We start from the raw sequence: 57,671 nt of genomic DNA on the forward strand, positions 1-57,671 counted from the left end.
ATGGCTTTGATTCCTTGCAAATATAGACAGTATATAGCGTTAGACCCTACGCCAGCATGAATAATGTCCATTACACCATATTTTCGAATATAAAGGTGATGCGATACCGTTTGACACAATAAAGTTGCAAGACAGCCCTTCACATTGGCAGTAGATTTCTATAAAATACCGACCATGTGGTTTCTTTGCTATGTTTTTTCATAGCATGCGTTGAACGAAAGCGGGTGTTCTAAAGATGAGTCCTACTACTATTGCTTATGGTTACTTAGCCATTGCCATCATTTGTGAAGTGATCGGCACTACTTTTTTGATGAAGTCAGAGCAGTTCACCCGTTTGGTGCCAACTTTGATGATGGGCGCGCTCTATGCGGTTTCATTTTATCTAATGGCTCAGACGCTTAAGACCATACCGCTAGGTATTGCGTACGCGCTGTGGGGCGGGCTTGGGATTGTGCTGACATCACTCGCTGGTGTGGTGCTATTCAAGCAAAATCTTGATACAGCAGCAGTGGTCGGTATCGCGATGATCGTCGGCGGTGTTGTTGTGATGAACTTATTGTCTAATTCTGTGGTGCATTGATATGGAAAATGCTTATAAGCGTAAAAAACAGCCAGAAGTCATTCGTCGTGCGTTGTTAGATCAAGCAGCACGTATCACATTGGAGCAGGGCTTATCTAAAGTGACGTTTCAGGCAGTCGCTGATGCGGTTGGGGTGACAAAGGGTGGGGTGATGCATCATTTTTCTACCAAAAACGCACTCGTGCTAGAAGTTTTCAATGATGCAATGGCTAAGTTTGAGGCAGAAGTAAACGCAACAATGGCTGATGACCCTGTTAAGTACGGTTCATTTACCCGCGCTTATATAGATGCCACTATCAGCCTCGGCGAGCAAGGGCAGGAAGAATACGATAATCAAGCGACCTTATATGTGCTGATGCTAGGCGATAGTGAGCTGCGTGAGTTGTGGGCTAAGTGGGCGAATGAGCAACTCAAAAAACATGCGGCAACGGATAATACCGAGACGTTATGTATGGTTCGCCTTGTCGCTGACGGTATTTGGCTCTCAGACTTTTCAGGTATCGATATCGCAGACAAACAATCATTACGTGATCGCTTGATAAAAATGACACAACGAGACTTTGATTTATAAAACGATGCTGATTTATAAAATAATTTTTATTTCACTATTTAAAGACTAAATTTCGAAACTTAACTAACGACGACACTATTCGGCTTCAGTACTTTTACATAGTTACTTTTATATAGCTACTTTTGCCAATCGTCCTAAGGAGAATTTATGACTGATTTTAATAATTTGACAGATATTATCGATTTAGACCAAGTACAAACAGCTTATATCAACGGTCGTTATCTAGCGGTTGATAAGTCGCTGATGACTTTTGAAGATATCAATCCAGCCACTGGTGAAGTATTGGCAACGATTCAGCAAACCAGCAATGAGCAAATTGACGAGGCGGTAAAAGCCGCACATAAAGGTCAAAAAGTTTGGGCGGCGATGACAGCAGTTGAGCGTGGTCGCATTTTATCAAAGGCTGTTGAGATATTGCGTACGCGCAATGATGTGTTGGCACTACTTGAGACCAAAGACACAGGTAAAGCCTACTCTGAGACGAAGTACGTCGATATCGTCACTGGTGCTGATGTCGTTGAATACTATGCAGGTCTGGCACCGATGATTGAGGGTCGTCAGATTCCATTACGTGATACTAGTTTTGTATACACTCGCCGCGAGCCACTTGGCGTGGTCGCAGGTATTGGCGCATGGAACTATCCGATTCAAATCGCGATGTGGAAAGCGGCGCCTGCACTGGCTGCCGGTAATGCGATGATTTTTAAACCATCAGAAGTGACACCGTTGACGGCACTAAAACTGGCAGAAATATTGACCGAAGCTGGATTGCCAGATGGTGTGTTTAACGTCGTACAAGGTAACTATGAAGTGGGTCAAGCGCTGACCGAACACCCAGATATCGCAAAAGTATCGTTCACAGGTGGCGTACCGACTGGCAAAAAAGTCATGTCGAGCGCGGCAAGCTCATCTCTAAAAGACGTAACTTTAGAGCTTGGCGGTAAATCACCTTTGATCATATTTGATGACGCAGATATCGATACCGCTGCTGACATCGCTATGATGGCCAACTTCTACAGTACGGGTCAGGTATGTACCAACGGTACGCGCGTATTCGTTCCTAAAGCGTTACAAGCTAAGTTCGAGCAAGCTATCTTAACTCGTGTTGAGCGTATTAAACTAGGCGACCCTATGGATGAGAACATCAATATGGGTCCACTGGTTAGCTTCCCGCATATGGAAAGAGTGCTTGGCTATATCGAGCAAGGTAAAAAAGGCGGCGCGCGTCTGCTAACAGGTGGCGAGCGCGTTACAACGAACGAGCTTGCAAACGGCGCATTTGTCGCACCGACAGTATTTACTGATTGCACGGACGATATGACTATCGTACGCGAAGAAATCTTTGGCCCAGTGATGTCGATATTGACTTATGAGACTGAAGAAGAAGTGATTCGCCGTGCCAATGATACCGAGTATGGTTTGGCTGCAGGAGTCGTGACTGCAGATCTAAAACGCGCGCATCGAGTCATCGCTCAGATAGAAGCTGGCATCTGCTGGTTGAATACATGGGGCGAGTCGGCAGCACAAATGCCAGTTGGCGGCTATAAGCATTCTGGTATCGGCCGCGAAAACGGTATCGAAGCACTCGAACATTATACTCAGACCAAATCTATCCAAGTAGAGTTGGGTGCGTTTGAATCTGTCTTTTAATCAATCTTATTGAGAAAAACGAAGCCAGTAAGACTGCTTATCAGCTTTAATTTAGCCTTTTTAGGACACCTTACTGACCCTAAACGATTTATGTTTTTTCAATATTATGGAGTATGTTATGACATCAACCACACCTGAGTATGACTATATTATTGTTGGAGCAGGCTCAGCAGGAAATGTGCTGGCCACACGTCTGACCGAAGATGCCAGTATTAAAGTACTGCTGTTAGAAGCAGGTCGTCCAGATTATCGTTTTGACTTCCGTACCCAAATGCCAGCTGCGCTTGCTATGCCGCTACAAGGGACGACTTATAATTGGGGCTACAAGACAGATCCTGAGCCATATATGAACAACCGTGTCATGGACTGTGGCCGCGGTAAAGGGCTAGGTGGCTCATCATTGATTAACGGTATGTGCTACATCCGTGGTAATGCGCTAGATTTTGATGACTGGTCTAAGATAAAAGGCCTGTCAGACTGGACGTATTCGGATTGCTTACCGTACTTTAAAAAGCTAGAAAACTGTGACGCTGGCGAGAATGACTATCATGGCGTGGGCGGACCTGTTGAAATGACTACCTCAAAGCCAGGAGTCAATCCACTGTTCCAAGCTATGATTGAAGCGGGCGTACAAGCGGGCTATCCACGTAGCGAAGATCTAAACGGCTATCAGCAAGAAGGTTTTGGTCCGATGGATCGATTTGTGACACCTAATGGTCGCCGTGCGTCAACGGCTCGTGGCTATCTTGACCGTGCCAAACCACGTAGTAACATTACGATTTTGACAGGTGCATTGACTGACGTGATTTTATTCGACGGCAAGCGCGCTGTCGGTGTCAAAGTCGAACACGAAGGCCAGACCAAAAACTTTCATGCCGCTCGCGAAGTAATTGTCTCATCTGGTGCGATTGCCTCGCCGCAACTACTGCAGCGCTCAGGTATCGGTCCTGGTCAGTGGCTAAAAGACGCTGGCGTGACCGAAATATTGGATCTGCCAGGTGTTGGTAATAATTTACAGGACCATCTAGAGCTGTATATGCAGTATGAATGCAAACTGCCAGTGTCAATCGCGCCTGCCAATAAATGGTGGAATAAGCCTGCAATTGGTGCAGAATGGTTATTCAATGGCACAGGTCTTGGTGCGTCTAATCAATTCGAAGGTGGCGGTTTTATCCGTACGGATGAGAAGTTTACCCATCCAAATATTCAGTATCATTTCTTGCCACTAGCCGTACGCTACGATGGCCGCAGTGCTGTAAAATCACACAGCTTCCAAGCACACGTCGGCTCACTGCGCTCACCGAGCCGTGGCCGCGTCAAGCTAAAATCACGTGATCCGAAAGCACATCCAAGTATCTTATTTAACTACATGTCGCATGATCAAGACTGGCAAGAGTTCCGTGCTGCAATGCGTATCACGCGTGAGATCATGCATCAGCCAGCGCTTGATCCTTATCGTGGTCGCGCGATTGCACCGACCGATGATTTGGTCACCGACGCTCAATTAGATGAATACGTACGCAATCATAGTGAGACGGCTTATCATCCATCTTGTACCTGTGCGATGGGCGAAGATAACGATTCGGTAGTGAATGGCGAAGGTCTGGTACATGGTATCGATGGTTTGCGCGTTGTCGATGCGTCTATCATGCCCAATATTATCAGTGGCAATCTCAATGCTACAACTATTATGCTCGCCGAAAAAATCGTCGACAAGATGAGAGGCGTACAGTTGCCACGTTCAACGGCAGATTATTACGTGGCCAATGGTGCACCGCTGCGCTCAGAGCCGATGCGTGATTATCTCTCGACAGTGTAGGCTGCGATATAAGCCTGCATACAGGATACTGAATAAATAACGATATGAGAAAATTTTAACCAAAAGGCCTTTCCAAGTAGAGGCCTTTTCTATCAGCGCTAACGTATTAGAATAATGAATACCGTTCAGGTTGAATTTGTTTATAATTTTATTAGCTTTTTATTTATTGGTACTGCTTTGTCCGTCATGCGGTTGGTTCCACGTTATACGGTTATAGATCATCAGTCTACTATTAGACGATGCCGGACAAAGCAATATCGGACCCTGTTTAATTTATCTATTGAGGTCTTTTATGTACAGTTCGCCATCACAAGATGTGACGAAACCTCTGACCCTAAACAAAACCGTGTTTATGGGCTCAGCTATTATTTCTATTTTATTGATAATCTGGACCATCGCTTTTCCAGATTATAGTGAGGCCTTGTTGAGCGCGAGCATGACTTGGGTATCAGACAAGTTTGGCTGGTATTATATGTTGGTGGTTGCCGCTTATAGTATCTTCGCGTTGTTTGTTGGTTTTTCTAAGTACGGTGATATAAAGCTTGGTCAAGACCACGAAAAAGCGCAATTTCCATTTTTAGCGTGGGCGGCCATGCTGTTCTCAGCGGGTATTGGTATTGACCTGTTGTTCTTTGGTGCCTCTGAGCCTTTGATGCATTATTTGACCCCTCATACAGGCCTAGAGCCTGCTAGTGCTGAGGCCATGCGTGAAGCGCTTGCTCAGACCTTCTTGCACTGGGGTCTACATGGTTGGGGTATTTATGCACTAATCGGTATGGCGCTGGCTTACTTTGCTTATCGCAAAAACATGCCACTCGCGCTACGCTCGCCGCTAACACCGATATTCGGTGAACGCTTAATCAAAGGTTGGTTAGGCGATGGTATTGATACCTTCGGCGTCGTCTGTACGTTGATGGGTATTGCGACCAGTTTGGGTATTGGGGTATTGCAGGCCAATGCTGGCTTGACCCATGTGTTCGGTATCGAATCTAGCAAAACGGTTCAGGCGCTCATCATTGTAGGTGTTGTCGCTGCCGCCGCTATTTCTGCGATGACAGGTGTCGAAAAAGGCGTTCGTCGTCTATCTGAATTCAACATGCTGTCGTCAATACTGTTGTTGCTTGCCATATTGGTTATGGGCAATACGGTGTATCTATTAAATACCTTTACTCAAAATATCGGTCAATATTTCCAAACCATCATTTATAAAACCTTTGACGTTTATGCTTATGACGGTGCTGCTGGTGCCGAGTGGAAATCTTGGTGGACGATATTTTTCTGGGCATGGTGGGTTGCTTGGGCACCGTTTGTCGGTCTGTTTATCGCGCGTATTAGCCGTGGCCGTACTCTACGTGAGTTTGTATTTGGTGTGATGTTTATTCCGCTTGGTTTTATCTTCGCATGGTTCTCTATCTTTGGTAATTCAGCGATAGATTTGGTTGCCAATGGCGCAACAGAGCTTGGCGAAATCGCGGTCAATGATGCGGCAATGGGCATGTTTGCGCTGTTTGAATACTTCCCTTACAGTGAAGTATTGTCATTTGCTGGTGTGGTTATTGGTCTTATTTTCTTTGTGACTTCTGCTGACTCAGGCGCGTTAGTACTAGCGAACTTGAGCTCAAGAGGTATGACCAATGATACCGATGCTCCTGTTTGGTTACGTCTGTTTTGGGCAGCAGCCACTGGTCTTATTACGTTAGGACTGCTATTTGCAGGTGGTTTTGCCTCATTGCAATCTGTTTCTGTCATTGCAGGCTTGCCATTCTCTATTATTCTTGTGCTCTACATGATGTCTATGTGGAAGTCGTTAAAAGAAGAAGGCAATAAGCGTAAAGCAAGTACAATCGGCACGGCAAATGTGTTGGACAGTGGGAAGAGCTGGAAAGCGCGCTTGCAACGTATTGTGAGTTTCCCAGGCCATGCACAGGTTGAAAAATTCTTGCATAATGTCGTGATGCCAGCGATGTCTGAGGTCGAAAAAGAGTTTAAAGCAGGTGGTCTTAAAACCTCATTAGATACCAAAAACCTTGCTAGTATCGGCGAAGATATCGATGCAGGTATGGATCAAGACAGTGGTCAGGTAGACGGTCTAAAGCTGCGTGTCGGTCATGGTGACGAAGATGACTTTATTTATGAAGTCAATCTGATTAAAGCTCATCGTCCTAACTTTACATTGAGCACATCTACCAAGCACGCAGAGTACTACTACCGTGCGGAAGTGTTCTTAAGTGAAGGCTCGCAAGAGTATGACTTGGTTGGCTACTCAAAAGAGCAGGTATTGGTTGATATCTTAAATCAGTACGAGCGCCATTTGCAGTATCTGCATTTAGAGCGTTAATCAGACACATTTTTTAAGTAAAACTATTAGTAAAAATGTCCCCATAAGTTGCACGCAGCTTATGGGGTTTTTTTATGGATAACTATTTATAAATAACTATCGTTTGAATTGAGGGTATATCCCAAATAAGTGGCAAACAAGCGCCGCAAATATAAGGTAAAATTCATTAAGATTAAATTGATCGACTGATACGCATCTACGTATTAGCAAAGGATACACTTGTGACCAAATTAAAGTACATAGCACATTACTCAGAGCAGATTCAAACTCAAGCTGCTCAGCTTATAACTGATGGTAGGTTGGGCGAGTATCTGGAAAAAAAGTACCCGACTCAGCATCAAATCCAAAGCGACAAAGCGCTCTATCAGTATATAAATGAGATAAAAACCCAATACATGCGTAAGATTGGTCAGCTATCAAATGTCAGCTATAGCAGTAAGCTCAAGGTTTTAAAACATGCCCTAGGTATCCATACGACGCAATCACGTGTACAGGGCAGTAAGCTTAAATCGCACAATAGCATCACGGTAGCCAGTCTATTTCAAGACGCGCCGCCAGAGTTTTTGCGCATGATAGTGGTGCACGAACTCGCCCATTTTAAAGAGCATGAGCATAACAAAGCGTTTTATCAATTATGCTGCCATATGGAGCCCGAGTATCATCAATTTGAGCTGGATACACGCCTGTGGTTACACTGGCGAGAGTTGTAGCCCTAATATAGTCAAATCTATATAAATCCGTTACATCGTTATTCTCGCTAAGCATACTAATGTATAACTTGCACTCGGTTGCCTTGTGCTGCTTTTAAATTGAATCGACTATAGTATGAATAGCAACCTGAATAACGTTCGTAGTAATGTTAATAACAGCCATATAAATATCGTGTTCTTCTCTGTAGCAATCATCTGAGCCGATAGGGTGTGTCCTCAATTCAATTGATCATATCTAAATGGGCTAAAAATGGCTAAATTTTGCCAAACATCGTTAAATAGCTGGTTAATATCCCGATATGATCTGCGCTATTTTCCTTGTTTGACTGCAATTTATCTCATTTTTATCAACATTTTTAAAATGAGGACACGCCCTAGAATTACGTTATAATCCTAACCACATACGATATAGTCCATAAAAGGTTGTAAACAATGATCAATACTAAAATATATAAAGCCATTTACACCTTAGCCGAAGAATTATTAGAAGCGGATCGCAGAGGCAATCAAGAGAAATTTGATTCGCTATATGCTGAACTAAACGCCATTTGTACCGACAATGAAGGCACTGACAAAGACCACCCAGAACAATGGGAAACACTGGCTGACTTTACTGAAGATTTGGACGCAGCACTGGTGATTTATGACAAAGCATTGGCCAAGGCTACTGCCATTAATTCAAAAGATCATATGTCATCGATTGCTTTTTCTATGGCGGTGCTACAGCTTGAGACAGGCGAAAAAGAAGCTGCTATCCAAAGTCTGCAAAATGCCAAAATCACAGCCAATAAAATAGAAGATAAAGAGTTCAAGGTTGAGATTGATGAGATGCTTACGAAGCTATTGGCAGAGTAGTTTGGTTTATAGTCAATCCTCTATAAATTGGGGACGGTGTCAGTCTGGCTCAGCCTGCTATTTGTAGTACTTTCGCTCGGCTTCCTTGTATCCAAGTTATATTGAACCGACTATAAATAGGGCAATCCGATATGCAAGACATACCTGTGGTAATCGTTGGTGGTGGGTTGAGTGGATTATATGCTGCCTTCTTATTAGAGCAAAAGGGTATAGCGTATAGATTGCTAGAGGCGCTTGATACCGTGGGTGGTCGCATTGCAGTTGCTAAATATCCAGATGCGCATGCTACTAATAACAATACTGATATCGAACAAAAAGAATCAAGCGCCGCGTTTGATTTAGGACCGTCTTGGTTTTGGCCGGATTATCAGCAGCAATTAAGCCGTCTTATTGAGACATTGGGTCTATCGCGCTTTGCTCAATCTGAAGCAGGCGACATGATGGTTGAGCGCGCTGCCAACCAGCCACCTGTGCGTATGCAGGGTTACAAAAGCGCACCACCTTCTGTGCGGCTAGTCGGTGGTATGGCTGCTTTGATTGATGCGCTATATGCTCGCCTAGATGCTAGTTGTATTATTACCAGTCAAACGGTAAGGCAGTTGAACAAGACGTCTCAACATATCGAAGTACAGAGCGAAGATACTTCTGGACATGTGAACGGACATGTGACTACGCTCCGAGCGCAGCATGTGCTACTTGCATTACCGCCTCGATTGGTAGAAGGTCAGATAGTATTTCAGCCAGCGCTACCGCAAGACTTAAGTGAACAGTGGCGCGAGACAGCCACTTGGATGGCTCCCCATGCCAAATATGTCGCTGTTTATGAATCACTATTTTGGCGAGATGTTGGTCTCTCGGGTGCCGCGCGCAGTGCGATAGGGCCGCTTACTGAGATACATGATGCCTCTACGCTAGAGGGCGATGGGGCATTGTTTGGCTTCTTTGGCATTCCTGCTCAAGTACGTCAGAGCGTCTCTGATACGGTGCTAAAAGAACATTGCCGTGCCCAGTTAGTGCGACTATTTGGTGAGCAGGCAAGTACTCCGAAAGCTGAATATCTTAAAGACTGGGCACAGGATCCATTAACAGCGATGCCTGCTGATACCAACGGTAACGGTCAGCATGCAGTAGCACCGCAGTCCATACCAAAAACTGGCATGTGGCAAGACTGTCTAACAGGTTGTGGTAGTGAGTGGTCAGCGCATTTCCCTGGCTATGTCGCTGGAGCAATTGATGCAGCAACCGTCGCTGTACAAAGCCTACCTGCTGATATTTTGTGCCAGTAATTATTAGGGTGCTGTTGTAAGCTATCATAAAAGCCATTCAACATGACTAAGAAATTCGTCATCCAATAGGATAGTCGATGAATGACTCGCTCAAACAAACCAGTATTCACAAAACTACTACTTGGCTGGTGCCCTTCATTTGTCTACTGGCAGGCGGTGCACTCACTGGTATCTCGACCAATGTGGCAAAGTACGCTATCGATGTTGGTCTAACCCCATTAGGGTTTTTGTTTTGGTCGATTATTGGTGCTGCTGTTATTTTATTACTAGTAGCGCTCATCAGAAAAGAACTCCCTCCTCTTAATGCGCGCAGCTTAGAGTATTACTTTGTCGCGGCGCTGGTCAGTGTCGCGGCCGCCAACTTACTGTTATTTTCTGCCATTCCTCATGTGGGCGCAGGTTTCGTCGCCTTAATCCTCTCATTGCCGCCACTGCTAACTTATCTTGGTGCGCTGTTACTACGTATAGATCAATTTTATATTGTCCGTGCGCTTGGGGTCATCGCGGCACTCATCGGGGCAGGAGCATTAGCCGTGCATAAATTCTCTGCGCCAGATTCTAGTGTGTTTTGGATTTTAATCGCGCTTTTTGGTCCAGTGCTACTCGCTATTGGCAATATATATCGGACGTTACGCTGGCCTGATAATGCGTCTTCTGGCGCACTCGCTCCAGGTATGTTGATTGCGGCAGCGCTGCTGCTAGGTTTATTCAGTATGATGTCAGATTTCTCTATTGCTGTACCTTTAGAGAATTGGCTACCGCTAAGCATGATAGCTATACAAGCATGCGTATTTGCTGGACAGTTTTTACTGTTATTCCTATTGCAAAAGACAGGTGGGCCCGTGTTGCTGAGTTTGTTAGGTGCGGTAGGAGCCATTGTCGGCGTACCCGTCGCTATTTTTTTGCAAGGGGAGAGTCCACCAGAAGGTCTATTTTTAGGTGCTACGTTGATAGCCATTGGCGTGGTATTAGTGACATGGGGCGGTGTAAAAATAGCAAAAGTAAAATAAGAGATTTAATAAATGTGTATAAGCGATAGCATTAAACTATAGAGTTATTAAAACCGTTACTGCCTAATGCGCACTTTTTATCTCGCTCTGGTTGTCAGTATCTAGATTATCAATAGCTGCTATGACTCAATAATTGGTTACGATTAACTTAAATCACTTTTTGTGGATACGACAAAAAAGGAGTATAAGTATCGTGGTTATCGTTGTCATGGACTCAGGCTATGAATGCAGCCACGCGTTATCGATTATTAAACAATTTTACGATTCTCATTAGTGTCATCGGGGTAGCGATTGCCTTGTTAGATAGTGGTTTTACACTACCAACGTGGCTCCAGCAAGTATTCCATATTTTCTATTTGGTCATCATCTTTCTCAGCTTTATGGTGACCGCTGGTCGTTACATCTATACTAAAAAGCCATTAACGCTTAATAAGGTCGTCGTCTTTGACGCACTGACTAGCATTGCCATCATCATTTTATTGACCGCGCATTTTACGGACTTAGTACGTTCAGGCTTATCTGCTGCCGTTGATGGCTTTGTCGCAATAAAGATAGCGGTGTTTGTCACCTTCGTCCGCGAACTCTCCGATCATAATTTCAATCTCAATCGTACCTTTCTACACCCTGCGCAGTTTTTTATTCTAAGCTTTTTAGTCGTGGTGCTGGTTGGCGCCTTGCTATTGATGATGCCCAATGCGACGACGCAGCCGCTGTCTTTTGTTGATGCGCTTTTTACCGCGACCAGTGCGGTTTGTGTGACAGGGCTTATCGTAGTGGATACTGCCACCTATTTTACGACTTTTGGCCAAGTCATTATTATGGGGCTGATACAAATTGGCGGTTTGGGTATTTTGACCTTTGTGACCTATTTTAGTTATTTTTTTAAGGGTGGTGTCAGCTATGAGACACAAGCCAGCATCAGCGAGATGTCTTACATGCGTGGTATGGGTGATGTGGTGTCGACACTCAAGTCTATCTTATACGTCACATTTGCTGTCGAGGCGGTAGCGGCTGCGCTGATTTATATCAGTATTTATGACATACCCAATATGGATTGGTCTGAGCAGTTATTTTTTTCAGTCTTTCATGCGATTTCTGCTTTTTGTAATGCTGGGTTTTCTACCTTTAGTGCTGGCTTGTACGATGATTCGCTACGTTTTAATTATTCGCTACAGCTGATTCTGGCGATGACATTTATCTTCGGTGGTATGGGTTTTACCATCGTGGTCAATGTGCTTAGGTATTTACGTTATCGTGCTCAGCGGCTGATAAATCGCCATGACCAACGCTATATTTATCAGCCTTGGTTACTTAATATTAATAGCCGTATTACTTTGATTACCACAGGCGCATTATTGCTGGTCGGTCTGATTGGCGTGATGATATTTGAATACAATAATGTGCTCGCCGACCATACCAGTTTCCTTGGTAAGCTCGTAACTGGGTTCTTTACGGCGGCTACCCCGCGTACGGCAGGGTTTAATGTGATTGATATGGGTGAGCTGACGTTTCCAACGGTAATGCTGACGATATTTCTGATGTGGATTGGTGCGTCACCAAACTCGACAGGTGGTGGTATCAAGACCAGTACCTTTGCGATTGCTCTATTGAATACATTAAGCCTAGCTCGTGGTCAGACCAAGATAGAGGTGTTTAAACGGGAAATTGCGGAGATTTCAGTTCGACGCGCATTTTCTATTATGTGGTTGTCGCTACTGGTCATCGGTACGGGCGTGACGCTCATCAGTTATGATCAGCCAGAGCTTGATTTGATTAAAGTGGTATTTGAGTGCTTCTCAGCTTATAGCACGGTGGGCCTAAGTTTAAACCTGACAGCAGACTTATCAGATTTTAGTAAAATAGTGGTTTCGGTCATTATGTTCGTTGGCCGCGTCAGTATGCTGACGATATTTATTGCACTGCTAAAAAATATGCGTCAACGTAATTATCGCTATCCTACTGAAGAGATTACGATTAACTAATCCGTCGTAAACAGACTATGTCATTCTTAATAAATAGCAAAAAATACTAAAAAAGGTTGTTTAAGTTATGAAGTACATCATCGTAGGACTAGGAAATTTTGGTGCATCATTGGGATCGGCATTGACCAGTCAAGGTCATGAAGTGATTGCTATTGATAGTAGTATGCAACGGGTTGAAGCGTATAAAGAAGTGATTTCGCATACGCTGTGTATGGATGCCACGGACGAGTATACGGTTAGCGGTCTACCAATCGTTGATACCGATATTGTCATCGTGGCGATTGGCGAAGATCAAGGTGCCAATGTCATGGCAACAGCGCTATTTAAAACGTTAAAAGCCAAACGTTTAATCAGCCGTAGTATCAATCCGCTACACGAAAAAGTCCTGCAAGCTATCGGCGTGGATGATTTGATTCACCCTGAAAAAGAAGCGGCCAATCGCTGGGTCAAACGACTGTCGTTACGCTACTTTGTCGATTCGTTCGAATTGAGCGATAACTTCAGCATGGTAGAGATTAAGATTCCAAATGTGTTGATTGGTAAGACTGTTGACGACTTACAGTTAGAGCAAAAGTTCAATATCCGATTGCTTAGTACGTTGCGCTATGAGTATTATGAAGACAGTTTTGGTCGTACGCAGAGCAAGCCTAGCATTCAAGGTTTGGCAACGCCTGAGCAAGTACTGCAAGAGCGCGATGTACTGGTGATTTATGGTGCCAACAAACACATCAATCAGTTCTTACGTAGTGTGGGTGTGAAAATAAAATAGCAGCTTGTCGTCGCAGTGATACCAGAAGGTATAGGGAAATGATTATGAATACACGTAATATGTCTGTCCTACTGATCGCTATAATGGCATTACTGTCAGGTTGTGATCAGTCCGCGCAAGATCCGAACGTTCTTCTGTCCGAGCATCAAAAAGACCCAATTAAAGAGTTGGCGATTACCTCAGACGTGGATCACAGTCAGTTTGGTTACAAGCAAACCTTTTATGTGCCGATTTACTCTGATATCTATACCGATAGAGACGCTCGCAAAGTGCTGCTATCGGCGACGCTGAGTGTACGTAACACCACGCTCAAAAAGTCACTGTATATTAATAAAATTGATTATTATGATACAGATGGAGCATTGGTCAAATCATATCTAGATAAGCCTATCGAGCTACCAGCGATGGCGACGCTTAACTATATCGTCGAAAAAGAAGAGGATAAAGGCGGGTCGGGCGCTAATTTTATCATCGAAGTCGAAGGTGTAGATGAAACGGTTAAACCAGTGATAGAAGCAGTCATGATTGGCAACTTTAGCAATAAAGGATTTGCCTTTAGTACAGAAGGCACGCCCGTGTTACATTGAGAGAGATAATCGGTACGTAGTTCAGAGCATTAAAAGAGCACTGTAGCATAGGTGGAAGTAATTTCTACTTTGCTAACTAGCGATGATCGTATAAATGTATTAAACGAATCAACATGGACAGTTCAATTCAAGGAAGAGTTATGTCTGCAACCAAAGAAGAAATCAGCGCCTTTATGGCATTGGAGTTCCCCCAAACCAAATGCGTCGTCGAGACGGTCAACGAAAATGGTGCGACCTTATCGCACGAGATTGGCATAAACGAGCTGCGTCCCGGTGGCACAGTTTCGGGACCTGTCATGATGGCCGTGGCTGATGTCGCCATCTATGTGGCGATACTCGGAAGAATAGGCATCGTCCCACTGACAGTGACGACAAGTCTGACCATCAACTTTTTGCGTAAACCATCAGCAGATGCTCGTATTATCGCCGAATGTACCTTGATGAAAGTAGGACGCACATTGATAGTAGGTGAGGTGTCTCTTTATTCAGAAGGCTCGGATGATGTCGTGGCTCACGTAGTCGGCACGTATTCGGTGCCGCCTAAGCGTACTTAAAACTAGGGTGTGTCTTCATTTCATAAGTCAAGGTGCTTGATGAAATAGCTAAACTCACTCATTCACTAGGATCTGAACCTGGTGGAAAGTTATGGCGTAATTGCGCAACATTAGCAGTCGTGACGGTGTCAGTGAAGTTGTTCAAATCGCTATGTACGTACTGTGTGACAGCTGCTATTTGTTCATCACTCATTATGCGGTGGAATGATGGCATGCCGCGTAAGCCATTGATAATGATACTAATAATATAATATTTCGATTGCATCTTACTGTTATTGGCTAGTGGTGGATAGTAGCCTGCGCCTTGCGCACCTTCACCTTTTTGCATATGACAACCAGCACAAGAATCATCGTAGAGCTTTTTGCCATTGGTGGTAAGGAATCCTGTCTTACCTTGCGAGCTACCTTCAAATTTAGTGAGCCATCTCTGCATGCTGGCATCATCGTTCATTTTTAGTATTGAGCCTACATCGACGATATTGGTAGTAGGTTTAGCCAATTCTGCTTTGGACATATATACGCCGCCCCATGCGCCCTGATTGCGACTGGCCTGATTATCAAAACTGTTGTCGAATATCATTGGTGCTGTCTGCGGGTTGGCGATAGTAATTGCGTTTTTTACCTTGTACTGACTACAGCCTGACAACGTTGTTAACACTATCGATCCGCCGACCATAAGCATCATTATTGCCTTGCTCGAGCTGAGCGAGCTAGATAATTTGATTGAGTTTGCTGTCACTACGTTCATAATTATTCCTAATGTGCCTAGTCTCATTGTTATCATCCTTGCTTGAACGGCAGAGTTGTTATTCAAAGCTCATTACTCAAAAACTAGCTATCCAAGCTTTTTAGCCTTTTGATGTAAGCGTTTGGCAGCATCCATACCGGATAATATCGCGCCCTCTTGCCACGCAGGAATATGTGAGCAATGCTCTCCTGCTAGTACAATACAATGATCAATCTCGCAAAGCGTATCGTAATACTGCTCACGACTGGACTCGCTCCAGATACCATAACAGCCAAGCGACCAAGGGATACGGTGCCATGCTACGGATGTGCCCGAACGGAACTCTTTGGTATATTGCGGATGAATCTGTTTGCCATAGGCGAGCGCGGCATTGATACGTTCTTTGGGGGTTAATGAGTTAAATTTGTATGAGGCTTCCCCAAATCCATAAGCACCAAGCAACACACCTGAGCCTGAGCTAAACATATCTTGTGAAGGGTAGGAGATTTGTGAGATAGGCATATCGGTATAAGTGATGCCGCCATAGATCCATTCATCTTCTTCCCAAAACCGCCGTTTAAACTCCAAACCTACTTTGTACGAGCTGTCATAAGGAACGGCTGCCATCGCTTGTTTCATTGGCGCGGAGACATTGATATCAATCTGCGTCAATATGGACAAAGGAATCGTACAAATGCACCAATCTGCTCGCACGGTTTTGGTGGCACCGTCAGGGCTGTTGCTATCGACATAGTCAACGGTAACCCCAGTTTCATCTTGATTGATTTTGGTGACTTTGGCATTGAAGGTAATCATATCTCGACATTCACGTGTGAACGCATCACCGATTTTCCCCATACCGCCGACAGGCTGAAACATCGTTGGTTGATGCACATGCACGGTATAGTTGCTATAAATATCCGACCACATACCTGAGTCTAATAATTTGTCCATCGGTATAGGCGCTGAAGGCTTGGCATCTGGCATAAGACCACCACCCGGATACACACTATAGCCACGATGCTTACCCGTTTCATGGCTTTTGACGTAACGGTAGTTGGTATCTAACACGCCCCAGCCCTTGAGACCTTCGAGGATTTTTTCTTTGTCCTCTTCATCAACGGTACTATCGAGACTGCCTTTATTGACGGCTTTAGACAATAACTCTGACACATAACCGCGTATATCGCTTTGTACTTCACCTAAGCGCTGCGGCGCTCCACCGAAGTGGTTGGTACGATGTAGATAAGCACGATCGTTGGTCTGGATAAAAGGCTGCAATGCCACACCGAACTTTTTGCAGTAATGAAAGACCGCGTAGTGATGGATGGGCAATCGCCATGGACCACCGTTAAAGTAATTGCCTTTTTCAAAGTCGCAAGTGACCTCAGCACCGCCAAGCTCAGTATATTTATCACCGCTATTGAGCGTCCAGCTGCGGCCACCGCCACGGTTTTGGTACTCAAGCACGGTCACTTTGTAGCCTGCTTTGCGTAGCTCATAGGCGGCAGTCAGACCACCCAATCCTGCACCCAATATCACGATACTGGCACCAGCTGGTGCGCCTTTGAGATTCATCTCTTCTTTAAAGCTCGACTCAGAAGCAAACCCCAACGTGGTCATCGCTTGATACATCGCGGTCGCGCCTGCCGTCTTGCCTATCATTGAGAGCAGTTGTCGCCGCGTAGGGGATTGGAGCAGGTCATTCATAGGACTATCCTTATCGTGCTAAGTCTTTGCATCATTATAAAAAGCGAAGATTAGAGCGCATTTTTTATAGTTAGTTCTAATGCCAATTCTTATGGCTAGCTTTTTTCTTTTATCACACGCGTGACATCCGCCGCGCTGACATCGCTGTTGGGTAAACCACCAAAGGTGACTCGTACGTAGTTAGTAATATTAGCAATCTGCGCAGGACTTAAGTCTTCTGAAAAACCAGGCATTTTTGGTGCTGTGTTAAAGGCACCTTTTGCCCCAAATGCAATGACGCCAATCAGTGCATCAGGTTTTACGCGGCGAATACTACTCAAACCAACGATGGATGCATAACGCGCATCGGGCTGGGCGTAACCATCGACGCCATGACAGCTGGCGCAATGTGTCAGATATAAGTCTTTTGGCGAGTTGCTGTTCAGACCGTTATTGTTGGCACTGCTGACAGTATTCGTTTTAGCCTGTGCCAGATAGTCTTTCTGCTCTAGCAAGTCATAAGTAATAGAATCGCTGACTGGTTGCGGTAGACGAGACACATTGATAGGTATCAAATAATCATCGGTCTTAATGGCTGGCACGACTTTTAAATAGTCAGCCATCGCGATCAGGTCTTCATCAGTGAGATAACGTGTACTGTGCGCCACGGCTTCTGCCATCGGGCCGCCTGCATAAGCGCGCTTATCAAGCGTGCCTGTACGCAGGTAAGTCAAGATATCCATTTCGCTCCAAAGTCCGATACCCGTATCGTTGTCAGGCGTGATATTTGGCGCAAACCATTTACCAAATGGCGCGCCGGATAAATAGCGGTCTTTATCAAGGCCTTGAGTTAAGTTGCGCGGCGTATGACAAGTACCGCAGTGCTCTAAGTTATTGACCAAATATTCACCGCGTTGCTGGGTTGTCGTCAGCCCTGAACGATTTTTAGTAGAGGGCACATTGATGACATTCCATGCCAGCATTAAGCTACGAATATTTAATGGAAAAGGCAAATGAGTGGTTTTTTCAGGTGGTTTGTCTACGATAGGTACGGTCTGAAAATAAGCAAATAAGGCACTGATATCCTCATCTGTCATGCCATGATAAGACGGGTAAGGCATCGCAGGATAAAGCTGATGATTGGGTGCACGACCTTTTCGCAAAGCCTTTTTGAAGTCAGATTCAGTATAGTTGCCGATGCCATAGCGCGTTGACGGTGTAATATTGGTCGAGTAGATATTGCCAATGGGCGTCTCAATTGGTACGCCGCCACTATAGTCATCACGGTGGCAAGCCATACAGTCAGCGGTACGCGCCACGTAAGCCCCGCGATTGGCAAGCGCACTATTAGCAGGGCTGACATTTGGTAGGGTTATTCGACTGGGCAGATTTTCCATTGGCAGGCTGACCGTGCCTGCCATCACGACGGTAGACACTAAGCTGAATCCCAATGTCAGTGTTATTATCGAAGAAAATGACAATGCTGGCATGACGGCAGAAAGTGGTTTCGCAATGCTCTTATAATACCGATGAATCATGTCTAATTCCTTTTTAAGCTTTCTGCAAATCACTACCCGTATCTATTAAGACAGTGGCGAAACATTAAAAATACTACTGTCTGGCGGCTTCGACCTTGATACTTAAGTCAAGGTTTTTGGTCAGTCCGAACCAAGCGAATTTATTGATATTCCATTTTGTGCGATTAATCGTAGCAGTGAACTCGCCACCGCAAACATCTTTTCTGATGCTCGTGTTTAGATAACAATCGAACTTAGTCGCGGTGAGGCTAATTGGGTGGGTCTCGCCATGCAGTGTCAGTTGTCCATCTACCCGAGTGACCTGAGGGCTTTTTTATCTTGATTAAAATGCCATTTTGTCGATTCAAAATGCGCTGAAGGAAACCTCTGCATATCAAAAAATTCAGGTCCCGTTAAACTATTATTAAAAGAAGGGTTGCCCGTATTTAAAGAGTTTATCGGTATGATTAGTGAGATGTTGCCTAATCTTTGGCTTGGATCGTATTGCAATTGACATTTGATATTGTAAAAGCCACCAGTCGTGGCTGAACTCTTAAAGCGTTCGATAGAAAATCGAATATGAGTGCTGGCAGGATTAATAGCGTAACTGGCAGCTTGACTGCTATTTGCAGTGCCTACGAGTAGCAATGGAATGGTCAAAGAAGAATAGATATGTGATGGTTTTGGCCTAATAGACAACAAGCGCATAGCCACATTCCTTTACCGGCTATTGATATAGAGGAGCTTATTCACAAGCGCTATCCGTGCGTTTGCTTAACAATAAGCCAGTGATTGTTTATTATTTATACAGGGTTTTTCAAATACTTAGTAGTGCTATTTTAGTAAAGAGATAACGAACAACTCTGTCATGACCGACCGTCCATTCAAAGTACTGAACATAAGTGCTAACTTTAAGTGTTAGAGTGCTCAATGCTAGACAAGCTAAGACCAGTATGTCTTTTATCATCGCTAGTACTGTGTGTTTTATTCTTAATCGATTGTTTGAAAAATAGGGCTGCGAGCGCACAAGCTATCGTTAATGACAGCAGCATTGAGACTAATGTATGGCTAAAGAAATGATCGCCAAACAGCATTTTATACAGTCCCATTGTCCAACCCAAAATGGTTACTGATATGCCTATCTGATAGCGGTATTTTCTTAGTGTCGGTAAAAAAGCCAGTCCATATAAAGAAAACCCTGCGCTGGCGTGAGCCGCTGGGAAGCATCTGGCAGGCGTTGCTGCTACGATGTTTTGCCAAAGATTGAGGTAGGGCAAATCCCCATTAAAAATAACCAAGTCATTTGGGCAACTAACATGGGTGACGCCTTTGAGCGTGGCAATAGTAGCAGGTACAATCGCCAATATAATCAGTAGGTAGCCAATCTCGCGTATAGGTAAAGGAAGCAGAAATTTATCAAGTTTATTATGACTGGGCTTACTGAGATTTAGCTTATTGCGGTTTAAGGCAATAGCATTAAGCCTTGACTGTCTATACTTGATGATTAAAATCGCTATGAGGTAGACAGCCAATATAATCAATAATGCTTTGGGCAAATCATAAAAGATAAATGCATAAGGCTGCGCGCCTTTTTCAAGTAGCCAGTGACCATTGTTGTAAAAAAGCTCACTGATGCGTACATCTAATTGGCTATGCTCAAAAACCAAGGTGGCCATGATGGTCACGCACAGTAGTTTTAGCCAGTCCCAAGTCATTGCGTTGTTTTCTGAAGTCATGACTACACCTGATAACGTATATGCGATGTTGATAGATCCTAATACGACCTTCGTTTTATTATTTAAGATAGTGCTAGCAACGCGTTTCGCTGTTAGACGAATGCTCGCCATGCTTTAATAAAATAGAGCAGATAACGTCATTACCCATAAAACCATTAACAAACATAAAGACAAAAACTGTGCCGCAGAGCCGACATCTTTTGCGATTTTTGCGAGCGGGTGTTTGGCGGTCGAAGTATGGTCGACACAGGCTTCGAGTCCTGTATTGAGCAGTTCAACAATCAACGACAAAAAAGAAGCGACAACTAGCATCATTTTTATACCAAGCGCAAAAGGCAAAACGATGACAGCAGCTAGCAGTACAAGATTGAGCCACAAAACTTGTCTAAAAGCCGCTTCAAATTTATATGCGGCTTTAAAGCCATCTATAGAGTAACCAGTGGCTTTTATAATGCGGAGGATTCCCGCTTTACCTTTGGCATGACCTGCAAAGCTATCAGCTGCGAGTGCATTATCATGCGTCGTCTGATTGATAGAACTATGCTCGGCTGACGGCTCTATAAGGTTGGTATGAGTAATTTGCTTCATATGGCATTCTTAACGGTCTATTAAAATTAAGAGAGCCTGAGTATAAGACGGTAGAGGTTAAGAAAACGTTAAGAGGATATAGAGGGATGAGAATAAAGCGTAATGGTTGTTTAAGCCTGTCGCTTCCTAATCAGTAATTATGATTAGGAAATGAAGATGTCTTTGGACTATCACAAGGTTATTTATAATAAATACTAAAGGTGCTACCACCTGAGTGATTGGCTTGGTGAGTGAGCTGCCATCCCATATGCGACATGATACGCTGGACGATACTGAGTCCTAGACCTGAGCCTTCAACCTTATGTTTTGTCTCATGCTCTGACGACAGGATTGTTTGCTCGTCTTTATAATGAGGTTCTAATCGCTCAAACCGTTCATAGAGTAGAGGCATCATCGCTTCAGGAATACCTAAGCCAGTATCAGTTACCGTAATTTTTTCGTCATCGATAGTAATGGTTACCTCGCCATCATCGGTATATTGAAACGCATTTTTTATGAGATTGCCTAGCGCCATTTTTAGGAGTTCGGGCCGTACGTAAGCGCTATATTCCTGCTCAGCAATTATCTGACAAGTGACAGACTTATACCGCAGTAAGTATTTTAGGCGCTGCATTTCTGCTAAAGCGATATTGTTGATAGAGGTTTGCGGTGCGTCTAACTTTTCAGGCGCGCGCGATAGTAGAAGCAGGGCAGTGATAATCTCAGAAGTTTCTTTGGCAGTAGTGCTAATGCGATTGGTAAACTCATTTAAGTGGCTGTCAGGGTCTAGTTGCGAGGCCAACACCTCGGAAGCCCCCATGATAATAGTTAACGGTGTGCGTAACTCGTGACTGACATCACCAGTAAACAGTTGCTCACGCTTGAGATACTGCTCTAACTTGTGGTTTTTCTCATCGATGGCCCGTGCCAAGACACCAACCTCAGATGGTAAGTGTGTCAAGTCGCTTAAGTTATGATGGTCAGTCTCGACGGCTCGTTTCAAATCTAATAAAGGCTTGATGATCTGTTTGGAAGACAACTTAGAGAAGATAGCGGCGATAAGTAAGCTTAGAATCACGGCTACTTTTAGCGTATCTGCAAATATGTCTTCTAGGTGTTCAAATATCGCCAAAACTGGATAATTTTCCATCACCATTTCGGTGTTTTCTAGGTAAGTCAAAATATAAGCTTGACCATCTTGAGTATAGGCGAAAAGATGCAAGTTGGCATGACCTGCTCCAGATTCTTTATCAACAGTGACAGAAGTCTCTTGCACCGTGTCATTGGCTATCGCTTGTAAACTAGCAGGTGCTTTGTCATAGCGATAAATCTTGATACCTGGGTCAGCGACATAGGTAGGCTGGTCACCGTATTTTTCTTGACTAAGCTCTAGCTGCTGCAACAGGCGAGCCTTGACCAAATCTTGCTCTATTCGGCTCTCTGCGTACAAGAAAATACTGACAAAAGCTGCGCACAGTAATAATGCGAATATGAAGTAAGACAGTCTGAACTTATTGGCTATTGAGTCTATATTGAGCATGGCGTAGGACAACCTAATAGAAGAAGGCGATATATAACAGGGCTATATATAATAGAGCAATAAATACGATACGGTCAGTCAGTTAGTAAATTGGATAATTTGTATTCAATCCATACTGTAATGATGACTACGCGCTTGCTGATTTATTAGGGTCAACAACTTGGTAACCTACGCCAGGTACTGTGACTATCATAGGTGTGTCAAATGGCTTATCAACCTGCGCGCGCACGCTGTGCAGATGGGTGCGCAGTGCGTCACTACTCGGTATGTCTAGTCCCCATACTTTTTCTTCAATCTCAGTTTTACTGACGACTCTAGGCGCTGCGCTCATTAGGATATGTAATATCTTAAATCCAGTTGGGGTAAGCTTCAGTGATTGTCCGTCGCGCATAATGGTATGCTCGCTATTGTTTAAGGACAACGCTCCGACGGCAATACTGTGGGCAAAATGATCGTCCTCGGTGCGACGTATGAGCGCTTTGATACGGCACTCCAGCTCAACCAACGAAAACGGCTTGACCAAATAATCGTCAGCGCCGCTATCAAACCCAGCGACTTTATCCAAGATTGTATCGCGAGCCGTGAGCATTAGCACAGGCGTTTTGTCATGCAGCTCTTCTCTGAGTTTTTTGCACAGCTGCGTGCCATCCATACCTGGCAGCATCACATCTAGCAATATCACATCATAACGATTGTTTGAGGCGAGTGTTAATCCGCTATAGCCGTTATGTGCGTTGTCCAACTCAAAGCCTTTTGGCTCAAAAAAAGCATAAATATTGGCCACGATATCGGGGTTGTCTTCAATAACGAGTATCTTGTACATGATGCTGACCTAAAAAATAGTGGTTACCTAAAACAATATAGAAACGGATTTAGTTATTTACTTTAAAAAAAGTTGCTGCACCTTTGACTTCATCGGTCGTAATACCAAAAAAGCTAAGCAATGTTGGCGTAATAAAATCGTGTGACACAGGCTGATTGACAATACTAGAAAGACTCTCAGTATCAACATTATTACTATTAGGCGACCAAACTATCGTAGGCACGTGTTTTTGGGTATCTGGCGCAAACTTATAGGGCAAGCCGTGCAGGTAGATATTATTTTCACCCAAACTCTCCCCATGATCACTAATATATACCATTACCACATCATAATCTTGCTCATAAGGTTTTAACGTATCAATCACATTGTTCAAAAAATAATCGGTATAACGAATCGCATTATCGTAGCCATTTATCACAGACTGAGCATCACATTTAGACAGCTCATTGGTCATGCAGACAGGGTTATATTTTTCAAATTCTTTAGGGTAGCGCTGATAGTAGGCGGGTCCATGATTACCCATTTGGTGTAACAAAATAAGCGTGTCTTTAGGCGTATCTTTCGGTGAGCTGCCTGACTTTACCAGTGCATCAAACCCATCAAGCATACCGATATCTCGGCATTCGACATCACAGTTGGGGTTTGTGTCAGCTGTTTTGTAGTCTTCAAAAGTAACGCGATCAGCCACGCCTTTAGAGCTGGAGTTATTGTCGCGCCAAATAACATTAACCCCTTGCTTACTTAGTGTATCTAGTACGTTTTCATTATACTTGGCTGTATCGATATCATAATTTTCCCGATTTGCATAACTGAACATACATGGCACTGAATAAGCCGTAGAAGTGCCGCAGGAGACGGCATCTTTAAAGCTATAAAGGTCTGTCTGCTTTGAGAGCAGCGGTGTGGTATTGCGTGTATAGCCGTTCAATCCGAAGTGATCTGCGCGAGCCGTTTCGCCAACCACAAACACCATCAGTTTTGGTTTAGCATTGCCATTAACACTATTAGCAGGGGCTACGCGCTTTGCATCTGTCGCATGTAGCGTGAAAGTATCAGGACGCCGCAGCTCATTGACATAGTTTTCGCCAAGTTTGATCGTAGAGTAAATAGGCGTGATTGGGTTGGCATAAGAGCGAACTTGTTTATGCTGACGAAAGAAGCTGGCGTACTGGTCACCAAATGGTAAAAGACACGCTGCGATCAGTGCGATAGACAATATCAACGTAGCTGTTTTTTGTAGAATACTGCGTTGCCAAGTAAAGCGTTTTAGACGAATTTTGCTAATGATAAATGCTGGCAACACGCCTAATATCAGCAGTCGAATGACCATGCTGGGGGCAAACAATCCCATCGCCTCTGCTTGATCGGTCTCCAGACTGTTGATCAGCATGTTGGTGTCAAATATCGTCCCATAAGCATCGGTAAAATAACCGCATATGGCGGCAGTAATCAGTAGCGCAATCAACACTGGTTTGGCAATAGGGCGATAGCAAAGCAGCTGTAATACCAGCCACATCAGTCCAAACAATAAGCCAGTAATAGACAGGATAAATCCGACGTTTGTGCTAAATGGATAGACATTTAACACCTGCTCAAAAAAGCCAATATTGGCAGTCGCCACCAAATATACAGCCACAATGATAATAAGATAGCTGAGATTTATCTCACGATCATAGAGCCTGCTAAGGTAGCGGGTTTTTGCGTTGGCGTTGGGTGCTTTAACTTTGAGCACATTGGTCTTGATGACTTGAGGTATGGACATACAGATACTTCTCAACAGATGGTAGGAAACGTCATTCCTTACCATAGCAAGTGGTCTGTTAAGAAGATGTTAAGGCGATTGATGCTACTTATAATAAGTTAGATGATGAGGTGTTTTCTGAGATGATTTTATACATTTAAGTCAGGCAGGATTCATCATTTCCATCAACTGGGGTTTGTCCTTTATGGTGATAAAACCATAATGCATATCGATAAGGCTCTGCTTTTGCCACGATTGGATGATTTTATTGATGGTTTGTCTGGTAGTGCCTAGCATAAAGCCAAGTTCTTCTTGCGATAAGCGCAGATCTATTTTGATATCGTCTCCTATTTGCTTACCATAAGTGTCGATCAGTCCAATCAGTATGCTAGCCAGTCGCGCCGAGGTGTTGAGTGAGGTAGCATCGTCAATCCAATCAAATGCTCGTCGGATTCGCTCGCAGGTTATAAGCGCGAGGTGTTTATATAAAATCGGATGCAACTGCGCTGTCTGAATGACTAGATTTCTTGGGATTGAGATTAACGTTACTTTGTTAATCGTCCACGCATCATGGGTGCGAGGATTGTCATCTATGATAGATATTTCACCAAACCACTCACCACTAGATAGATGCGCCAGTGTCATAGCATGGCCACTAGCGCTCACATTACAGACCCTAATCGTACCCGACACGACAAAGTGTAGCGCCGCATCATCGTTATCACCGATGGCATGAATCATTTGACCTTTTTGGTATACCTTTAGCACCGCATCGCCTGCCAGTAGCGGCTGCACAATGGCTGGCAATTGACTAAACCATGGGTCGTTATTTAAATAATGATTGATATTCATAAGTGTAATGTTTTTGACAGATTTGGTTTTATGAAATGGTGTAAAGTAATCATTCAGGATATCTAACACAGTAAAGGAATACACCATGCAAACAACTATGCAAACCGCGACATCGACCTATTCAACCTCGAGTGTACACCATAATATGAGCGAACAAGAGTGGCAGATGCGCGTAAATCTTGCCGCCTGTTATCGAATGATTGCTTCTTATGGTTGGGATGATTTGGTATTCACTCATATCTCTGCGCGCGTACCAGGCACTGAGGATGAGTTTTTAATCAATCCGTACGGGATGTTATTTGAAGAGATTACCGCTTCTAGTCTAGTCAAGGTTAACAAATCAGGCGAAAAAGTAGCACCATCAGAGTTTGACGTAAATCCAGCTGGATTTATCATTCATAGTGCTGTACACGAAGCTCGCGACGATGCGCATTGCGTTATCCATCTGCACACAAATGATGGCGTGGCCGTCTCAGCGCAAGAAAAAGGCCTGCTACCTATCTCGCAACAATCATTATTTCCACTATCTAACTTGGCATACCACGACTACGAAGGTGTCGCATTAAACCCTGAAGAAAAGGTTCGTTTGGTTGCTGATTTAGGCGATGCTCACTTTATGATTTTGCGTAACCATGGTCTGCTCACCTGTGCCGATACGGTTGCCAATGCGTTCTTGTACATGTATATCATGCAAAGAGCTTGTGAGATTCAGATCAAAGCGCAGAGCGGAGGTGGTGCCTTGACGCCGATACCAGCACAAATCTTGGCAGGTATCCAAGCTGCATCAGAGCAAGTCACCCGTGGCGCGAATGGTGATATCGCATGGCCTGCATTGTTGAGAAAATTGCGCCGCACTGATCCATCGTTTGAGGAGTAAGTCTCTAATGATAACTCTTGATGAGTGGCAACGGCAGGGGCAATATGAATCTATTAACGGGCATCAAATCTTTACTCGGTATGCAGGGGATAAAAGTGCACCTGTATTGCTATTGATTCATGGTTATCCTAGTGCCAGTTGGGACTGGGAAGGCATGTGGGACGCGCTAACCGAGCACTATTATGTCATCACCCTCGATATGTTGGGGTTTGGGTTGTCAGATAAACCCAAAAACGCGCGCTATCTAATCAGTGAACAGGCTGATATTTATCAAGCGGTTTTAGAAAAACTGGACGTCAGTGATTATCATATATTAGCGCATGACTATGGTGATACGGTGGCTCAGGAGTTACTAGCAAGACAAGTCGAAGGGAGCGCTGAGCGACACATTGCTAGCGTATGCTTCTTAAACGGTGGTCTGTTTCCAGAGACGCACAAACCTATCTTGGTGCAGAAACTACTGCTATCGCCATTAGGTCCTCTGGTATCAAAGCTAATTAATAAGCAGAAATTTTCGGGCAGTTTACAGCGGATATTTGGCCCCGACACGCAGCCCACAGCAGAGGTGATAGATACTCTATGGCAGCTGTTAAATCACAATGATGGATTGGGTGTGATGCATAAGCTGATTAACTATATGCCCCAACGTCAGCAGTACCGCGAGCGATGGGTAGGCGCGATTATCAACAGTACCATACCTGTGAAATTGATTGCTGGCGCCAAAGATCCTATCTCAGGTCAGCATATGATTGATCGTTATCGCCAGCTGATACCCAACGCTGATATAACCAATATGCCTATGTTAGGTCACTATCCGCAGATAGAGGATGCAGCGGCAATCACAGCGGCTTATCTACAATTTAGACGCAGTATTCTGTAAATACAGTTCAATCTAACAAACGCAGGGCATCAAATGGTGCTCTGCGTTTTTTGTTCTCTTATCATCCTTTAACGCTCAAAAAAATGCATCATTCTAAATGAGATTAATATCCGTGAGCGTAGTCACAGAGCTGTGCAAAAGGTTTTTGATAAAACGATCACCAAAAAACGGCGAGTTATCATTAAGTGGCCTATATGCGCAGTGCTACAAGATATTGATGACTTGATAAAAAGATATTTTGAAAAACTTGAGGTTTTGGAGCGTAGTCTAAGAGGTTGTCTTTTCCAGTCCCCACTAGGGACTTAAACCTCAACACTATCTACCCAAGAGAACTCTTCTAAGATACGCACCCATTGTTTGTCTAATCCTGCTTTTAGTACTAGTGGCTCACCAGTGACGGGGTGGCTGAGCGCCAAAGTCTGAGCATGCAGCAACATACGTGTGCAATCATAGTGAGTACGAAAAAATCGTGTATGACGTATATCGCCGTGACTGGTATCACCCACGATATGATGGAATACATGTCTCATATGCCGACGCAGCTGATGTTTGCGTCCAGTTTCAGGCGTTAAGCGCACCAGACTGTAGCGGCTAGTGGCATGCTTTTTTGATACTGCAAATGGCAGCTCAACTTGTGCCAAACTCTGCCAGTGAGTCACCGCTTCTTGAGCAGGTTTATCTAAGTTGGCAAATTTATCGGCAATGGCATCAGGTTTAAAGCTAAGCGCATAATCAACAGTACCTTGTTCAGACATAAAGCCACGCACCACGGCCACATATTGCTTGGTCACTTTGCGTTCAGTAAACGCTTCGGTAAGGCTACGTGCCACAGCTGAACTCTTGGCAAATAACAATACACCTGATGTGGGTTTGTCTAACCGATGCACTGGAAACACATGACAGCCTACCGCATCACGGGTGAGCTGCATGGCAAAGCGTGTCTCACCTTTGTCCAGCCAACTGCGATGCACCAACAGACCTGCTTCTTTATTAATCGCTACTATATACTCATCTTCATAGATAATTTCTATTTGATCAGCAGTATTGCCTTCGATATCCATGTTTTTATTGCTCATATTTTAGATGCGTCAATTATATATCCTTTTTATTGTGCCTGTAGTGGCATAATAAATTTAGAGCCAGGCTTTGAGTACGGTATCTTGGTTTCAGAAGGAGAGGTAGCGTCCGAAGGCAAGGTTTGTCAGCAAGACCAGTTATTCCGTTTTCATAATAGCGATATTGCTAATAACAAAAGTATTAAGTTGGCCGCCAAAAAGGGCACACGTATCATGTTCATCGGCGGCGAACCGCTGAATAACCAAGTACTAATGTGGTGGAACTTCGTAGCTGATAACAAAGTTGAGATTGAGCAATCTATTGTTGATTGGAATAATGGTCATGAGCGTTTCGGTAATGTTGACTCTGATATGAAGCGCTTGCCCGCGCCTGAATTACCTAAAGGTTTTAAAGGTTGATTACAACTTATCTCGCCCCTCACTATTTGACCTTAACTCGTAGAAAACTGCTTAAATAAAACAAGGGGAGTTTGACGTAAGGATTAGAAGGGGTAGGTCGACCAAACATCAAATCCTGATTCGCACATAATTACCACGATGATAAATCATATATGAATCAGGACAATATTTGAGGCATACTCCAGGTGGCTTACAATCAGAGCTTCAACGCTTAAGTTCTATAAAGGACTTTTACGACATGCCAGCCAAATTTGGTCTTTACTAAATGCGGGGTAAATAGTTCGCCGGTAAAGCAAACCTTATCGAATGGCCCTACCATATCACCTTTGCCAAACTCGCCTAAGCTGCCACCTTTTTTACCTGATGGGCAGGTTGAGTATCGCTTGGCCAGTACATCAAACTTAGCGCCTTTTTTAAGCTTGGCAATAATGTCCTCAGCTTGTTCTTTATGTTTTACTAAAATGTGCAATGCGCTAGCAGTACGAGCCATAATGTAACCCTTTTATAAAATATCAATTATCAGGACATTATATCACTACTTACTTTGGTTGCTAACCTCACTTGTAGGTGCTGAATTCTCCCAAGTCATCCTTGTACAATCGTGACTAAAGGGGTTAGAGAAAAGAGGTTTTAGTCATGTAATGTTTTATTTAAACTACAGTCTTTATTTAAACTACATCCCTTAAATGACGGACATAAAAAAAGCCTCAATCTTTAGATTGGGGCTTTTCGAATTGGGGATCTGTACTTTACTCATATCAAATCACGGAATCAAACTATCTACCAGAAGTTGAATGCTAGTATTTAATGCCTCGTTAGCGAACTTCTTATTTCTCAAGCTATGATTACACACCGCTTCAGTTTGCGTAGAAAAATCAGAATAGTGCTGAGTGACTGCCCAAATATGAAAAATCAAATGGATGGCAGACACGGACTTAATCTTGTTATCTGCAATCCAGCCATCAATCACTGCCACCTTTTCACGAACCAAAGACCTCAAAGGGCCTTTTAATACAGCCATCAAATGAGGCGCTCCTTGTATAATCTCTAACGCATATAGTCTCGATGCTGCCGGTGATTTTTTTGAGATTTTATACTTTTCTTCAATATAGATCTTAAGGGCAATCCTTGGATCTTGGTTGGCGTTAATCTCACTCAAAGGCGATAGCCACTTACTCAGCACCTTTTCTAAAACAGCAACATACAGAACTTCTTTACTTTGGAAGTAATAAAATATATTCGATTTAGATATGTCAGCTTCTTCGGCAATTTGCTCCATGCGCGCGCCATTTAATCCCTCTTGGGAAAATACGATCAATGCAGCGTTAATGATATGTTCTTTCTTTTTTAATATCTTTGCACTCGTCTCTGTCTCTTCTTTTAGTGCGTATTCTTTCACTATATTTTCCCTCATCGTAAAGCCATATGAACCCAATTTTAAATGATAGTTGATTCAATTTAAAAAAGGGTCGAAGCAACCAAAGGCAGATGCTACTGGTTGATCAAAACAGGTATGCCAACTACTTCAACAGCGAGCAATACCATATCGGTTTACAGGTTCATCGACTAAAGCAACCTGCTGTTAACCAGTCTTTTCTGCTGCTTATTCCACCTTATCTTCATTCAAACCATCATCAAAATGTACTTATAAACAATTTATACATTTGTGCACTATTTTATAACACTTTGCACCAATTTATAACAGCTCGCACTATTTCTCTGCATATTTTTAGACCATATGGTTCAATAATTTTTGTATGAAAAGAATATAAGTTATTGATAAAAAATAATTAATTAATTTGGCATAAATTATGCTACATAAAAAAATGAAATAATCTTTATTTCTTTTATCGCTCTTTTCTTCCTCAAACATATAGGTGAAATCATGGAAATAGGTATTTTTTGTCCGATTGGCAACAACGGCTGGTTAATTTCAAAAAACGCGCCGCAATACAAACCAACATTTGAGCTAAATAAACAAATTGTGCAACGGGCTGAGCACTATGGGTTCGATTTTGCACTTTCGATGATCAAACTGCGCGGTTTTGGCGGAGAAACTGAGTTTTGGGATTACAACCTCGAGAGCTTTACTTTGATGGCAGGGTTGGCTGCGGTCACATCCAAGATAAAAATCTATGCCACATCGGCGACTTTGGTCATGCCACCTGCAATCGTAGCGAGAATGGCATCAACGCTTGATAGCATCTCAAACGGACGGTTTGGATTGAATGTCGTGACTGGCTGGCAAGAAGCAGAATATGGACAAATGGGCATGTGGCCTGGCGACGATTATTTTGGTAAGCGCTATGACTACCTATCTGAATATGTCCAAATTTTAAGAGATCTGTGGGCGACAGGCCAATCTGATTTGAAGGGTGAGTTCTTTCAGATGGATGACTGTCAAGTGAAGCCCATTCCAAAAGGGGATATGAAGATTATCTGTGCGGGCCAATCAGATACAGGCTTGGCATTCTCTGCACAATACGCTGACTATAATTTTGTCTTTGGTAAAGGGCTAAACACACCTACCGCTTATGCCGGTATCAATGATCGTTTAAAGGTACACACGGACAAGACGGGTCGTAATGTTCCGACCTACGTCCTCTTTATGGTCATTGCAGATGAGACCGATGAAAAAGCACAGGCAAAATGGCAGTCGTACAATGACGGTGCGGATTTCGAAGCCATTGATTGGTTGCAGTCACAAGGTGGTAAAGACAAAACATCAGGCAAAGATACCAATATTCGCCATATGGCCTCAAGCGTTTCACCAGTCAATATCAACATGGGTACGCTGGTCGGCTCTTTTGAAAATGTCGCCAGCATGTTAGATGAAGTCGGTGAGATACAAGGTACGGATGGCGTCCTATTGACCTTTGATGACTTTGTGCAAGGTGTTGAAGATTTTGGCAGTAAGATTCAGCCCCTTATGAAGAGCCGTATCAATGTAGATACCCCAGTGGCCAGTCAAGCTGTCAGCGAAGCCTAATAAAAGGAGCGGATATGAATTCGGTTAATACAATTTGTGCAGACTTTACCAAGGAATCTTCTCCTGTTTTAGAGTCTTTGCCTGAACATATCAAGTTAGATCCCTCACAGACGGCGTTGATCGTAGTAGATATGCAAAACGCGTATGCCAGCCAAGGCGGTTATCTAGATTTGGCTGGGTTTGATGTCACAGCGACCAAACCCGTCATAGATAAAATCAAGCAAGCGGTGGATATTGCACACCAAGCTGGCATACAAGTCATCTATTTTAGAAATGGCTGGGACAATAAATATGTGGAAGCTGGTGGTAGTGGGTCGCCTAATTATCACAAATCAAACGCCTTAAAAACCATGCGTAAGAATCCTGAAATTGAAGGAACGTTATTGGCAAAAGGAGGCTGGGATTACGAGTTGGTCGACGAGCTGAGTCCTGCGCCGCAAGACATCGTTATAGACAAACCTCGATATAGCGGCTTTGCGAACACCAACTTCGATAGCGTATTGCGGTCACGAGGCATACGCAATCTACTGTTCACTGGTATCGCGACCAACGTCTGTGTTGAATCGACGCTTCGAGATGGATTTTTTCTTGAGTATTTTGGGGTGTTGTTAGATGACGCGTGTTATCAGGCAGGACCGGTAGAGGCTCATGAGGCCACACTATATAACGTAAAAACCTTTTTTGGTTGGGTCTCTGACGTTGCAAGCATGCAGCAGTGTTTTACAGATAGCTAACGTTTTAATTAGCCAGTTTTTAGCAACCTAAACCATGCTTTTCATACTTAACCTAACCGCAATAGGAATGTAGATATGTCTAAACAAGTGATTATCCCTGAAGGTACCAGCAAACCATTAGCTCCTTATGTACCCGCGACTAAGGCCGACAATATCGTTTATGTCTCCGGTACTTTGCCTTTCAATGAAAATAATGATGTCGTACATGTGGGTGATGCAGCTGCTCAAACTCGCCATGTGTTAACGACGATCAAAAACGTGATTCAAACTGCTGGCGGCGATATGGATGACGTGACATTTAATTCAATCTTTGTAAAAGATTGGGCAGATTATGACGCAGTCAATCAAGTCTATGCAGAATTCTTTCCCAATGAAAAGCCAGCGAGATTTTGTATCCAATGTGGATTGGTAAAACCAGATGCTTTGGTCGAAATTGCGTCCATAGCGCACATTGGATAAAAACCTGTTTAAAGATAACTGCAGTTAGTGAATTTAAAGTTACCTGACATCGAACCCACTAGCATTGGACTGTAGTAGGGCGCTTTAGTTGACTACACATGTGGCGGAATATTGTTTAAAAGGAAATGACAGATGAATACAGTAATTAAAGAAAGCCAAGTAACGCAATCCTCATTAATGAAACATAAGTCTAAAGAATCATTCACCTCTACGGCAGGAAACTTAACCGACATGCAGCAGTCTTTTAGAGATGCAATGAGCAAGTTGGCGGCTGCCGTGAACATTATTACCACTGAGGGCCCAGCAGGGCGGGCAGGGTTTACCGCCTCAGCGGTGTGCAGTGTCACTGACGAACCGCCAACCCTATTAGTATGTTTAAACAGAAGCGCGTCTGTATACAAATTTTTTAAAGAAAATATGGTGCTATGCGTCAACACACTTGGTCTTGAACATCAAGATTTAAGCGGTGTGTTCGGGGGTAAAAAGGCGTTAGAAGAAAGATTTGAGCAAGGCAATTGGTCCACGCTGTCAACCGGATCGCCTGTATTAGAAGATGCCAGTATCTCTTTTGATTGCAAGATTAAGCTTATTAGCTCGGTAGGAACCCACGATATTCTTATTTGTGAAGTATTGGATATCAAACACAAACCTGATTGTGAAAGTCTCATCTATTTCAATCGAGGCTACCATCAATTGAGTAAGTGCACGAATTAAGTAACATCCCTCTACTTTTTAAGGATATTTAAAATGGATAAATGGTTTGTTAAATGGCTTCCCTACACTGGGAACCTAGAAAAGACACCGGTAGGTATCAATGAATACTTACCAATGGGTAAAAGCGTGGTGTTAGGCGCACAGCACTCATTCGCCATGTTCGGTGCGACAATCTTAGCCCCGTTATTGATGGGATTCGATCCTAGCTTAACAATGCTTATCACTGGTATAGGCACGATACTTTTCTTTCTTATCACGGGCGGTCACGTACCCAGTTATTTGGGTTCTAGCTTTGCATTTATCGGGGCGGTCGCAGCAGTAACAGGGTATAGCGGCACGGGTATCAATCCAAATATTGGTATTGCACTTGGGGGCACACTAGTCTGCGGGGTCTTATATGCACTGATGGGTCTGCTAGTGATGAAAACAGGTGCAGGGTGGATTGAGAATTTGATGCCACCTGTAGTTACTGGGTCCATTGTGATGATTATCGGATTGAACCTAGCGCCTGTCACTATACAAAGTGTCATCGGCAATAGCTTTGACTCTTGGATGGCGTTGGTCACCGTATTATGTATTTGTTCAGTCGCCGTATTTACCAAAGGTATGGTCAGACGTCTGTTACTGTTAATCGGATTGGTCGCTGCCTATTTTATTTATTTCCTATTAACCAATGTTTTGGGTATGGGCAAGCCTATTGATTTTAGTCCAATTGCAAATGCCGCTTGGTTCGGTATTCCAACCCTTTATTCTCCTGTCTTTGAGACCAGTGCCATATTAGTCATTGCACCTGTCTTTATCATCTTGATCGCTGAGAACCTTGGGCATTTCAAAGCAGTAGAAGCCATGACTGGCAAAAGTATCTCGCCTTATATGGGTAGAGCGTTCTTCGCTGACGGCCTTTGTACCACGCTGTCAGCCTCGGTAGGCGGTACTGGTATGACGACTTATGCAGAAAACATCGGCGTGATGGCAGCGACCAAAATTTACTCTACCGTCGTCTTTGTCATAGCAGGTATCTTTGCAATCTTATTGGGTTTATCCCCTAAGTTTGGAACTTTAGTCAGCACCATCCCAGTGCCTATTTTGACCGGTGCTTCAATCGTTGTCTTTGGTTTAATTACGATTGCTGGTGCGCGCATTTGGATGAATGCAAAAATTGATTTTAGTAAGAATGGCAATATGTTGGTAGCCGCCGTCCCAGTAATCCTAGGTACTGGCAACTATTCATTAAACATTGCAGGCTTTGATTTGGGCGGTATCGGTACAGCGACTTTCTTAGCCATTCTTATGAACCTCGTTTTCAATTTTAAAAACAAACAAAAAGAGGTGAGCGTGACCACTGAGAGAGAAATCGCTACATCAGAGCCGCTCTTAAAACTCAATCCATAAATTTAAACCCTATTTGATATCACCTTAAGGAATCGTGTCATGAATATAGAACCACGCAGCGTACAACAATTGATCAATGGCGAATTTACCGAATCAACGACTACAGAATGGATTGATATCACCAATCCAGCTACGCAAGAAGTTATCGCTAAGGTACCACAGTCAACACCTGAGGAAATCGAGCAAGCCATCAAAACAGCATCTGAGGCCTTTCAGAGTTGGCGTGTCACACCTATCAGCAAACGAGCCCGTGTTTTTCTAAAGTATCAACAACTGATACGTGAACATATGGATGAGCTGGCAGCGCTACTGACTGAAGAACAAGGTAAGACACTGGCAGATGCGAGAGGTGATGTATTTAGAGGTCTTGAGGTCGTAGAGCACGCATCAGGTATCGGTAACTTGCAACAAGGTGGCTACATCGAAAACGTCGCCAGTAGTGTCGATATGTATACCGTTCAGCAACCGATAGGTGTCTGTGCAGGTATTACTCCCTTTAACTTTCCTGCCATGATACCGCTATGGATGTTTCCAATGGCCATCGCCACAGGCAACACGTTCATCTTAAAACCCTCTGAACAAAACCCAATCGTCACCATGAGATTGGTTGAGTTGGCGCTTGAGGCAGGTATCCCAAAAGGAGTGCTAAATGTGGTTCATGGTGGCAAAGATACCGTAGATGCCCTATGTGATCACCCAGACATAAAAGCGATATCTTTTGTTGGCTCAACCGCAGTGGGTAAGCATGTCTATGACCGAGCAGGTCAAGCGGGCAAGCGTGTACAGTGCATGATGGGTGCAAAAAACCATGCCGTTATCATGCCTGATGCCAATAAAGAACAAAGTCTGAATCAGCTAGCGGGGGCAGCATTTGGAGCAGCAGGGCAGCGCTGTATGGCACTGTCTGTCGTCGTCATGGTCGGCGCGTCTAAACAGTGGGTCGATGACATTATCGAAAAGTCATCGCAGCTGGTGGTTGCTGCTGGCAAGGATGACAAAGATTTAGGTCCTCTAATATCCAAGCAAGCCAAAGCTCGCGTTGAGCGTTTAATCCAAGCAGGCGTTGATGAAGGCGCAACCCTCAGATTAGATGGTCGCGGCTGTCAGGTAGAAGGTTACGAAGACGGCAACTTTGTTGGTCCGACCATTTTGGACAATGTAACCACTGACATGAGCTGTTATACCGAAGAGATCTTTGGCCCTGTTTTATGCATTATGTATGCCGACACGCTTGAGGAAGCTATTAAGATTATCAATACCAATCCAAATGGTAATGGTACCGCAATTTTCACCCAGTCTGGCGCCCATGCACATAAGTTCCAACAAGATATCGATGTTGGACAAGTCGGTATCAATTTACCAATTCCAGTACCGCTACCTATGTTTTCGTTTACAGGGTCTAGAGCCAGTAAGCTCGGTGACTTAGGTCCTTATGGCAAGCAAGCGGTGCAGTTTTATACACAGACTAAAACCGTGATATCACGCTGGTTTGATGAAGATGCTAGTGAAGGCGTAAATACCACTATCTCTATGAAGTAGGTATACGGCCGTATTAAACGTAGGACGTTATGTAGAGCGCGTGATTAATTGATAATAGGCTCTACATAACAACATACAAAAGCAAATATAAATGCAAATGGTGGATTTTATGAATATCAATACAATACCAGAAATCATTGAAGATATTAAAGCAGGCAAGATGGTCATAATCATGGATGATGAGGATCGGGAAAATGAAGGTGACCTGATCATGGCCGCCACTTTAGCCAAACCTGATGATATCAATTTTATGATCACCCATGCCAGAGGTTTGGTTTGTTTGACCTTGACCTCCGAGCGTTGCAAAAAATTAAAACTACCTCTCATGTGCAAAGACAATCAAGCACCTTACAGTACTAATTTCACCGTTTCCATTGACGCAGCAAAAGGCGTAAGTACCGGAATATCAACGGCAGACAGGGCTCAGACCATTAGAACTGCCGTGTCTCAAGACGTTACCTTTGATGACGTCGTAACCCCCGGTCATATTTTTCCATTAGTGGCTAAAGAAGGCGGTGTCTTAGAGCGGGCTGGGCATACCGAAGCAGGTTGTGACCTAACGAGACTGGCTGGTTTAGAACCTGCTGCGGTTATTGTAGAAATTATCAACCAAGATGGTGAAATGGCTCGTAGAAATAATCTGATGAAATTTGCCGATACTCATAATCTAAAGGTCGGCACCATAGACGCGTTAATTAAATATATTAAGTCTCAAGAGGCCATCGAGAGTAAAGGTGAAAGCGAAGTCGAAAACTTCGAAGAAACCGTAGCGTATGAATATGATGAAAGCGATGAGCGTACCGTTGAATTGATTTAGTCAGTTTAATTTAACTTGATTTTATAAGCTATTAGATATTTTTACCGCAATTTGAATTTTACTGAAATTGGATGAAACCCTATGTTAGTTAAAAAATATCCTTGTAAGAACGACACGTCAGAAACGGTCGTATTTAGTTCAGGTTTAGGCGGGCATGCTGATTTTTGGTTACCTCAAATTGAGAGTTTTACCGAGCATTATAATGTGATTTGTTATGAACAAGAGGGGGTATCACCTGATAGTGATCTCTTACCCGATGACTATTCTATGCAAGATTTAGCAGAACAATTAATTGAAATTTTAAAACAAGAAGGGCTGTCTAATTGTCATTTTGTCGGTCACGCACTTGGCGGATTTATCGGTATGGAAGTCGCTTATAAAGCGCCAGAATTGTTAGATAAACTAGTCATCTTAAATGGTTGGGAAAGCCTCGATCCTCACACTATTAAATGTTTTCGTATGCGAACCAGTTTGCTGCAAGATACAGGGGTAGAGGCATTCGTACGTGCCCAAGCAATATTTTTGTACCCACCGATCTGGATCTCAGACAACATAGACGCACTCACGCAAAAAGAAAATAAAGCCATCGCTCACTTTGCTCCCATTAAGAACGTCGTAACGAGATTAAAAGCTTTACAGTCTTATCAACCCTTAATCAACGCTAAGCATATCAAAAACAAAACGCTAGTTTTAAGCAATCTTGATGATGTGTTGGTGCCATGGCAACGCGGTCTGGCTTTAGCTGAAAATATGCAAAATGCCCAATTTGAGTTAATGGTGACGGGTGGCCATGCCAGTACAATCACAGAGACTTGCTCAACCAATAGCAAAATCCTTCAATTCTTATCCAAAAATTAATATCAATTAGGACGTACTATGACTGATTCCCTATCGTTAACCTCAGAAGGTCTTGACCAACTGTTTGGTAAGGCCAGATCCTTTAATGCTTGGCAAAAAAAAGACGTACCAGATGCACTACTTGAAGAGATCTATCACTTAGTTAAAATGGCACCTACCTCGGCCAACTGTTCACCGGCGCGGTTTGTATTTCTTAAATCTGATGACGCTAAAGCGCGCTTAGAGCCAGCACTATCATCAGGTAATATCGAAAAAACAATGACAGCACCTATCACAGTGATTGTCGCTTATGACAATGAGTTTTATGAGCAACTTCCCAAATTATTTCCACATACGGATGCCAGATCATGGTTCAACTCTAGCCCTGAGCTCATAAAAGAGACGGCGTTTAGAAACAGTTCTATGCAAGCGGCCTATCTGATTTTGGCTTGTAGAGCCTTGGGTTTAGATACGGGCCCGATGTCTGGATTCAATAATGAACTGGTAGATAAAACCTTTCTTGAGGGTAGCAAATGGACCTCAAATCTACTGATTAATATAGGTTATGGTCAAGAAGATCAATTGTATAGCCGTCTTCCAAGATTGGACTTTGATGAGGCTTGCCAGATCTTATAAACACAGACGACTCATCCATGTGAAAGGGTAGCTGTTTTCGACTGGGTTATTAAGTGAACCATAATGACGTTTAATAACTATTTTTGTTTAAAGATCTCTAAAAATAAAGGTTTTCCGCTACAGCCTTTATACTATAAGTACTAAGAAAGCCCGAATCTTGAGATTGAGGCTTTCTATATTTGGGAAGTATAAGCAAACTCGGAAAAACACTAAGGAAAATTCTGTTTACTGGTATCTTCAGTCCGTTAGATTAAAGCTTTCTATGTTAGTTTCGACAGCATTGTTCAGGGTAGCCTACAAAGATACTATGCATAGATATTCAATCGGTAAATATATATGAAGTTAAAGAATTATGCTTACTTATCGGAATAGACTATGAGTGGTCATGGCATAAAGTGGAAGAGTCTCTAGAACAGCACATCAATATTTCTTATTATCATTATTAGGCCACTGATGACCATTAGTATTAGCAGCATAATTCTAAACTGGCTAATACTAATACCTGCCAAAAAGCGTTTGCCAATAATATTACCAATCACGGCGCCCAGTCCTAATACAAGACCATACGCCCATATCTTGACGGTGAGTATCCCAAAAAAGGTGTAGCTGACGATTTGTACAATACCTACAAAGAAAGAATTAGCTGTTTTGGTGGCAATAAGGTTTTCTTTTTCTAGTCCAGCATTCATATAAAAAGGATTGAGTATCGGACCAAGACCACCTACCAATGTGCTCATAAAAGCAATAAAAAAGCCTAAAGGAATAAATCCTACTTTTGGCATATTGAACGTTTTAGCGACTTTACCGAACTTATATTGGAAAATAGTAGACACTAAAAATGCGCCAACCAATAGTTGAATCCAGCCAGCATCTAAACGACTAAAAACCAATGCGGCTAGCCATGCACCTACGATAGCGCTTGGGACATAATACTTGGTCAATGACCAATCAATATCATGCCAAAATAGATAAAGTCGTGAGGCATTACTCAGAAAGGTAGCCACGTTGATCACAGGTGGTGCAATCGCTGTCCCTACCATCGAAGAGGTAACTGGTATCAGCAACATAGCGCCGCCACCGCCGGATATAGTGGAGATAATAAAAGCAACCATGCCAGCGACAAACAAACCTACTAAGTGCCAAGTTGGAATGGTTTGCAATAACTCTAAGACAAAGAGCACTATAAAATCCTATTTCATAAGTGACATCAAGTAGTGATGTTTTGCTAATTTTGGACAGCTGACAAAAAGAGCTAGGAGTATTAAACAACTATTGCAAGTAGGGTGAAATTATCTCTAAAAAAACGGTGGCCATACATAGAGTATAACCACCGCCGGAGAGACATTTAGAGACGAAATAGCAAGAACTTATGCAGCAGTCTTTTTAAAACGCTTACGATACATTTTACGAATGATTGGCATGAATATCATGACAACTACCAGGCCCCATAGTGACACAGTGATTGGGCTACTCCATAGAATAGACATCTCACCTTGAGAAATAGACAAGGCACGTCTGAGGTTAGACTCCATTAGCTCTCCTAGTACATAACCTAGAATAAGGGCTGATAGAGGGAAATGTAGCTTGCGTAAGAAGTAACCAAATATCCCAAGTCCTACCATGAATACCATATCAAAGGTCGTGCTGTTGATAGAGTAAACACCAACGAAACTGATAGCAGCAATAGATGGTATCAAGATATAGTTTGGTACATTAAGTAGCTTAGAAAATACGCCAACCAAAGGAATATTCATTACTAACAAGATAACGTTACAGATGAATAATGAGGCAATCAGACCCCAAACGATGTCTGGCTGTTCGGTAAATAGCTGCGGACCTGGCGTGATATTATATAAAGTCAACGCACCCATCATGACTGCTGTCGTACCAGAACCAGGAACACCCAAGGTCAACATTGGTACGAATGAACCACAGGCTGATGCGTTGTTAGCCGCCTCTGGAGAGGCTAAACCACGAAGATCGCCTTCACCAAATTTGCCGCTGTCCCCAGCAATTTTGCGTTCACTAGCATAGGTCATCGCACTCGCGATAGTCGCACCTGCACCAGGTAAGATACCAACGAAGAAGCCCATTATGCCACTACGCACCATGGCGCCAATAGTAAAGAGAAACTCTTTTAGGTTGAATAAGCTACGCTTACCTTGCGCGATTATTTTCCCACCGGTACTTGTTCTTTCGAGCAAAATTAAGATTTCACTGACACTGAAAAAGCCAATAACGATCGTTGTGAACTGAATACCATCAGATAAATTGACTGAATCAAAGGTATAGCGATAGATACCTGTGACCGCATCGACACCAACAGTAGCCAGACCCAAGCCAATTAACGCTGACACTGCTGTTTTGATAGGCTGATCACCAACCAATCCACTCAAACAACAAATCGCGAATACCATTAATACGAAGTATTCAGCAGGTCCAAAAGACACTGCCCATTTAGCCAATAGAGGGGCAAACAACACCACACCAATGGTCGCAATCGTAGAACCAATAAACGAGGCAACTGCAGAGATGGATAAGGCGATGCCGGCCTTGCCTTGAACCGCTAGCGGGTTACCATCTAATGAGGTCATAACCGCCGCGGCAGATCCAGGCACGTTAAGTAGAATGGCAGAAATACGACCGCCATATTCGCAACCAAGATAAACAGCCGCCAGTAAGATAAGTGCACTCTCGGGTGGTAGACCAAGGGCAAAGGCAAAAGGCAATAGAATTGCCACACCATTAATAGGGCCAAGGCCAGGCAACATGCCTACAACTGTACCAATAAAAGCGCCAATGAGTGCAATCAGTAAGTTTTTGGGCAACATCGCTACGCCAAAACCTTGCATTAAAAAGTCAAAAGTTTCCATAATAGCTATCCCATTATTCCTGATAATATTCCAAGTGGCAGAATCACATCCAAAGCCATGTCAAATAAGACATACAGGGCGATACTGATCACAACTGAAAAGATAAGGCTTTTAATAGGATTTCCGGCAAATAGTAAACCAACCGCAAAACACATCAGTGTGGTAGCAATCACAAAACCTAAAGGCTCAAAAATTAAGCTATAAATCAATAATGCGCTGACACACAGCACAAGATTTCTAAGCACGACGTTGTTATAGCCCAAATCAATGACTTTCGTAAACCGTGCTGGACGAAAGGCAATAACCAAGGTCAAAAGCGCTGTAAGTGAGAAAATCAAAATAGGATAGGGTCTAGGGCCGATAGGATCATAGGCAATAGGAGCAACGTAACCAATAGCTAAATAGACCAAAAATAAGCTAAACAGCCCCATTAATCCAGAAAACGCACGTTCCATTGTCATAGAAGTTTTCCTTAAATTCCAAAATAAGAAGGTTGAGAGATGTCTCATCTGTCAACCTTCGATAAATACTATAAAAATCAGTATTCAATCATTAAGGGGATATGATCTGAGTAATGCTACTTAGCTGCAGCATCAACAAGACCGTACTCAGCAGATAATTCACGTAGCTCATCTGTACGTTTATAAACGTATGCTTCTAGCTCATCACCAGTCATAGAGAATGGTAGTAGCTCTTGCTGCTCGCGTAATTCAGCGAATTTTGGATCCGCAAGCATGTTATCAAAGCTTGCTTTCCACCAGTCATAAGCGGCAGGACTGACATCTGGACCCATGTAATAACCACGCATGACAGGCCAAGTAACGTCATAGCCTTGCTCTACAGCAGTAGGAATATCGGCCATAGTGCCGCCCAGTCTTTCATCTGCGAATACAGCCAATACACGTAATTTGCCAGCAGTGGCTTGTGGCATGATCTCAGCGATACCAGCACTTACGACAGTCACATGGTTACCCATGACCGCTGTAATAGCCTCGCCGCCACCTTCCATCGCAACATAAGTCATATCGCTAGGGTTGACACCAACCGCTTTGGCTAAAATAGCTGTCTGCATCCAGTCCTGACCACCAACACTACCACCAGCGGCAAAACTGATTGCTTTTGGATTTGACTTAAGCTCAGCAACCAATCCTGCCAAATCTTTGATAGGTGAGTCTGCATTGACAGCGATAGCACCATAATCAGTACCAACGGCTGCTAGCCATTTCACGTCTTTTTCGGTGAATTTACCAAATTTACCTTGCGATAAATTTAGGATAGAGCCAGTAGAAAAAGCAATGATTGCATCGTTATTAGCACGATCATTGGCAACGATTTTGTTATAAGCAACAGCACCTACACCGCCTGGCATATAAGTGACTCGCATTGGATCTTCTAATAGGCCGGTATCTCTTAGGCCAGCTTGAGCAAGTTTACAAGTCAAGTCAAAGCCACCGCCTGGTTTTGCTGGGGCGATACACTCTGGACGTGAAGGGGCGTCATAACTGGCATCAGATGCTGTCGTATCAGATTTATTACATGCGGTAAGGGTGAGTACAGAAAGGCCAAGAGCCAAATAGGATAGTTTGTTCACACGACACTCCTTGTGTATATTTTTAATGAATAGCTCAATAGAGTTTTGAGCAAAATAATAAAGTGATTACAGCTGAAGTTCAGATCATCCTGACAATAACTACTAAACTTCATAAAAGTAGATTTTTTAGCGTTTTGCAAAAGTAACAGAATATTATAAAAATAACAAGAAACATATGTATGTATACATGAATTTTATTTTAAGGTACTATCACAATGACTGATACAAAATTACTTATCGCCTTAGTATCAAGGGAAAGAAAAGACAGAAAAACCTTCCGAATACAAGATGATGATTTCGATAAAAACTAATGAATACAATGCCTTATAGGTGTTGATGGTTATGAGAGGTACATTAAAAATGTGCTAGGGTATGCTTTTTCGGATAAGGAAAAGAGCTAACTCGGTAGATGAATTCAGTGAGATAAGACTAAGCGCCATGACGGGCAATTCATTAGGTATTTAAGAAGTTTAGCCGTATATGTCAGTTAAAAGACAGCTGCATCAAAACTGTCTTTTGGGAGGGGTTTGCTTAAGGGTAGAGCGTGTTCCCATTCTCAACATAAGAACACATGCTAGTTAAAACAGCAGCTGAATAATGAAAATTGCTAATATACCAATACCAATATCTAAGGGTACCGCTTTGAATAGTAGCGCATTAAATAGCTTGTTTTTTTCTATAACTACTTGAGAAGCGCCTAACATTAGACTGCCTCCTGATGAGAAAGGAGAGAGTGATGAGCTTTGTGCTCCCACCACAATACAGGTAAATAACAATAGAGGGTTAAGTCCAGAGGCGACGGCTAAAGGCAGCACCATAGGAAATAGAGTAGGAGCGACTACGCCAAGTGTACTAGCAAAGATTGACATGATTGCGCTAATAACAAATACCAAAATTGGTATCATCCAGATAGGGACGTTGGTACTTAGCCATTCTGTTAGCTCGTAAATAACACCGATCTCAACGCCAAGGCCGATTAGCATGCCGACCCCACAAATCATAATAAGTGTATTCCAAGGAATTAAGGCAATTACTGTTTTTTCGTCACCTAATTTTAATAATAAACTGATTAAGGCGAAAATAATGGCGATAAAACCAATGTCAATCCGAGCGTTCAAAAACTGAATCGCTTCTATGTTAGGCATTAGTAGATTTAAGATGGGTACAATAAGCACGATAGCCATCATGATAAAAATCAGCATAATAGATTGTTTTTGCTTATTATCGAAAGGCTCTGGTACTATCGTTTGAATCGCAATTTTGCTATTTTTGGCATTAAAAAAGCAATAGATACCTAAAACGATCACTGGCATGAGAAAGGTAACTGCGAAGACACCTAAAACATAAGTAAAGGTATTATCATTTGCAACGCCGGCCCCGCGCATCAGCTCTCGAAAGATAACCCCGCTTTGTGAGGTGATAAAGTTAGCACCAGCCAATGCACCATAGTTAACAGATAAAGTAGCAATGACAAGATTCAAATTAGTACGTTTAGACAATAACAAAATCATAGGTGCCATTGTGGCTAAGACGGTGTAATAACCAGCCCCTAAGCCAGCAACGATCGTAGCAGCAAAGAAAATAACCAAGGGTAAAAACTCGGGAAAATGACGGCATCTATAGATCAAATGATTCGATAGTTTTTCTAAAGCGCCATTCGCTAAAGGAAAGTTATAGAAGAGAGTAACGGCAAAAATAACAAAGAAAATTTTGAGAGGCCACAGCTCAACAATTTCATAAGCGCTCATCCCCATACCGAAACAGCCGATGAGGTATGAGAATGCAATAGCAAATAGACCAATATTGATCTTGGTGGTATAGCCCAAAATAATACATATTACTATTGCGGCTAGAATATAAAGAGTCACGACTGCCCCTTGAGCTTAACTACATGAATTCTATAGAGAAATGTATCGACTTCTATAGGTAAAGAGCATTACGAGAATATTGACAAACAACTTTCTAGATTACAGAATCGTATAAGCCTGAAATGCACGTATAAATAAGTGGAATAATAGCAAAAAAAGTAATATGAATTAGATAAGATTGCCCACAAAGTGCCAGACAGTCGTTAGTATTGCAATGATATATAAGGTTTTCTTAGCGCTTAAGATAGAGTACTCCGTTATATTCCAAACTCTAGAATGATAACAATGCTTAAAAACAGTAAAACAATTCATAAACCCCTTAAATTGTGGTGAAATAATGCTAAAAAATTTAGAAAAATTTAAAATACCACGGTATGAGCAAGTACGATGGCACATTTTGACTTTATTGACAGAAAGTAAATGGGACGAAAACACACCTTTACCGACTGAGCAAGAGTTTGCAGACAAGTATCAAGTATCAGTCGGAACCGTTAGAAAAGCGGTTGAAAAGCTGGTCGACGATGGCGTATTAACCAAGTATCAAGGCAGAGGTACCTTTCTAAAGCGTCCAGATTTTGAAAGCTCATTATTACGGTTTTTCAAATTTCGTGATAAAGATGCCTGCTATGCGACACCGACAGGCGTGGTCAAAAAGGTCATGGTAATAGAGGGTATTGAAGAGATTAATGAAAAGCTAGATATTGGTAAGAATAAAGCGCTTATTTATATAGAACGTGTACGTATCATTGAGGGCAAAGTTTCGCTGAGTGAAAAAATTTGGTTACCTAAGAGTCGTTATCAAGCCTTTGTAAATCTAGAGCCTGAAGATTTTGAGAATCTGCTATATCCGTTCTACTATACTAAGTGTGGCCAGTTTGTCTCATCTGCCGTAGAGACTTTATTTTTTGTAGCCAATCACGTAGACCCTTATTTAGATAATAATGAGCAAGAAAACCTAGTGAAGGTATGCCGTATTGCTAAGAGTCTAGAAGGTGATCCTATCGAATATAGAGAGTCATATGGAATGGCAGAGAAGTTCAGCTATGAAGTTAATATTATTTAATAAATAGTAAGCCGTTAGTAGATTTCTTGTCTCAAGCTCAGGTAAGCTATCGTCTGAGTTAAAGGTATCATCGTGTTTTCAAACTAAAGAACGTAGTAAAAGATACGTTCTTTAGTTTTATTGTACCAGTCAAATAAAAACTAAAAAATCTAGGTTATAAAACGCCAATATACTCTTTTTACGTTTACCTTCAGGCGGCTTATTCACAACACTCTAAATCAATATCTATCAGATGAACAGCATATCTCATGTGATTGTGAGTTTAATGACATTACAAACTCGAAAGCAGAACACTTGTTTCGCTATTCAAAATGCCATCAATCTCTCTGACTTGACGCAGCACTTCATCAAATTCTCTCAAGCTTGTCGTGTGTATCTCTCCTACCAAGTCCCATGCCCCATTTGTCGTATGCAGCTTAATCAATTGAGGGATACCCCGCAGTTTCCTAATTACTTGTGAAGTAGACTTTCCTGTTACTTCAATCATCATCATCGCTTTGACCGTTTCTTTATCTAGTGCTTCATGCACTCGAATCGTAAATCCTAAAATAGCACCGTTGTGAATCAATCTATCCAATCTGTTTTGGACAGTGGCACGAGAGACTTTGAGTTTTTTAGCCAGGTTTGAGATGGTTGCTCGACCATCTTGTCGAAGTTCAGATATCAGTTCGCTATCTAAAGAGTCATAAGTGTAATACGCCATAAAAATGCTTCCTTCATTGGATTTTGACATTATGCTAAGTTGTACCTAACAATGTGTCAAAAAAATGTCCATATTTAGTAAATTATTGACATTTTAACTGACAATTATAATTGGTAGCATATTAATTGTCGGTTAAATAAATAATATTCAAGGAATGGAGCAAAATTAATGTCTAAATTTATCGTATCACAGAAGCAGGGTGTGCCATTTGTTAGCGTACAGGCGATGGCTGAAATCATTAGTAATTATGGTATAGAACAGACCATACAAGAATTGGTAGATGCTTTAGAACAAGATTTTTCTCGTTGGGATAGTTTTGAAAAATCCAGTCGCTTTGCTTCTCATTCCAAAGACGGTGTCATAGAGTTGATGCCTGTCAGCGATGGTGAAATGTTTGCGTGCAAATATGTCAATGGCCATCCTATCAACACCAAGCGCGATTTGCAGACGGTAGCCGCTTTTGGCTTATTGTCTGATGTCGATACCGGCTATCCCATTCTGTTGACAGAAATGTGTATCTTAACCGCCTTACGCACGGCGGCGACTTCTGCATTGGTTGCCAAACATTGTGCGCCTAAAAACGCCCAGACTTTAGCGCTTATCGGTAATGGTGCTCAGGGTGAGTTCCAAGCAATGGGTATGAAGGCAGTCGTGGGTATCTCAAAAGTACGTTTATACGATGTTGACCCAGCCGCATCTGAAAAAGTAGCGCATAACCTTGCCGATTCAGGTCTAGAGATTACTATTTGCAAAACGGTAGAAGAAGCGGTCGAAGGTGCAGATATCATCACCACTTGTACCGCAGATAAGAAAAACGCCACCATCCTCCGTGATGATATGGTTAAAAAAGGCGTCTATATTAATGCCATCGGTGGTGACTGTCCTGGCAAAACAGAGCTGGATGCCAATATCTTGTTAAGAGCCGATCATGTGATTGTGGAGTTTGAACCACAAACTCGTATTGAAGGCGACATTCAGCAGCTCTCTCAAGATTTCCCTGTGACAGAGTTTCACCGCATCGTAAATGGTGAAAAAGAAGTACGCACCAATGAAGATAACTTGGTTGTATTTGATGGTGTTGGTTTTGCTTCAGAAGACTTTACGGCTTTGGTATTTTTGCGTGATTTGATCAAAAAGCAGGACGCATATGAGCTGCTTGACTTGATTCCTCAGCAACAAGACCCTAAAAACCTCTATTCGGTCGTCAAAGCTCATAGCAAAGATCGTAGCCTAGAGTCGGATGAAGCGATGGCCGCATCATAGGTAATTTGAATATAGAAAAATAGGAGTTCAATGCCAGATTTGGACTCAAATGATGAAAAAATTGTTTTATTTAATAGAGACAAAATAATGAATGATTTAATGAAAAACGTGCGAATAGTAGAAGTTTATTCAGATGTCGCAGGGCATAAAAAAGGCGCGTCACTAGGAATCGATGCATTGCGCGCGTCATCAAAAGAAATGAATGCAGACTACTATGAAAAATTGCAACTTGATAGTATAAAAAATGAATATATACATGAAGAAGAGTCATCATTTAAGCATGCAAAATACGCCGATGTAATTGAACCTGTTATTTCTAAATTGGCGCATAAAATCAAAGATATAAGAAATGAAAATCAATTTCCAATTGTTATTGCAGGTGATCATTCTAGCTGCGCAGGTACGATGCATGGTCTAAAAATGGCGCATCCTGATGCTGAAATCGGCGTGGTTTATATAGACGCTCACGCTGATTTTCACTCACCATATACCAGTGGATCAGGAAATATGCATGGCATGCCTTTGGCGATGGCCTGTGCCATTGATAATTTGGAATGTCAGCGTAACGAGCTTTCTGAAAAAGAAAAAGAGTATTGGGAAAAGTTGAAGTTTATGGCATCAAGCGAGCCATCAATTAAGCCAGAAAATGTGGTTTTTTGCGCCGTTAGAGATTATCAAGAAGAAGAGATGGATCTAATTAGAAGACATAAAATCCCTTTATATAGCGTGGCTGAGATAACCCAAAAAGGTATCAGTTCTACCGTAGAGGAAATCTTCAAAAAACTAGAATATTGCGATCATATCTATGTGTCATTTGATGTTGATAGTGTCGACCCTTTATATGTGCCAGGCACCGGTACGCCTGCAATGAATGGTCTGTCATACGAACAAGCGATGCAACTTAATATAGAGCTAATCAAGAATAAGAAAGTATGCTGCTGGGAAATGGCAGAGATAAATCCTTTGTACAACAACTCAAAAGATGACTCGACCAGAATATTTAAAATTTTAGAGAAAGTGACCCACACACTTTTGAGTAACTATTAGCATTAAATATTTAAAATGAGTAAAAGAATCTAGCCTAAAGGGGTTTGTTAAAACCTTCTTTAGGTTGGTTAAAAAGGACTGCGAGTAAAAATAATATGGACATTATTAAAGCCAGCGCTGCAAGTCGAGATGTTAGCGGTATCAATATCAGACAATTTTTGAAGTTCTTTATCCCATCTATCATAGGTTTGATGCTTTTCGTATTTCCAATTCCTTATGTTGACGGTAAGTTTGTCACCTATGCAGAAGGATTTACCATTCCTATATCTGTATTGAAGGATTATATACAGGGTTATATCGGTGACCTTTTGCCGTTATTGGTTGTCACCTCAATCATGATTACCTTGTGTTGTACGTTATATACTAAAATCATGAAACCTGCATTTATTTTGAATAATGCGTTTCTAAATAATTTATTAAACGTTACAACGCCTTGGCTTATCATTAGAATGCTTGGTGCATTTTTCGTTGTCGTGACCTATTTTAAATTTGGGTTTGAAGCAATATATTCAGACAATATTGGCGGCTTAATATTATATGAGTTAATGCCCATACTTTTTATTGTATTTTTCTTAGCTGGATTGCTGCTACCGTTATTGCTTGATTTTGGCTTATTAGAATTTTTCGGGGTTCTACTAAGCAAAGTAATGAGACCTTTGTTTGGCTTACCAGGTAGGTCATCTGTAGATTGTCTAACGTCATGGTTGGGCGATGGCACTATCGGTGTGTTATTAACCGATAAACAATTGGAAGGTGGGTTCTATACCAAAAAAGAAGCGGCAATTATTGCTACAAGTTTTTCAGCAGTGTCGATTACATTCTGTTTGGTTGTCATCTCTCAGGTTAAGCTCGAAAGCTACTTTATCAATATGATTGGGGTCGTTGCTTTATGCGGCATTGTTTGTGCGCTAATAGTTCCAAGGTTATTGCCTTTATCTAGAATTGAAGATACTTATACTATCGAAAACAGTGATAGAGATCATGAAACCATTCCCGAAGGAAAAACATTATTCACCCACAGTTTGCATAAAGCTGTCCAAAAAGCAGATAAGAGTCCAAGCTTTCTTACTTTCTTAAGAGATGGGCTAAAAAATATTTTGGATATGTGGATTGGGATATTGCCTGTCGTTATGGCAATCGGCACTATGGGTTTAATCGTTGCAGAAGAAACACCTGTATTTGATTATCTAGGTATGCCTTTTATTCCATTCTTAGAGTTATTGAATATACCGTTTGCCGCAGAAATGTCAAAAACGATCATGGTAGGTTTTGCCGATATGTTCTTGCCAGCTATTATCGGTTCTTCAATAGAGTCAGAATTAACGCGATTCGTCATCGCTTGCTTGTCAGTGTCTCAATTGATCTATATGTCAGAAGTGGGCGGATTGATTTTAGGGACAAAAATTCCAGTGAGCTTTTTTCAGTTATTAGTCATTTTTCTATTAAGAACTATTATCTCATTACCAATCATTGCGGTATGTGCTCATATGATTTTTTAAATAGAGCTTTCTAAAAGCTAGCTACAACACGTTTGAGTAGAGAATCAGCAGTAAAAAACCACCTTGATAGATGGTTTTTTGCTATCAGTCTCAATCTACAGTTTAATTTAAATAATTTCGATATAAGGCAATCGAGTTCAAGCGATACATTATTTCTTGCAACTATATAAAAATAGATATACGATTCATATACGTTTCGTATATTAAGGTGTTTTTATGGGTATTGTTAAAATTGATGATGAACTGCATGAAGATATTCGTAAAGCAAGTGCCGTCATGGTGCGCTCCATCAACGCTCAAGCTGAATATTGGATGAAGATAGGCATGCTTGCTGAAGCCAACCCTAATATGTCTTACAACCAAATTATCAATGAGCAAATGAGACAAGCTGATGTCAATGTAAGGAACCTTATAGATGGATAAGGTCATACTTAAAAGCGCAGCGGAATTGGAAATCATGCGCGAGTCTGGGCGACTTCTAGCCTCTGTCTTTGATTATCTTGATGAGAAAATTACAGTTGGTACTTCTACGATGGACATCAATAACCTTGCTGAGCACTATATTGTCAATCAGTTAGGTGCACGTCCAGCCAGTAAAGGTCAGTATGGTTACCAATATGCATTGAATACCTCAGTGAATAACGTGGTATGTCATGGCGTTCCTTCAGGTCAGCAAATACTCAAATCAGGTGATATTGTGAATGTGGATATTACCCTAGAACAAGGGGGTTTTATCGCTGATTCTAGCAAAATGTATTTGATAGGTGAGGTGTTGCCCCTTGCAAAACGCTTGGTTGATCAGACCTATGAAGCCATGTGGGAAGGAATACGAGTGGTGAAACCTGGAGCAACGTTAGGTGATGTTGGTCATGCCATCCAAAGTTACGCTGAGCAGCAGGGCTATTCTGTAGTGCGAGAGTATTGTGGCCATGGTATTGGACGCGAAATGCATGAGGGACCGCAAGTTCTACATTACGGACATCAAGGAAAAGGTCTAGTCTTACAAGAAGGTATGACATTTACCATTGAACCGATGGTCAATCAAGGTAAAGCCAAAGTTAAAGTCAAAAAAGATGGCTGGACCGTAATCACCAATGATAAAAAATTATCTGCTCAGTGGGAGCATACAATTGCGGTTACTTCTGACGGCTATGAGGTTCTTACTCTGCGAAACGATGAGCTTATTTAAACGATTTAATATTTGAACGACTATTCGGTAAGGCGTTTCTATAATTCAGAAGGGCATTTTTTAGTGTTTTAAATAAGCATTTTTTAATATTAAAAATATTTATGTAGCTACCTCAGAAGTACTGAATACATGTCAAAAAGAGGGTTTTAGTTTTTGATGGCCGAGCACGTCTTGGCGATAATCATTTTTTAATTAACTTGTAACTGATTGAATAACCATCATTGTATCGTTGATACAACCATAGATTTTTCAATAATACCCTTAAATAACACGCACAAGAAAAGCCCCAATCTTAGGATTGGGGCTTTTTGAATCTGACAGGCTTAATCGGATTCGAACCAAAGAAATCAGGACTATTCCGTCGACGCTAGTATTAAAGGCGTAGAGTTTGAGGATCAAAAAACAGGCTATCTTCCAGCCAGTTTTTACAGTGGTGAAAAGGTAAGTTACTACCATATCCAATGGTCTGATCTACAAGGGTATGATACGAGAATCTGAGGCTTCATAATGTAGTACAAGCTATGAGGTAACTTTAGATAGATTTTATAACGGGTTCAAATCTATGGCGTCAAAATAAGGTGCATGAACAAACTCTTGTCAGTATATTTAGTTTACCAAATTTAAGTTCATTGTTACTTCACCATGGCTTAAACCTTATATCATTGATAAGTTGTTCTATCTTTTTACAACAATATTTTCCTAAAAAGCAATAAGGGTAAAGTTATTTTTTAGGCCCAATACTAACATTTGTTTGCTGAATGTTTGTTTTTTGTATATAATGCTCTGATTTTATGACTTACGTAAACTTAAAAGAGGGTAATCTTCATTGTTGATAAAGATATTTATCAAGTAAGCCCTGAGTTTAAAATTTAGTAAAAAATTATAAAGATAACTAAAAATTCTAATTAAGAGGGTAAGTTATGAAGAAGGCTATATTGACACTTTTGTGCTTGTTAGCTGTTCAAGTTAGTAATGCTGAAATTATTAAAGTGAATGGTGAGGGTGCGACACCTATTGTAAAAAAAGATCTGAATGGTACACGTAATCAAGCATACAACAATGCAAAAACTGATGCCGTCATTGCTCTTATTAAACGTATCAATGGTCCACAGGCGATGAATGAAGCGGATCAATATTTGAATGACATTGTAAAACAAGTTGATAATAATTATGTGTTGAACCGAGGCAGTAATACTAACAGTAATGATGAGTTGGTCACTCAAGTTAGTCTAGAAATGGATGACCAAGAATTTCGTACCATTCTTAATGATTTAGGCTTAGCGCAGAAAAATAGTCGAACCAGTCCGATTATGATTGTGATGGATGAATACTTCGGCGTACCAAAAGACAACTCTAAGCCAGTTAAAGAGTTTACATCTTATTTTTCAGATCGTAGCTATAGCTATGATGAAGATGCAAGTTACAAAGCTAGTGAAAATGCTAAAGCCAGTGCATCAGACTCTCATTCTTCAAAAGGGCGTTCATCAGCTGCCGCAGGTTATGCCTATGGTAATTATTACGGGGCCGGTGTAGGTGTTGCTACCCGCTCATCAAGCCACAATAATTCAGGTAAATCAGCATCTTCAAGTAGCTACAATGCTAATGAGTCTGCAAAATATAGCCAGTCTGAACGTCAAAATGATATTCAAAGTTTTGTGAAATATGTGGAATATCAAACACCAAGTGTTAAAGCTGAGCGTAATAATCAAACCTTAAATTCAATTGCAAGTGCAGCCTCTCGTTATGATTTGCGGTTGCTCGATTCTGACCGTTTCAGAAGTCAGTATCTAAATGGCCGTAGTATGACAATTCAACAACTCATGAGTGATGCAGAGCTTAACAAACTAGTAATTGCCGCGCGTAAAGAAAAAGCGGACTGGTTTATGGCTGGTAGTTCTTATATTTATGATCGTGGTCGTTCAAATGCCACGGGTCAATTTGTCTGCGATGGTGCGGTAAGCTTTAAGATTTATTCAGTAGATGATTCAACTTTGATGGGCGGGGAAACTCGTACAGAGTCCTCAACAGGTGCAACCACAGATTCATGCCGTACCAATGTAGCAAAGAAACTGGGTGAATTAGCAGTTAGCCAAGTTGGACCACAGATTTTAGGTTACGCAAAGAACCGCACTATGTACGGTAAAGAGATTACCATTTTCTTAAAAAGTGCTTCTGGCATTGTAACTTCACGTCTTGGGGATGATTTGTATATTGCCCTAGATGAGATGGATGGCGCTGAAAATATCGATATTCGCACTCAAAATGGCAAGTTTGTTGAGATGACCATGACCTATAAGAGTGACAAGCCAATTAGTGGAGAATTGGCAAAAGCACTACGTAAAGTAAGCCCAATGCTATCGAGCGCCGAGCGTCTACAAGCAGGAAATACAATCACACTTTGCATGGGTGGTATTCAGTGCAAATAAAACTTAAAGCGTTATGCTTGGCGATACCGATGTTTGTGTCAGCATGGGCAAATGCGAACATTCAAATCTACCCATCGAAAGGTGTTTTTGGGTTAGAACAAGGTTGTCGTACCGATCCTAGCAAATATGAAGAGAATGGTTCTTCTATTGTATGTGATTTCAGCCAAGCAATTGATAATGAAATCATTCGTAAACAAGCCGAGCAGTTGTTTTTACAAGGTTTAAAACAAGGTTTCGGTGATCAAGTTGTCGACACTATTTCGCAAAAAACTAAAAATCGTACTTATATAGCCTCTTTAGACGTTTTACGTGCGAGTGAATATGTTGTAAAAAAAGACTCAACAACAGAAATTTTTTTGCCAGTCACCCTAAGTTTAAAACTCACTAACATATTATCAGGTGAAGTCATTTATAGTGACAGTGCAACACTGTCGCAACCGATTCAAGTACTGACGACTGACATTGATTCCCCTGCAACAAAAGCTGCCATTAAACAAAAGTTTCAAAGCACGTTGTTGACATTGACTAATCAGTTGACTAATCAATTAAAGTCGAAACTTAAAGTTTCTGAAATTGAGACTCAGGTGATTGATCGGTGGAAATCTTATTTAGTCTTAGATAAAGGCTTTAAACAAGGCATCACTGTACAAGATGAGCTGAGTTCAATAGATGGCGATTTGTTACGTGTGGTGCATGCGGACAGTGATTACGCTGTAGCTGTCCCAATATTGATGCAGGGTCGTACTAAGCGCTTTAGTAAACTATCAACCAATACTCGTCAGGCTATGAATAAACCTAAAGTATTAGTAGTTGATGTACTGACTTATCAAGGCGAGTCAGAAGATTTAATTGAGCAAATTTTTTCTGATGCAGTAGGGGAGCAAGCTTCATTTACTTTGACTCCAGTCAATCAACGCTATAGTACTATGGCACAAAGTATTAGTGAACAGACTGCATTAGCGCAAAGTGAAGACATTCACCAACGTGAGTTACCTGAATTTTTTATTCGAATTAATGTTATTCCTGTCATTGCCTATCAACAGCAGATTGGAAAAATAACTCAGCAACAGGTTCTCCATAGTGAGGTTTTTGCTGAAATGATTGATCGTTCTGGTCGCGTGATTTACTCAGCACATGCAACAGATGATATTAAAGAGGTGATTTCAGAAGGAATGGGTTTTTCTCTAGAGGCACGTAAAGAGGTTGTATTGAAAAACGCACTTTTGAAACTAGGTCAACAATTTCAAAAAGGGATTCAATTTACTCGTTCTGATTTAAAAGTCTTAAGTTCAAGTGGTCATAACATTACCATTGATGATGCGGGGGAACGCTTAAGTACCGGAATGAAAGTCCATGTTTATCATTCGGATAAGGCAGCAGGACGTAATATTCTGATTCCAATATGGGAAGCGACTGTTTTGGAACGTCAAGGTGCGAGGGTTACTGCGCAATTAGATTTCCCTGTCAACAGCAGTGATCGTTTACCCGTGCGCTCTGGAGACAGGATTTTGCTTGATAGTTCTGCTCCAGTAGGTGACTCAAAGCAATCTCGCGTTTTATGCCCAAGCTTACATACCGAACAAGTCGGTGAAATTCCATTTGATGGTTTTGGTCCTTTAATCTACCACGCTTTTGCCAGTCAGTCGAAACGACCGTTTTATGCGACGGGTTCAGGCTTTAAAGGACAGACTCTCCTGAAGGATTCAGTCATTGCTATGACTGAAAATGCTGGGTTCAAAAAAAATATGAAAGTTAATTTTTTTGTTCCAAAAGATGAATGTTTACAGCCAGTACTTAAGGTTGAAATGAAACAAGACAGTGTCACATGTAATGTAGACAAAAGTAATTGTGATGCCACATTAGTTATGGCCAGTGGTGCACGTATATTCAACCAAAAGTCTGAAAAAATAGGGGCTTATGGTTTGCAACAAGAAATCGAATTAGAGGGTATAGATCATCGGCATCGTGATGAAATGTATAACATTCAGATGTTTGAGTCTTTACCAAAAATTTTAAATCAAATCGTGCAAACAGCCGATTCTTCACAATAGGGATAACAAGGTATGAAAAAGATTGCAATTGTTTTAGCAATAGCAGCTTCAATGGGAGCATCAAGCGTCTATGCAGGTTTTGGGTCATTGAGTAGTATTGCATCGTCATTATCTGAATCTGTCACTGGCGTATCTTCTTCAAATATGGATATCAACGGTTTCTTTACGCAAGCTAAAGCAACCAATGAAATGTTTACTCAGAGTCGTACTGCTTTAGCGTCATTACTAGCAAGTAAACAAGATTCAGATGAATTAAAAGCAAAACAGAAAATTCTGAAAACGACTTCTGATCCGAAAGAAAAAGAAGCAATTCAAAAACAAATTGTAGTGTTGTCTAATACTGTTTTAGAAGCCTCTCAAAAGGATGAAGAAGGAACAGTGGCTAAACTGTCAGCATTGAATGTGGAGCAGAAGCAGCATTTGTTGGACTCTGCAAGAAATTTTGTAATCGCAAGTTTAACCGCTCGTGAATTGGCGATAGGAGCTAAACAAGTAGGAACCAGTGTGATCGCAAATCCAAGAAGCTTGGCCAATACAGGGATGTCTTTAGTTGAAGCTAAAAGTGTGGTCGGAGATATAACTGGTATTGCCAAAAACTCAACTATGGCATTGGTAGAATATCCAAAACTATTTAAAAAGGCTGGTATTGAATTCAAAATGCCGACGAGTTCAGCAGATAAACCAAAAGTACTAAGTGATATTTAAGAAGATTGATTTAGGTCACATCTTAAATATAATCAAAATTATAAATGATGATTAAATCATTTAAAGAAACAAGAGAGTCCTATAGAGGGCTCTCTTATTTTTTAATGTTTGATAAAATTTAAAGTGTCAAAACATTATCAA

General features: G+C 42.0%; 53 protein-coding genes and 1 pseudogene. 34 read left to right on the plus strand and 20 right to left on the minus strand.

The window, feature by feature from the left end; translation table 11 throughout:
* Positions 1 to 235 precede the first annotated feature (235 nt).
* The 13 genes from I3254_RS04835 to I3254_RS04895 all read left to right on the plus strand — a co-directional run bounded on the left by I3254_RS04835 (position 236) and on the right by I3254_RS04895 (position 14,711).
* Positions 236 to 580, plus strand: a complete 345-nt coding sequence (locus tag I3254_RS04835; RefSeq protein WP_102093691.1) for a multidrug efflux SMR transporter — start codon at positions 236 to 238, stop codon at positions 578 to 580.
* 1 nt (position 581) lies between these two features.
* Positions 582 to 1,151: a TetR/AcrR family transcriptional regulator gene (locus I3254_RS04840; RefSeq protein WP_238051750.1), complete on the plus strand. Its 570-nt coding sequence runs from the start codon at positions 582 to 584 to the stop codon at positions 1,149 to 1,151.
* 147 nt (positions 1,152 to 1,298) lie between these two features.
* Positions 1,299 to 2,801, plus strand: a complete 1,503-nt coding sequence (betB, locus tag I3254_RS04845; RefSeq protein WP_238051752.1) for a betaine-aldehyde dehydrogenase — start codon at positions 1,299 to 1,301, stop codon at positions 2,799 to 2,801.
* A gap of 118 nt (positions 2,802 to 2,919) precedes the next feature.
* Positions 2,920 to 4,620, plus strand: coding sequence for a choline dehydrogenase (betA, locus tag I3254_RS04850; RefSeq protein ID WP_238051762.1), 1,701 nt, complete (start codon positions 2,920 to 2,922; stop codon positions 4,618 to 4,620).
* Between the two features lie 292 nt (positions 4,621 to 4,912).
* The gene (betT, locus tag I3254_RS04855; RefSeq protein ID WP_238051765.1) at positions 4,913 to 6,958 is read left to right on the plus strand and encodes a choline BCCT transporter BetT; all 2,046 of its coding nucleotides are present in this window, start codon (positions 4,913 to 4,915) and stop codon (positions 6,956 to 6,958) included.
* 221 nt (positions 6,959 to 7,179) lie between these two features.
* A complete protein-coding gene (locus I3254_RS04860) occupies positions 7,180 to 7,668 on the plus strand; it encodes a M48 family metallopeptidase (RefSeq protein ID WP_238051766.1) in 489 nt (162 codons plus the stop codon).
* A 432-nt stretch (positions 7,669 to 8,100) separates the two neighbouring features.
* Positions 8,101 to 8,523, plus strand: a complete 423-nt coding sequence (locus I3254_RS04865) for a tetratricopeptide repeat protein (protein WP_238051768.1) — start codon at positions 8,101 to 8,103, stop codon at positions 8,521 to 8,523.
* 131 nt (positions 8,524 to 8,654) lie between these two features.
* A complete protein-coding gene (locus tag I3254_RS04870; RefSeq protein ID WP_238051770.1) occupies positions 8,655 to 9,809 on the plus strand; it encodes an FAD-dependent oxidoreductase in 1,155 nt (384 codons plus the stop codon).
* Between the two features lie 77 nt (positions 9,810 to 9,886).
* Positions 9,887 to 10,819 carry a DMT family transporter gene (locus tag I3254_RS04875; protein WP_238051773.1) on the plus strand — a complete coding sequence of 311 codons (933 nt, stop codon included), beginning with the start codon at positions 9,887 to 9,889 and terminating at the stop codon, positions 10,817 to 10,819.
* A 221-nt stretch (positions 10,820 to 11,040) separates the two neighbouring features.
* Positions 11,041 to 12,801, plus strand: coding sequence for a potassium transporter TrkG (locus I3254_RS04880; RefSeq protein ID WP_238051775.1), 1,761 nt, complete (start codon positions 11,041 to 11,043; stop codon positions 12,799 to 12,801).
* Between the two features lie 67 nt (positions 12,802 to 12,868).
* Positions 12,869 to 13,570: a TrkA family potassium uptake protein gene (locus tag I3254_RS04885; protein ID WP_238051777.1), complete on the plus strand. Its 702-nt coding sequence runs from the start codon at positions 12,869 to 12,871 to the stop codon at positions 13,568 to 13,570.
* A gap of 44 nt (positions 13,571 to 13,614) precedes the next feature.
* A complete protein-coding gene (locus I3254_RS04890) occupies positions 13,615 to 14,157 on the plus strand; it encodes a DUF3124 domain-containing protein (RefSeq protein WP_238051778.1) in 543 nt (180 codons plus the stop codon).
* Positions 14,158 to 14,297: 140 nt separating this feature from the next.
* Complete coding sequence (locus I3254_RS04895; protein WP_238051780.1) at positions 14,298 to 14,711, plus strand: PaaI family thioesterase; 414 nt, start codon at positions 14,298 to 14,300, stop codon at positions 14,709 to 14,711.
* A 58-nt stretch (positions 14,712 to 14,769) separates the two neighbouring features.
* On the opposite strand, the gene I3254_RS04900 is transcribed toward I3254_RS04895, so the two are convergent.
* The 11 genes from I3254_RS04900 to I3254_RS04945 all read right to left on the minus strand — a co-directional run bounded on the left by I3254_RS04900 (position 14,770) and on the right by I3254_RS04945 (position 25,903).
* Positions 14,770 to 15,459, minus strand: a complete 690-nt coding sequence (locus I3254_RS04900; RefSeq protein WP_238051781.1) for a cytochrome c — start codon at positions 15,457 to 15,459, stop codon at positions 14,770 to 14,772.
* Positions 15,460 to 15,546: 87 nt separating this feature from the next.
* Positions 15,547 to 17,148 carry a flavin monoamine oxidase family protein gene (locus tag I3254_RS04905; protein WP_238051784.1) on the minus strand — a complete coding sequence of 534 codons (1,602 nt, stop codon included), beginning with the start codon at positions 17,146 to 17,148 and terminating at the stop codon, positions 15,547 to 15,549.
* A 95-nt stretch (positions 17,149 to 17,243) separates the two neighbouring features.
* Positions 17,244 to 18,548 carry a cytochrome c gene (locus I3254_RS04910; protein WP_238051869.1) on the minus strand — a complete coding sequence of 435 codons (1,305 nt, stop codon included), beginning with the start codon at positions 18,546 to 18,548 and terminating at the stop codon, positions 17,244 to 17,246.
* A 190-nt stretch (positions 18,549 to 18,738) separates the two neighbouring features.
* On the minus strand, positions 18,739 to 18,945 hold the full coding sequence (locus I3254_RS14295; protein ID WP_320158006.1) for a YceI family protein: 207 nt from the start codon (positions 18,943 to 18,945) through the stop codon (positions 18,739 to 18,741).
* Between the two features lie 8 nt (positions 18,946 to 18,953).
* The gene (locus tag I3254_RS14300; RefSeq protein WP_269117508.1) at positions 18,954 to 19,352 is read right to left on the minus strand and encodes a YceI family protein; all 399 of its coding nucleotides are present in this window, start codon (positions 19,350 to 19,352) and stop codon (positions 18,954 to 18,956) included.
* A gap of 203 nt (positions 19,353 to 19,555) precedes the next feature.
* Positions 19,556 to 20,380: a PAP2 family lipid A phosphatase gene (locus tag I3254_RS04920; RefSeq protein ID WP_238051787.1), complete on the minus strand. Its 825-nt coding sequence runs from the start codon at positions 20,378 to 20,380 to the stop codon at positions 19,556 to 19,558.
* Positions 20,381 to 20,494: 114 nt separating this feature from the next.
* Positions 20,495 to 20,968, minus strand: coding sequence for a diacylglycerol kinase (locus I3254_RS04925; protein WP_238051790.1), 474 nt, complete (start codon positions 20,966 to 20,968; stop codon positions 20,495 to 20,497).
* 178 nt (positions 20,969 to 21,146) lie between these two features.
* On the minus strand, positions 21,147 to 22,487 hold the full coding sequence (locus I3254_RS04930; RefSeq protein ID WP_238051793.1) for a HAMP domain-containing sensor histidine kinase: 1,341 nt from the start codon (positions 22,485 to 22,487) through the stop codon (positions 21,147 to 21,149).
* Positions 22,488 to 22,614: 127 nt separating this feature from the next.
* Positions 22,615 to 23,310, minus strand: coding sequence for a response regulator transcription factor (locus I3254_RS04935; RefSeq protein ID WP_238051796.1), 696 nt, complete (start codon positions 23,308 to 23,310; stop codon positions 22,615 to 22,617).
* 49 nt (positions 23,311 to 23,359) lie between these two features.
* The gene (locus tag I3254_RS04940; RefSeq protein WP_238051799.1) at positions 23,360 to 25,072 is read right to left on the minus strand and encodes a phosphoethanolamine--lipid A transferase; all 1,713 of its coding nucleotides are present in this window, start codon (positions 25,070 to 25,072) and stop codon (positions 23,360 to 23,362) included.
* A 141-nt stretch (positions 25,073 to 25,213) separates the two neighbouring features.
* The gene (locus I3254_RS04945; RefSeq protein WP_238051802.1) at positions 25,214 to 25,903 is read right to left on the minus strand and encodes a Crp/Fnr family transcriptional regulator; all 690 of its coding nucleotides are present in this window, start codon (positions 25,901 to 25,903) and stop codon (positions 25,214 to 25,216) included.
* An 85-nt stretch (positions 25,904 to 25,988) separates the two neighbouring features.
* Here I3254_RS04945 and I3254_RS04950 point away from each other — a divergent pair, with 85 nt between their 5' ends.
* Both I3254_RS04950 and I3254_RS04955 read left to right on the plus strand, forming a co-directional pair.
* Complete coding sequence (locus I3254_RS04950) at positions 25,989 to 26,780, plus strand: class II aldolase/adducin family protein (RefSeq protein ID WP_238051804.1); 792 nt, start codon at positions 25,989 to 25,991, stop codon at positions 26,778 to 26,780.
* Between the two features lie 7 nt (positions 26,781 to 26,787).
* Positions 26,788 to 27,660, plus strand: coding sequence for an alpha/beta hydrolase (locus I3254_RS04955; RefSeq protein ID WP_238051806.1), 873 nt, complete (start codon positions 26,788 to 26,790; stop codon positions 27,658 to 27,660).
* Between the two features lie 302 nt (positions 27,661 to 27,962).
* Here I3254_RS04955 and truC read toward each other — a convergent pair whose 3' ends face one another.
* Positions 27,963 to 28,736, minus strand: a complete 774-nt coding sequence (gene truC / locus I3254_RS04960; protein ID WP_238051808.1) for a tRNA pseudouridine(65) synthase TruC — start codon at positions 28,734 to 28,736, stop codon at positions 27,963 to 27,965.
* On the opposite strand from truC, the gene I3254_RS14305 reads away from it, so the two are divergent.
* Complete coding sequence (locus I3254_RS14305) at positions 28,626 to 29,135, plus strand: pirin-like C-terminal cupin domain-containing protein (protein WP_269117509.1); 510 nt, start codon at positions 28,626 to 28,628, stop codon at positions 29,133 to 29,135. The genes truC and I3254_RS14305 overlap by 111 nt on opposite strands.
* Before the next feature lie 211 nt (positions 29,136 to 29,346).
* Here I3254_RS14305 and I3254_RS04970 read toward each other — a convergent pair whose 3' ends face one another.
* The gene (locus I3254_RS04970) at positions 29,347 to 29,625 is read right to left on the minus strand and encodes a peptidylprolyl isomerase (RefSeq protein ID WP_102078430.1); all 279 of its coding nucleotides are present in this window, start codon (positions 29,623 to 29,625) and stop codon (positions 29,347 to 29,349) included.
* 273 nt (positions 29,626 to 29,898) lie between these two features.
* Entirely contained in the window at positions 29,899 to 30,534 is a 636-nt protein-coding gene (locus I3254_RS04975; RefSeq protein ID WP_238051812.1) for a TetR family transcriptional regulator C-terminal domain-containing protein, read from the minus strand.
* Between the two features lie 486 nt (positions 30,535 to 31,020).
* Between I3254_RS04975 and rutA the strand changes: the two genes are divergently transcribed.
* The 9 genes and pseudogenes from rutA to I3254_RS05020 all read left to right on the plus strand — a co-directional run bounded on the left by rutA (position 31,021) and on the right by I3254_RS05020 (position 39,252).
* A complete protein-coding gene (gene rutA / locus I3254_RS04980) occupies positions 31,021 to 32,124 on the plus strand; it encodes a pyrimidine utilization protein A (protein ID WP_197217111.1) in 1,104 nt (367 codons plus the stop codon).
* A gap of 14 nt (positions 32,125 to 32,138) precedes the next feature.
* Positions 32,139 to 32,858, plus strand: a complete 720-nt coding sequence (rutB, locus tag I3254_RS04985; protein WP_238051814.1) for a pyrimidine utilization protein B — start codon at positions 32,139 to 32,141, stop codon at positions 32,856 to 32,858.
* A gap of 75 nt (positions 32,859 to 32,933) precedes the next feature.
* Positions 32,934 to 33,317: a pyrimidine utilization protein C gene (gene rutC / locus I3254_RS04990; protein ID WP_238051815.1), complete on the plus strand. Its 384-nt coding sequence runs from the start codon at positions 32,934 to 32,936 to the stop codon at positions 33,315 to 33,317.
* Positions 33,318 to 33,449: 132 nt separating this feature from the next.
* A complete protein-coding gene (rutF, locus tag I3254_RS04995) occupies positions 33,450 to 34,031 on the plus strand; it encodes an NADH-dependent FMN reductase RutF (RefSeq protein WP_201599295.1) in 582 nt (193 codons plus the stop codon).
* Between the two features lie 24 nt (positions 34,032 to 34,055).
* Positions 34,056 to 35,423, plus strand: coding sequence for a solute carrier family 23 protein (locus tag I3254_RS05000; protein WP_238051871.1), 1,368 nt, complete (start codon positions 34,056 to 34,058; stop codon positions 35,421 to 35,423).
* A gap of 39 nt (positions 35,424 to 35,462) precedes the next feature.
* On the plus strand, positions 35,463 to 36,962 hold the full coding sequence (locus I3254_RS05005) for a CoA-acylating methylmalonate-semialdehyde dehydrogenase (protein WP_238051818.1): 1,500 nt from the start codon (positions 35,463 to 35,465) through the stop codon (positions 36,960 to 36,962).
* 109 nt (positions 36,963 to 37,071) lie between these two features.
* Positions 37,072 to 37,689, plus strand: a pseudogene (gene ribB, locus I3254_RS05010) (3,4-dihydroxy-2-butanone-4-phosphate synthase); the annotation flags it as partial.
* Positions 37,690 to 37,860: 171 nt separating this feature from the next.
* Positions 37,861 to 38,637 (plus strand): pyrimidine utilization protein D, encoded by a 777-nt coding sequence (gene rutD / locus I3254_RS05015; RefSeq protein ID WP_238051821.1) that lies wholly within the window; start codon positions 37,861 to 37,863, stop codon positions 38,635 to 38,637.
* 18 nt (positions 38,638 to 38,655) lie between these two features.
* Positions 38,656 to 39,252 carry a malonic semialdehyde reductase gene (locus tag I3254_RS05020; protein WP_238051824.1) on the plus strand — a complete coding sequence of 199 codons (597 nt, stop codon included), beginning with the start codon at positions 38,656 to 38,658 and terminating at the stop codon, positions 39,250 to 39,252.
* Positions 39,253 to 39,659: 407 nt separating this feature from the next.
* Here the strand turns inward: I3254_RS05020 and I3254_RS05025 are convergent, their stop codons facing one another.
* From I3254_RS05025 to I3254_RS05045, 5 genes are all read right to left on the minus strand, one after another.
* On the minus strand, positions 39,660 to 40,433 hold the full coding sequence (locus I3254_RS05025) for a sulfite exporter TauE/SafE family protein (RefSeq protein WP_238051826.1): 774 nt from the start codon (positions 40,431 to 40,433) through the stop codon (positions 39,660 to 39,662).
* Positions 40,434 to 40,619: 186 nt separating this feature from the next.
* Positions 40,620 to 42,125 (minus strand): tripartite tricarboxylate transporter permease, encoded by a 1,506-nt coding sequence (locus tag I3254_RS05030; RefSeq protein WP_238051828.1) that lies wholly within the window; start codon positions 42,123 to 42,125, stop codon positions 40,620 to 40,622.
* A 5-nt stretch (positions 42,126 to 42,130) separates the two neighbouring features.
* Positions 42,131 to 42,586, minus strand: a complete 456-nt coding sequence (locus I3254_RS05035) for a tripartite tricarboxylate transporter TctB family protein (RefSeq protein WP_102092303.1) — start codon at positions 42,584 to 42,586, stop codon at positions 42,131 to 42,133.
* Positions 42,587 to 42,702: 116 nt separating this feature from the next.
* Positions 42,703 to 43,716 carry a tripartite tricarboxylate transporter substrate binding protein gene (locus tag I3254_RS05040; RefSeq protein WP_238051831.1) on the minus strand — a complete coding sequence of 338 codons (1,014 nt, stop codon included), beginning with the start codon at positions 43,714 to 43,716 and terminating at the stop codon, positions 42,703 to 42,705.
* Positions 43,717 to 44,294: 578 nt separating this feature from the next.
* On the minus strand, positions 44,295 to 45,584 hold the full coding sequence (locus tag I3254_RS05045; RefSeq protein WP_238051833.1) for an SLC13 family permease: 1,290 nt from the start codon (positions 45,582 to 45,584) through the stop codon (positions 44,295 to 44,297).
* A 337-nt stretch (positions 45,585 to 45,921) separates the two neighbouring features.
* Between I3254_RS05045 and I3254_RS05050 the strand changes: the two genes are divergently transcribed.
* Complete coding sequence (locus tag I3254_RS05050; protein WP_191113992.1) at positions 45,922 to 46,647, plus strand: GntR family transcriptional regulator; 726 nt, start codon at positions 45,922 to 45,924, stop codon at positions 46,645 to 46,647.
* Between the two features lie 271 nt (positions 46,648 to 46,918).
* Here I3254_RS05050 and I3254_RS05055 read toward each other — a convergent pair whose 3' ends face one another.
* On the minus strand, positions 46,919 to 47,350 hold the full coding sequence (locus I3254_RS05055; RefSeq protein WP_057761040.1) for an Lrp/AsnC family transcriptional regulator: 432 nt from the start codon (positions 47,348 to 47,350) through the stop codon (positions 46,919 to 46,921).
* Positions 47,351 to 47,518: 168 nt separating this feature from the next.
* On the opposite strand from I3254_RS05055, the gene I3254_RS05060 reads away from it, so the two are divergent.
* The 8 genes from I3254_RS05060 to I3254_RS05095 all read left to right on the plus strand — a co-directional run bounded on the left by I3254_RS05060 (position 47,519) and on the right by I3254_RS05095 (position 57,530).
* Positions 47,519 to 48,613: an ornithine cyclodeaminase gene (locus I3254_RS05060; protein WP_238051835.1), complete on the plus strand. Its 1,095-nt coding sequence runs from the start codon at positions 47,519 to 47,521 to the stop codon at positions 48,611 to 48,613.
* Positions 48,614 to 48,643: 30 nt separating this feature from the next.
* Positions 48,644 to 49,660 carry an arginase gene (locus I3254_RS05065; protein WP_238051837.1) on the plus strand — a complete coding sequence of 339 codons (1,017 nt, stop codon included), beginning with the start codon at positions 48,644 to 48,646 and terminating at the stop codon, positions 49,658 to 49,660.
* 95 nt (positions 49,661 to 49,755) lie between these two features.
* Complete coding sequence (locus tag I3254_RS05070; RefSeq protein WP_114700424.1) at positions 49,756 to 51,159, plus strand: YjiH family protein; 1,404 nt, start codon at positions 49,756 to 49,758, stop codon at positions 51,157 to 51,159.
* 216 nt (positions 51,160 to 51,375) lie between these two features.
* Complete coding sequence (locus tag I3254_RS05075) at positions 51,376 to 51,582, plus strand: ParD-like family protein (protein ID WP_057761037.1); 207 nt, start codon at positions 51,376 to 51,378, stop codon at positions 51,580 to 51,582.
* On the plus strand, positions 51,575 to 52,348 hold the full coding sequence (gene map / locus I3254_RS05080) for a type I methionyl aminopeptidase (protein ID WP_238051854.1): 774 nt from the start codon (positions 51,575 to 51,577) through the stop codon (positions 52,346 to 52,348). Before I3254_RS05075 ends, map begins: the two co-directional genes overlap by 8 nt.
* 920 nt (positions 52,349 to 53,268) lie before the next feature.
* A complete protein-coding gene (locus I3254_RS05085) occupies positions 53,269 to 54,774 on the plus strand; it encodes a hypothetical protein (RefSeq protein ID WP_238051855.1) in 1,506 nt (501 codons plus the stop codon).
* Positions 54,775 to 54,803: 29 nt separating this feature from the next.
* Positions 54,804 to 56,825 carry a hypothetical protein gene (locus I3254_RS05090; protein WP_238051859.1) on the plus strand — a complete coding sequence of 674 codons (2,022 nt, stop codon included), beginning with the start codon at positions 54,804 to 54,806 and terminating at the stop codon, positions 56,823 to 56,825.
* A gap of 12 nt (positions 56,826 to 56,837) precedes the next feature.
* The gene (locus I3254_RS05095; protein ID WP_102091676.1) at positions 56,838 to 57,530 is read left to right on the plus strand and encodes a hypothetical protein; all 693 of its coding nucleotides are present in this window, start codon (positions 56,838 to 56,840) and stop codon (positions 57,528 to 57,530) included.
* Positions 57,531 to 57,671 lie beyond the last annotated feature (141 nt).

The sequence above is a fragment of the Psychrobacter sp. Ps2 genome (assembly GCF_022129405.1).
GTDB lineage: Bacteria > Pseudomonadota > Gammaproteobacteria > Pseudomonadales > Moraxellaceae > Psychrobacter.

Bases quoted from the DNA above. Each gene is read 5' to 3' on its own strand.
- I3254_RS04835 (WP_102093691.1), top strand. From the start codon at position 236: ATGAGTCCTACTACTATTGCTTATGGTTACTTAGCCATTGCCATCATT.
- I3254_RS04840 (WP_238051750.1), top strand. From the start codon at position 582: ATGGAAAATGCTTATAAGCGTAAAAAACAGCCAGAAGTCATTCGTCGT.
- betB (WP_238051752.1), top strand. From the start codon at position 1,299: ATGACTGATTTTAATAATTTGACAGATATTATCGATTTAGACCAAGTA.
- betA (WP_238051762.1), top strand. From the start codon at position 2,920: ATGACATCAACCACACCTGAGTATGACTATATTATTGTTGGAGCAGGC.
- betT (WP_238051765.1), top strand. From the start codon at position 4,913: ATGTACAGTTCGCCATCACAAGATGTGACGAAACCTCTGACCCTAAAC.
- I3254_RS04865 (WP_238051768.1), top strand. From the start codon at position 8,101: ATGATCAATACTAAAATATATAAAGCCATTTACACCTTAGCCGAAGAA.
- I3254_RS04870 (WP_238051770.1), top strand. From the start codon at position 8,655: ATGCAAGACATACCTGTGGTAATCGTTGGTGGTGGGTTGAGTGGATTA.
- I3254_RS04875 (WP_238051773.1), top strand. From the start codon at position 9,887: ATGAATGACTCGCTCAAACAAACCAGTATTCACAAAACTACTACTTGG.
- I3254_RS04880 (WP_238051775.1), top strand. From the start codon at position 11,041: ATGAATGCAGCCACGCGTTATCGATTATTAAACAATTTTACGATTCTC.
- I3254_RS04885 (WP_238051777.1), top strand. From the start codon at position 12,869: ATGAAGTACATCATCGTAGGACTAGGAAATTTTGGTGCATCATTGGGA.
- I3254_RS04890 (WP_238051778.1), top strand. From the start codon at position 13,615: ATGAATACACGTAATATGTCTGTCCTACTGATCGCTATAATGGCATTA.
- I3254_RS04895 (WP_238051780.1), top strand. From the start codon at position 14,298: ATGTCTGCAACCAAAGAAGAAATCAGCGCCTTTATGGCATTGGAGTTC.
- I3254_RS04900 (WP_238051781.1), bottom strand. From the start codon at position 15,459: ATGAACGTAGTGACAGCAAACTCAATCAAATTATCTAGCTCGCTCAGC.
- I3254_RS04905 (WP_238051784.1), bottom strand. From the start codon at position 17,148: ATGAATGACCTGCTCCAATCCCCTACGCGGCGACAACTGCTCTCAATG.
- I3254_RS04910 (WP_238051869.1), bottom strand. From the start codon at position 18,548: ATGGCAGGCACGGTCAGCCTGCCAATGGAAAATCTGCCCAGTCGAATA.
- I3254_RS14300 (WP_269117508.1), bottom strand. From the start codon at position 19,352: ATGCGCTTGTTGTCTATTAGGCCAAAACCATCACATATCTATTCTTCT.
- I3254_RS04920 (WP_238051787.1), bottom strand. From the start codon at position 20,380: ATGACTTCAGAAAACAACGCAATGACTTGGGACTGGCTAAAACTACTG.
- I3254_RS04925 (WP_238051790.1), bottom strand. From the start codon at position 20,968: ATGAAGCAAATTACTCATACCAACCTTATAGAGCCGTCAGCCGAGCAT.
- I3254_RS04930 (WP_238051793.1), bottom strand. From the start codon at position 22,487: ATGCTCAATATAGACTCAATAGCCAATAAGTTCAGACTGTCTTACTTC.
- I3254_RS04935 (WP_238051796.1), bottom strand. From the start codon at position 23,310: ATGTACAAGATACTCGTTATTGAAGACAACCCCGATATCGTGGCCAAT.
- I3254_RS04940 (WP_238051799.1), bottom strand. From the start codon at position 25,072: ATGTCCATACCTCAAGTCATCAAGACCAATGTGCTCAAAGTTAAAGCA.
- I3254_RS04945 (WP_238051802.1), bottom strand. From the start codon at position 25,903: ATGAATATCAATCATTATTTAAATAACGACCCATGGTTTAGTCAATTG.
- I3254_RS04950 (WP_238051804.1), top strand. From the start codon at position 25,989: ATGCAAACAACTATGCAAACCGCGACATCGACCTATTCAACCTCGAGT.
- I3254_RS04955 (WP_238051806.1), top strand. From the start codon at position 26,788: ATGATAACTCTTGATGAGTGGCAACGGCAGGGGCAATATGAATCTATT.
- I3254_RS14305 (WP_269117509.1), top strand. From the start codon at position 28,626: ATGCACCAACAGACCTGCTTCTTTATTAATCGCTACTATATACTCATC.
- truC (WP_238051808.1), bottom strand. From the start codon at position 28,736: ATGAGCAATAAAAACATGGATATCGAAGGCAATACTGCTGATCAAATA.
- I3254_RS04970 (WP_102078430.1), bottom strand. From the start codon at position 29,625: ATGGCTCGTACTGCTAGCGCATTGCACATTTTAGTAAAACATAAAGAA.
- rutA (WP_197217111.1), top strand. From the start codon at position 31,021: ATGGAAATAGGTATTTTTTGTCCGATTGGCAACAACGGCTGGTTAATT.
- rutB (WP_238051814.1), top strand. From the start codon at position 32,139: ATGAATTCGGTTAATACAATTTGTGCAGACTTTACCAAGGAATCTTCT.
- rutC (WP_238051815.1), top strand. From the start codon at position 32,934: ATGTCTAAACAAGTGATTATCCCTGAAGGTACCAGCAAACCATTAGCT.
- rutF (WP_201599295.1), top strand. From the start codon at position 33,450: ATGAATACAGTAATTAAAGAAAGCCAAGTAACGCAATCCTCATTAATG.
- I3254_RS05005 (WP_238051818.1), top strand. From the start codon at position 35,463: ATGAATATAGAACCACGCAGCGTACAACAATTGATCAATGGCGAATTT.
- rutD (WP_238051821.1), top strand. From the start codon at position 37,861: ATGTTAGTTAAAAAATATCCTTGTAAGAACGACACGTCAGAAACGGTC.
- I3254_RS05020 (WP_238051824.1), top strand. From the start codon at position 38,656: ATGACTGATTCCCTATCGTTAACCTCAGAAGGTCTTGACCAACTGTTT.
- I3254_RS05030 (WP_238051828.1), bottom strand. From the start codon at position 42,125: ATGGAAACTTTTGACTTTTTAATGCAAGGTTTTGGCGTAGCGATGTTG.
- I3254_RS05035 (WP_102092303.1), bottom strand. From the start codon at position 42,586: ATGACAATGGAACGTGCGTTTTCTGGATTAATGGGGCTGTTTAGCTTA.
- I3254_RS05050 (WP_191113992.1), top strand. From the start codon at position 45,922: ATGCTAAAAAATTTAGAAAAATTTAAAATACCACGGTATGAGCAAGTA.
- I3254_RS05055 (WP_057761040.1), bottom strand. From the start codon at position 47,350: ATGGCGTATTACACTTATGACTCTTTAGATAGCGAACTGATATCTGAA.
- I3254_RS05060 (WP_238051835.1), top strand. From the start codon at position 47,519: ATGTCTAAATTTATCGTATCACAGAAGCAGGGTGTGCCATTTGTTAGC.
- I3254_RS05065 (WP_238051837.1), top strand. From the start codon at position 48,644: ATGCCAGATTTGGACTCAAATGATGAAAAAATTGTTTTATTTAATAGA.
- I3254_RS05070 (WP_114700424.1), top strand. From the start codon at position 49,756: ATGGACATTATTAAAGCCAGCGCTGCAAGTCGAGATGTTAGCGGTATC.
- I3254_RS05075 (WP_057761037.1), top strand. From the start codon at position 51,376: ATGGGTATTGTTAAAATTGATGATGAACTGCATGAAGATATTCGTAAA.
- map (WP_238051854.1), top strand. From the start codon at position 51,575: ATGGATAAGGTCATACTTAAAAGCGCAGCGGAATTGGAAATCATGCGC.
- I3254_RS05085 (WP_238051855.1), top strand. From the start codon at position 53,269: ATGAAGAAGGCTATATTGACACTTTTGTGCTTGTTAGCTGTTCAAGTT.
- I3254_RS05090 (WP_238051859.1), top strand. From the start codon at position 54,804: ATGTTTGTGTCAGCATGGGCAAATGCGAACATTCAAATCTACCCATCG.
- I3254_RS05095 (WP_102091676.1), top strand. From the start codon at position 56,838: ATGAAAAAGATTGCAATTGTTTTAGCAATAGCAGCTTCAATGGGAGCA.